The sequence below is a fragment of the Fretibacterium fastidiosum genome, from assembly GCF_964642095.1.
Taxonomy (GTDB): domain Bacteria; phylum Synergistota; class Synergistia; order Synergistales; family Aminobacteriaceae; genus Fretibacterium; species Fretibacterium fastidiosum.
Map to the genome: position 1 here is coordinate 570,437 of NZ_OZ209244.1, position 57,671 is coordinate 628,107.

Sequence of the window (57,671 nt, forward strand, 5' to 3'; positions counted from 1 at the left end):
CTGGACGAAAAGCGGAGGTGCTTTAAATCATGAGAATGCGTAAGAGCGTTGTGACGGCGTTGTTTGCCCTGGCCCTGTTTGCCGTTCCCTGCCGGGCGCAGGAGGAGAAGGTGCGAATCGGCGTCCTCCAGTTCGAGAGCAAGACGTCGGGCGTGACGCAGCAGCAGGCCAACGCCGTGATGGACCTGATGACCCGCGCCCTGGCCAGTTCCAGGTCGATCTCGGTGATCGAGAGGGATCAGCTGGACAAGGTGGGCAAGGAGATCCGGCTGGGGCAGTCGGGGCTGGTGGACGCCAGCACGGCGGCCGAGTTGGGCCGCGTCGCCGGCGTGCAGTACATCCTCCTGGGTGCGGTGACGGAGCTGAACAAGAAGGCGTCGGGAGGGGCGATCCCGCTCTTCGGCAGCATCGGCATCGCGACCGGCTCGGAGGAGGCGCAGGCCACCATCGACGTCCGCATCGTGGACACCTCGACGGCCGAGGTCAGGCTGGCGCTCTCCGAGACGGGCTACTCGTCCAACGAGACCTCCGGCCTGTACGTGGGCGGCGCGGTCCTGGCGGAGGGCACCTTCGACGGGCTGGAGAGCCGCGCCATCTCGGACTCGGTGACGCGCCTGGCAGCCCGGATCCGAGGGACGCTGGCTGGAGAGAGCTCGCATGTCCTTTCGGTGGCCGACAAGGAGGCCACGATCGACATCGGCTCCTCCATGGGCGCCAAGGAAGGGTCCCTGTACCTGGTCTATGCCGACGGCAAGGCGATCCTTGACATGAACGGCGAGACCATCGGCCAGGAGCGCCTGGCCCTCGCTGTGCTGAAGGTCCGGGAGGTCGCCCCCGCGTACAGCAATTGCACGTTCGTCAAGGGTGGCAAGGCAGCCTTGGTCCGCCGCGGGGACAAGGTCGAGCCGATCAGCAACCGGATGATCAAATCCCTCAAGTACGCCAGCTCCCGCCCCTCCGCCTCCAGCGGGACCTTCGACCAGATCTTTGGGAACGCCCCCCAGGACGGCGCGGTCCCCGCGGACGAACCGGCGCCGACCGGGGAGGGGAAGACGCCGGCCCCGACCGCTCCGGAACAGCCCAAGCCGGCCGACGAGCCGGCGAAGGGAGAGCCCAGGGCGATCCCCGGCTTCGACCCCAACCAGTCCACGGACTCCAAGGTCATCGAAACCTACGCCCTTTCGGGCGGAGACAAGAACCTCCTGGGGATCATGCAGCGCAACGCCTACAACAAGTTCAAGAACGGCAAATACAAGGACGCCTATGCGGAGTTCTGTCGGGCGGCGGACGCTCACCCCACCGTCAACTACCTCTCGGCCTACTGGGCGGGGGTGTCCGCCCACAAGCTGAAGAAGGCGGACGAGGCCCTCGAGTGGATCGACAAGGCCCTCGCGATCAACCCGGACTACACGCCGGCCCAGGACTTCAAGGCGAAGACGCTGAAAAAATGAGCCCCCCCGTTTCCGCCCCTGCCGGACCCCGAAGGGCAGGGGCGGAAACGGGGACGCACCACGGCGTCGCAGGACCGTCATTAAATTTCGTTGCCTTTTAAGGAATGAATTAAGGAAGTGGACCGTATGAACTCGATGAAGACGTTGCGTTGGACCCTCTATTTGACGGGCGTTATCCTGATCCTCCTCGGCCTCTGGAGCCTGTTCTACCCCTTAGAGGCGCTGCTCTCCCTGGCGATCTACCTGGGGATCGGCCTCTGCCTGTCCGGGCTCAATTACCTCCTGCCGTGCTTCTCCCTGCGCGGCGAGGCGCTGTACCCCCGCTGGTTCCTGTTCCTCGGCATCATGGACCTCATCGTGGGCGTCCTCATGCTGACGCGCATCGGGCTGACGGCCTTCATGATCCCCATGGTCGTAGCGGCGTGGCTGTGCTGGATCGGCCTCGTGCGCCTTGTCACCTGCATCCGCCTGCGCTCCCTCCACCTCCGCGGATGGTGGATCATGCTCCTCAGCAGCCTGGCCCTCATCGCCTGCTCATGCGCGATGTTCCTCTCACCCCTCGTCGGCTGGCTCTCCGTCGTGGCGATCCTGTCGTCCACGCTCATCGCAGCGGGCGCGCTGAACATCCTGGAGGGGCGCATGATCTTTCGGTGAAGGCGCTCCACCCCGGACGATCTCCGCTAAAAGGACGTGACGTAACGCGCGGAATGTGATATCTTCTTAAGCAGACCGAACGGCAAGTTGAACGTTCATCCCCTTTATTCGCCCGGAGGCCTGTCCCCGGACGCTCGATACGGTTTGACGGACTCTCGACAACTCAAGGAGGCAAAAGCGCTATGAGCAAGGACATTGAAAAGATCGAAAAACTTCTCGGCGACGAGGCGAAGGACCTTCTGGAGCACAAGTGCAAGGCGATCCCGGCGGACATGCTGCACCTTCCGGGTCCGGACTTCGTGGATGAGGTCGTGGCGCCCTCGGACCGGCCCAACCGCGTGCTGAACTCGCTGACGACGCTCTTCAACCACGGCCGCCTGGCCGGGACGGGCTACCTCTCCATCCTTCCCGTGGACCAGGGCGTGGAGCACTCCGGCGGCGCCTCCTTCGCCCCGAACCCGATCTACTTCGACCCGGAGAACATCATCAAGCTCGCCATGGAGGCGGGCTGCAACGCCGTGGCCAGCACCCTGGGCGTGTTGGGGGCCGTGTCCCGCCGTTACGCGCACAGGATTCCCTTCCTCCTGAAGCTGAACCACAACGAGCTGCTCTCCTACCCCAACAAGGCCGACCAAATCCTCTTCGCCTCCGTGGAGCAGGCCTGTGAGCTGGGAGCGGTCGCCGTCGGCGCGACGATCTACTACGGCAGCGACGAGTCCACGCGCCAGATCCAGGAGATCGCGAAGGCCTTCCACCACGCCCACCAGCTGGGCATGGCGACGGTGCTGTGGTGCTACCTCCGAAACTCCGCCTTCAAGGTGAAGGTCGACGGCAAGACGACGGACTACCACGTCTCCGCGGACCTGACGGGCCAGGCCAACCACCTCGGCGTGACCATCGAGGCGGACATCGTCAAGCAGAAGCAGGCGGAAAACAACGGCGGCTACACCGCGCTGAACTTCGGCAAGACCTCGAAGTTCGTCTACGACAAGCTGACGACGGACAACCCCATCGACCTCACCCGTTACCAGGTGCTGAATTGCTACGCAGGCCGCGCGGGCCTGATCAACTCGGGCGGTGCTTCGGGCGGCGAGTCCGACCTGGCGCAGGCGGTACGCACGGCGGTCGTCAACAAGCGCGCCGGAGGCATGGGCCTGATCCTCGGCCGCAAGGCGTTCCAGCGTCCCATGAAGGAGGGCGTCGAGATCATCCACGCGGTGCAGGACGTCTACCTTTGCAAGGACGTCACCATCGCCTGAGGCGAACGGCGGAAGCGAACTTCGGCGGGGCTCCCATCGGGGCCCCGCTTTTTGCGCCCTTTAAGCGCAAAAATTTCAGCAAGGAGGCTGTATCGAAAGCTCGCCCCTTACGGTTTAATCTTAAGCCATCGTTATATCGCTATATCGCTATGGGGACTTTCGCTTTGGCACGCCCCGGACGCGCAGGGTGCAGTGGGGCCCGCAGGGAGCGGGCGTGCGATCCAAGGGCAGAGGAGGAATTGTAATGAGGGTAAATCGCATTCTTTTCGCGGCGGCGCTGGCGTTTCTCGCCGCACTTCCGGCGGGGCCTGCCGCCGCCTGGCGCGGCGAGGTGGGCTGGACCTTCCGGGCGGACGACGGCATCTCGAGCGGCGTGGCCGTGGCGGGCAACCTGGTCATCGCGGGGGACCGCCTGGGGAAGCTCTACGCCGTTCAAAAGGCCTCCGGCGTGCCCGCCTGGGTCTACACCGGGACGAACACCGTCGTCGGGACCCCCTCCGTCATGGGGGACAAGGTGATCTTCGCACAGGGCAACGGGGCCGTCACGTGCCTCGCCCTCTCGACCGGCGCGGTCGTGTGGCAGTACCTTCCGCCGGAGGAGGGATACGCCGCGGAGACCCTCGCGGACGGCACGGCCGTCGGCGACGGCAAGGTGTACCTGGCGAAGGGGGACGGCAAGCTCTACGCCATCAGCGCATCCAACGGCCGCCTCGTCTGGACCCACACGGCCGACCAGGAGCTGCGCAACGCTCCGGCCTTTGAGGCCGGCCTCGTCCTCCTTGGCGAGCAGAACGGCAGGTTCAGCGCCATCGACCCCAAGACGGGCAAACGCATCTGGGGCGGCGGCGCGGGCGGCGCCATCAACACCCCGGTCATGAGCGGTGGGTCCGTGTTCTACTCGAGCTGGGACGGCACCGTGCAGCGCGTGAGGGTCAAGGGCGTCATCCCCCTCTGGAAGGACAGCAAGCCGAACGTCGGCGAGCCCGTCACCACGCCCCCTACCGTCGGCGGAGGGCGCGTCTTCGTGGGGACGGCCAACGGCAAGATCGTCGCGCTGAGCGAGGAGAACGGAGCCATCCTGTGGCAGTTCGAGACGAACGGCGGCAACGTCGCGGCGCGCCCCGTCCTCGCTGAGGGGCTGGTCTTCGCCGGGGGCGGCGACGGCGTCCTCCACGTCCTGGACGCATCCTCCGGCGCGGAACGCGCCACCCTCACGACTGGCGAGGGCATCAACGGCACGCCCGCCTTCGACGGAGGCGTCCTCTACCTCGGCAGCGGCGACGGCACGCTCTGCGCCATCTACTGACGGACTCTGGTCCGAACCTGTTCCACGAAGGACGGCCGCGCGATCCACTTGGCGCGGCCGTCCTTCACACTTTGATTCAGCCCCCTGACAGGCAATAAAACGCCCTACAATAAAGAGAATTGGCGAAAAAGCGCGCAAAACCGTTATAATAGGATAAGGAGAGTATGCGAAATTCACTTCCGTTCACAGCCGATGGACGCCACGCGGGCATGAACGGCTTTTCGCTTGCCAGCACGGTGATGGAGGGATCGTACAATGAACAAAAAAAACGCCCGGAAGAAGACGAACCAACCGCTCGAAGAGACAGCGCCGGCGTCCTCCATGCCCCTGCGCCGCAAGCGCGGACGCCCAAGGAAGAACCCCCTGCCGGAGACCCCCGCAGCGGAGGCGGCCCTTGCCGCAGAGCCCGACGCTCCAGAGCCCACGACCACGGTGGAACCGGGCCCGGAGGCGGCCGTGCCGGGGCGTCCGCGCAAAAAGCGCGGACGCCCAAGAAAGAACCCCCTGACGGAAACCCCCGCGATTGAAGCGGCCGTTGCCGCAGAGCCCGACGCTCCAGAGCCCACAACCACGGTGGAACCGGGCCCGGAGGCGGTCGTGCTGGAGCCTCCGCGTAAAAAGCGCGGACGCCCAAGGAAGAACCCCCTGCCGGAGGCCCCCGCGACGGAGGCGGCCGTTGCCGCAGAGCCCGACGCTCCAGAGCCCACGACCACGGTGGAGCCGGGCCCGGAGGCGGTCGTGCCGGAGCCTCCGCGTAAAAAGCGCGGACGCCCAAGAAAGAACCCCCTGCCGGAGACCCTCGCAACCGAGGCGGTCGTCGTCGCAGAACCCGTCGCTCCAGAACCCACGACCACGGTGGAACCGGAGGCGGCTGCAGCGGAGCCTCCGCGCAAAAAGCGCGGACGCCCAAGAAAGAACCCCCTGACGGAAACCCCCGCGATTGAAGCGGCCGTTGCCACAGAGCCCGACGCTCCAGAGCCCACGACCACGGCAGAGCCGGGCCCGGAGGCGGTCGTGCCGGAGCCTCCGCGCAAAAAGCGCGGACGCCCAAGGAAGAACCCCCTGCCGGAGGCCCCCGCGACGGAGGCGGCCATTGCCGCAGAGCCCGACGCTCCAGAGCCCACGACCACGGCGGAGCCGGGCCCAGAGGCGGCCGTGCCGGAGCCTCCGCGCAAAAAGCGCGGACGCCCAAGGAAACACCCCATGCCGGAGACTCCAACGCCGGCAGAGCTCGTTCCGGAACTTCCCGCTGAGGTTGAACTAGAAGCACCAGCCGCAGAACCTGAGCCTGCCGCCGAAGCGTTGGTCGTGGATGCAGAGCCCCCGCGCCGCAAGCGCGGACGTCCAAGGAAACACCCCATGCCGGAAGTTCCTGCGCCTGAGGCAACCGCTGCCACAGAGCCGGAGACGACGGCAGAGCCAGGCCCGGAAACGGCCACGGTAGAGTCCCCGCGCCGCAAGCGCGGACGCCCAAGGAAGAACCCCCTGCCGGAGGCTCCTGAGGCAACCGCTGCCACGGAACCTGCTGTTACGGCAGAACCCGTCCCGGAACTCCCTGCCGAGGTGGAGTTGGAAACCCCAGCCGCAGAAACGACAGAACCTGAGCCTGTCGCCGAGGCGTTAAACGTGGAGCCAGAGCCTCCCGCACCCCTCGCCGACGTCGTGCTGGACGTCACCCCGGAGGACGAGGCGCCGGAAGAGCCCGCCCCGGAGCTCCCCGCCGAGGCGGAACCTGCCGAGGCGTTGGACGTGGAGGCCCTCGCCCCCCGTGCTGACGTCGTGCTGAACGTCGTCCCGGAGGTCGAGGCGCCGGAAGAGCCCACCCCGGAACTCCCCGCCGACGTGGAACTGGAGGCGCCGGCCGCAGAGGCGAAGCCCGCCGAGGCGTCGAACGTGGAGGTCCCCGCCCCGCTCGCCGACGTCGTGCTGAACGTCGCCCCGGAGGACGAGACGCCGGAAGGCCCCGCCCCGGAGCTCCCCGCCGAGGCGGAGCCCACCGAGGCGTCGGACGTGGAGGCCGTCGCCCTGGAGGACCAGGCGCCGGAAGGGCCCGCCCCGGAACTCCCCGCCGACGTGGAACTGGAGGCGCCGGCCGCAGAGGCGGAGCCCGCCGAGGCCTTGGACGTGGAGGCCCCCGCGCCCCTCGTCGACGCCGTGCTGGACGTCGCCCCGGAGGACGAGGCGCCGGCAGAACCCGCCCCGGAACTCCCCGCCGACGTGGAACTGGAGGCGCCGGCCGCAGAGGCGGAGCCCGCCGAGGCCTTGGACGTGGAGGCCCCCGCGCCCCTCGTCGACGCCGTGCTGGACGTCGCCCCGGAGGACGAGGCGCCGGAAGAGCCCGCACCGGAACTGCCCTCCGAGGTGGTGCTGGAGGCGTCAGAGCCTGAGCCTGCCGCCGAGGCATTGGACGTGAAAGCAGAGGCCCCTGCACCCTTCGCCGACATCGTGCTGAACGTCGCGCCGGAGGACGAGACGCTGGAAGAACCCGAACCGGAACTGCCCTCCGAGGTAGAGTTGGGAACGACAGAACCGGAGCCTGCCGCCGAGGCGTCGGACGTAGAGGCCGTCGCCCCGGAGGACCAGGCGCCGGAAGGGCCCGCCCCGGAACTCCCCGCCGAGGCGGAACTGGAAGCGCCAGCCGCAGAGGCAGAACCTGCCGAGGCGTTGGACGTGGAGGCTCCTGCCCCGCTCGCTGACGTCGTGCTGGACGTCACCCCGGAGGACGAGGCGCCGGCAGAGCCCGTCCTGGAACTCCCCGCCGAGGTGGAACTGGAGGCGCCAGCCGAGGAGACGGAGCCCGCCGAGGCGTCGGACGTGGAGGTCCCCGCCCCCTTCGCCGACGTCGTGCTGAACATCGCCCCGGAGGCCGAGGCGTCGGCAGAGCCCGTCCCGGAGCTACCCGCCAACGTGGAACTGGAAGCGCCAGCCCCGGAGGCGGAGCCCGCCGAGACGTTGGACGTGGAGGCCCCTGCGCCCCGTGCCGACGTCGTGCTGGGCGTCGTCCCGGAGGTCGAGGCGTCGGAAGAGTCCGCCCCAGAACTCCCCGCCGAGGCGGAACTGGAGGCGCCGGCCGCAGAGGCGGAGCCCGCCGAGGCGTCGGACGTGGAGGCTCCCGCCCCTCGTGCTGACGTCGTGCTGAACGTCGCCCCGGAGGTCGAGGCGCCGGCAGAGCCCGTCCCGGAACTCGTTTCTGACGTGGAACTGGAAACCCCAGCCGCGGAAACGGCAGAACCGGAACCCGGCGCTGAGACGTTGGACGTGGAGGCCCTCGCCCCCCGTGCCGACGTCGTGCTGGACGTCACCCCGGAGGACGAGGCGCCGGCAGAGCCCGTCCTGGAACTCCCCGCCGAGGTGGAACTGGAAGCGCCAGCCGCGGAGGCGGAGCCCGTCGAGGCGTCGGACGCAGAGGCCCCTGCGCCCCGTGCCGACGTCGTGCTGAACGTCGCCCCGGAGGACGAGGCGCCGGAAGGCCCCGCCCCGGAGCTACCCGCCGAGGTGGAACTGGAAGCGCCAGCCGAGGAGACGGAGCCCGCCGAGGCGTCGGACGTAGAGGCCCCCGCCCCTCGTGCCGACGTCGTGCTGGGCGTCGCCCCGGAGGACCAGGCGCCGGAAGGGCCCGCCCCGGAACTCCCCGCCGAGGCGGAACTGGAAGCGCCAGCCGCAGAGGCAGAACCTGCCGAGGCGTTCGACGTGGAGGCTCCTGCCCCGCTCGCTGACGTCGTGCTGAACGTCGTCCCGGAGGACCAGGCGCCGGAAGGGCCCGCCCCGGAACTCCCCGCCGAGGCGGAACTGGAAGCGCCAGCCGCAGAGGCAGAACCTGCCGAGGCGTTGGACGTGGAGGCTCCCGCCCCATTCGCCGACATCTTCGCCGACGTCGTGCTGAACGTCGCCCCGGAGGCCGAGGCGCCGGAAGAGCCCGCCCCGGAACTCCCCGCCGACGTGGAACTGGAGGCGCCGGCCGCAGAGGCGGAGCCTGCCGAGGCGTCGGACGTGGAGGCCCCTGCACCCCTCGCTGACGTCGTGCTGGACGTCGCCCCAGAGGACGAGGCGCCGGAAGAACCCGCACCGGAACTGCCCTCCGAGGTGGTGCTGGAGGCGTCAGAGCCTGAGCCTGCCGCCGAGGCATTGGACGTGAAAGCAGAGGCCCCTGCACCCTTCGCCGACGTCGCGCTGAACGTCGCGCCGGCGGATGAGACGCCGGAAGAACCCGCACCGGAACTGCCCTCCGAGGTGGTGCTGGAGGCACCGACAACAGAACCTGAACCTGTCGCTGAGGCATTGGATGTGGAAGCTGAAGCCCCTGCGCCTGTCGCCGACGTCGTGTTGAACGTCGCCCCAGAGGACGAGGCGCCGGAAGAACCCGCACCGGAGCTACCCGCCGAGGTGGAACTGGAAGCGCCAGCCCCGGAGGCGGAAGTGCCTTGGACGGCCGAGGAAAAGCTGATGGAGGACATCGCTGCCGCCATGACGGAGCCTCACCCGCCGGCGGGGGTTGACGAGCCGGAGGCGGAGCTCCCTGAGGACGAGGCCCCACAGGAGCCTCTGCTGGTGGCGGAGGCCGCTCCTCCGGCCGAACCAGCGGAGGAGCCCGCGACGGGCGCAACGGAGATGGACGTCAGCTCCCTGCTCGTCGCGGAGCCGGCGGCCCCGACGCCGACGGTCGAGGAGCCTGAGCCGTTCGACGAACCGACCGCCGTCGTCCCGGAGCCGGTGGCGACGCTGGAATCCGAGGTCGGGACGCTTCAGGCCGAGGAAGAAGGCCACGACGAGACCGATGTCCCCGCTCCGGAGGAACCGGCCCCTGAGGCAGAGCCTGCGTCGGAGGCACCTCAGGCAGAGGAAGAAGAGAACGGCGAGGCCGACGTTCCCGCTCCGGAGGAACCCGCCCCTGAGGCAGAGCCGGAGTCAGAGCCTGAGCCGGAGGCACCCCAGGCGGAGGAAGAAGAGAACGGCGAGGCCGACGTTCCCGCTCCGGAGGAACACTCCACAAACGAAACAGGGCCGGAGGCTGAGGAAATCCACGAGTTCCCGCAGGACGCGGGGTCCGCTGAGGCAACGGAGGAGGATAAAGCAATGGGTCTGAAGGATAAGCTTTTGGCGCGCAAGGAGGCGCCCGTCGCTCAGGAGGGGGCTGCAAGGCCGCGCGGTGGGGTCCTGCTGCCGCTCTTGACGCTCCTGCTGCTTGCCGCAGTGGTCCTGTGCTGGCTGCAGCTGCGGGGCCTGACGGCGGTCCTCCGCGCGGACCGAACCCTGGAGGCGAAGGCCGCAACGTCCGCAGGGACGCCCCAGCAGGACGAGCGGTACGAGTACGCCATCGACTTTCTGCTGGACGACCGCATCACGGCGGGCATGGACGAGCGCGGCAGGGCGGGCTGGAAGGTCGTCGGCTCCCGCCGCACTCAGGACAGCACCACGGGCCAGTACGGCTACGAGTTCATCTTCATGCGCTCCGCGCAGAAGGAATAGCCCGCCCGGAGGGGCGGCGGGAGGGCCGTGCAATCGGGCCGGCCCCCTTTGTTTGACGCACCGGCAGCGCGGCCTTCGGGCCGGAGCGCAGCAGGGTTTCAAAAGACGACGAAGGGACGTCCGGATGAATCATTATCTTTGTTTCGACGCGGGGACGCAGAGCGTCAAGGTGGCGGTGTACAGCGCGGAGGGCGAGTGCGTCGCGAAGGCCGTCAACCCCACGACGCTCCTCTACCCGCATCCCGGCTGGGTGGAGATGGACGTCGAGGAGTACTTTCAGCTAACCCTCACCGGCATGAAGGACTGCGCGGAGCAGATGGGCCGAAAGGGGCTCGACCCTGCGTCCGTGAGGGCCGTGATGGGCGACGGCATCATCTGCGGCGTGGCCGGTGTGGACGAGGCGGGCCGCGCCGTCACGCCCTACATCAACTACCTGGACTCCCGCACGCGGGAGGACGCGGCGGCCCTGGCGGCGTTGGGGACGGACCTCTGGGCCCGCGAGACGGGCAACCCGGACCCTCTGTGCCTCTTCCCCGCCCTGCACGCACGATGGCTGCTGAAGAACGCCCCGTCCCGCGGCCGCGTGCGGAAGCTCATGCACAACGCTCCCTACATCCTGCTGAACCTGGCGGGCCTCGGCGCCTCGGACGCCTTCATCGACTGGGGCACCCTCTCAGGCTGGGGCCTCGGCTACGACGTCATGGAAAAGCGCTGGTCGCCGGAGCAGCTTGAGATTCTGGGCATCTCTCCCTCCCTTCTGCCCCACATCGTGCGCCCATGGGACGTCGTGGGGGGGCTCTCGGAGGAGGCCGCAGCGCAGACGGGGTTCCCTCCGGGGCTCCCCGTGTGCGCCGGAGCGGGCGACACCATGCAGTCGCTCCTGGGCTGCGGCGTGTTCGCGCCGGGGCACGCCGTGGACGTGGCGGGCACCTGCTCCATGTTCTGCATCTCCACGGCCGGCATCGTGCCGGACCTCAGCCGAAGCGGCAACAACCTCATCTTCAACAGCGCTACCCTGCCGGACACGTACTTCTATTGGGGATTCGTGCGGACGGGGGGGCTGGCGCTGCGCTGGTTTCGGGACAACGTCTGCGGGCAACCCGGCGACGACGGCTGCTACGACCGTCTGAGCCAGGGGGCGGCAACGGTGCCCGCAGGGGCCAACGGCGTGCGCTTCCTGCCGTGGCTGACGGGGGGGCCGAAGGGCTGCGAGGAGGTCCACGGGTGCTTCCTCAACATGACGATGGACACGGATCAATTCGTGCTGTGGCGCGCGGTGCTGGAGGCCATCGCGGGAGAGTACGGCGAGATCGCGGACCGCTGCCGCGCTGCGGGCACGCCGGTGGAGCGTATCATCGTCACGGAGGGCGGCAGCCGCTCGGCCCTGTGGAACCAGATCAAGGCGGACCTCATCCGCGCCGAGACCGTGACCCTCGATACGGGGGGCGCGCTCGCGACGAACGCCCTCCTCGCCGCCTACGCGGCGGGCGACGTCTCCGGCGGAGAGGAGGGCCTCGAGGCGGCCCTGCAGCAGGGGCTGAGGGAGACGGGGCGCTTCGCCCCAGGCCCTGCGTTCGCCCTGCCTCCGCTGCCCAACGGGATATTCCGCCCCTGAACGCGCAAGAGCCCCCTCGAGGGGGCTCTTACTGCGATTTCATACCAAAGATTGCCTCCCCTGAAAGGGGAGGTGCCGCCAAGGGCGGCGGAGGGGTTTGCTCTTAGCCTACTCAACACCTCCCAGCCCCTTCAGGGCAGCCTCCCTTGCAGGGGGGCCTTTCTTTCCCTTTAGACGCAAATTGGTATCACTTAAAGCTCTGGGTCCCCATGAAGAGGATCGCTCCCGTCGTGTCGTCCAGGATGAAGAACAGGAAGGGCCGGTCGGCGTGGAACTCCGCGCGCGGCGGGTCCTGCGGGGGCAGGGCCGTGGCGTAGACCATCGTCATGCCCGTGGCCGCCGCGGCCTCGGCCCCCTCCTCATCCACCTCTAGGAATGTCTTGTGCACGACGCTGTCGATGCAGATCGGCTCTTTATCCTCCGTCATGGCGGAGAAGTCCGCGGCGTCCGAGAAGGCCTGTCCCATCCCCAACGTCGTCAGGAGCTCCTTCAGCTCGTACCGTTCCTCCATCTTGAACTTGGGCAGCCACACGTCCACCTGGTGCCTGGTCATGGAAGCCTGCCAGCGTCGGATGAGGTCAAGCCCGTCGCGATGGGCGAGGTCCTTCAGCAGCTCGTCCATCGCGCCCTGCTTCGGCAGGGCCAGCAACATGCTGGCGGACCCGCCATAGGACAGTTTCAGGAGCTTCACACCCTCCACATCCGCATAGAGGGACTCCCTGTCCTCCTTCATCATGGGGACGTCCTTCGACTCCGCCTCCGTGACGTGGAAGGGCTCCGGAACCGTGAGCTCCGCACTGAAGGGCTGAAGCCACCGTCCCTTGAAGTACACGGCGTTCGTCAGGATCATGCGCGTCTCCTTCGGCACGTCGAGGATCAGGTCCGTGATGCGGCCCTTCGTCCTGTCGGACACCCAGCCGTTGATCCTCTGCCGGGCCTCCTCCGGCGCGTCCTTAAAGTCCAGTTCCTCCGCCGCTCCGCCGTAGTCCCGGCTCAGCACGTCACCGAACCCGCTTCGAGGCGCCAGTCCCTTCATCAGCCACACGCGGTTGGCGTCGTTCAGGACCGGCTGATCGTCCTGGCCGTCCATCCGCTCCCGCAGCCCGGTGGACAGCGCCCCAAGGGACGCATGAAAGCCGTCGTCCAGAGAGAGGGCCTTCGCCATCGCCTCGCGGGTTACGCCCGCGGAGCCCTCGTAGGCCATGCCCAGCACGGACAGGATGCTGTAGGGGGAGAAGAAGAAGTCCCCGTTCGACTTCCGAAACTCCGCCGCCGCGCGGAGGGCAAACCCGTCAACGGCGCGGACGGCCGGGAGGGTGGGGGGCGTTTTTTCGGCCTCGCCGGTCCCCGCCGCGGCCGCGTTCTCCGCCGCCGTCAGGCACGCTAGGGAGAACAGGCAGAACGCAGCGACCTTCGCCGCCCCGAAAAAGTACATCGCAAACTGCAGCATACGCAAGCGCCTCCATTCATAATTTACCAGTGCTTTTGCCAGTGTTTATGTTGAACCCGCCGCTTCTCCCCATCGTTCCACTTCCAGGTCATTCTCGCAGGCAGGGCGGGAAAAAAGGACGGCGAGGCGGGCCATATCGGTCCGCCTCGATCGCCGCCTCAGGAGCCGAAGCCCCAACGACGCGCCATCAATCCTCGCTGCTCAGGGAGACGATGAACGTCTGTCCGTCCCGCCCCACCATCAGGACGACGGACTTGCCGTCGCCGGTCACCGCGCCCCTCAGGTCGCTGAGGTCCGCGACGTTGCGCCCGTTCACCTGGATCAGCAGGTCGCCCTCGCGGATACCAGCGTTCTGCGCCACGGAGTTCTGGGCCACGCTCACGATCAGCAGCCCCTCCGCGTCCTTGTCGAGTCGGTACTCCCTGCGGAGCGCGTTCGTCAGGGGCGCCACCTCGAGGCCCACTTCCTTCAGAACGTCACTCGACCGCTGGGAGTTTCCGTGGCCGCCGGAGCGGCCGTCCGCCGAGTCGGGGCGCTGGTCCAGCGTCACCTTCAGGGTGAGGGTTCTGCCGCCGCGGACGATCCTCAGCTCCGCCGTCGCGCCGGGGGCCAGGGCCCGAACGCTCTGCACGAAGGCGTTGGCGTCCTCCACGTCCCTGCCGTTCAGCTTCACCACCACGTCGCCGCGCTTCACGCCGGCCTTCGCCGCGGCGGAGTCCGGGAACACGTCGCTGATGATCGCGCCGTTCTCCGCATCGACGCCGTAGGCCCTGGCGATCTCAGGCGTCAGCTTCTGCACCGCCACGCCCAGCCAGCCGCGTTTCACCTTGCCGTAGGACACCAGGTCGTCCATGACGGCCTTCGCCATGTTGACGGGGATGGCGAAGCCCATGCCCTGAGCGTAGGGCACGATGGCCGCGTTGATGCCCACCACGCGCCCGTCCATGTTCAGCAGGGGGCCACCGCTGTTGCCGGGGTTGATGGCCGCGTCCGTCTGGAGCAGTCCGTCGAAGTTGACGTCCTCGGCGTGGATGCTCCTGTTCTTGGCGGAGATGACCCCTGCCGTGACGGAGTGCTCGAAGCCGTAGGGGTTGCCGATGGCCACGACCCACTCCCCGACCTCCACGGCGTCGGAGTCTCCAAGGTCGAGAACGGGCAGGTCGCCCTTCGGCTCGATCTTGATGACCGCCAAGTCAAAGGTGGGGTCCTTGCCCAGCACCCTGGCCTTGTAGGTCTTGCCGTCGGCCAGCGTCACGGTGATCTTGTCCGCGCCCTCCACGACGTGGTTGTTCGTCAGGATCTGGCCGTCCTTCGTGACGATGAAGCCGGACCCGCGCCCCTTCATGGGCACGGAGCGAGTGTACTCCTTAAAGGCATCGCCGAAGAACTGGCGGAAGATAGGGTCGTCCCCGAAGGGGAAGGGGGACACCCTGCGCTGGCTCACGGCCTCGACGTCGATGTTCACCACGGCGGGGGACGTGTCCTTGACGATGGTGACGATGGGATTCGCGGCCTGGGAGGACATGGCCAGAGCCGGGACGGCACCCGCCGCCCCAAGGGCCAGCGCGCAGGCCAGCAGGAGCGCCATGGACTTCTTAAACCTGAAACCATTCTTCATGATCAAAAGAGCACCTCCAGAAATTGCGAGGCGAGGGGAAGTAAAAGGGACCGCAACGCCTCGATCGATGATGAGGCCATTGTAGTCCCGTGGGACCAATCCTTCATGGAGTTTTCTACGGACGGGGCCATCCGAAAAAGGCGTTAAAAGCGCCTGATACAGCGATTTTACGGAGCTTCGTCCGCACCAATCCGCCACCCCCTCACGCCCGGCGGTCCTCCCGCTTCAACGTCCGGAGCGACCGCCACAGCCAAAGAAGCTCCAGGGGCAGCGCCCCCAGGAGGATCCAGTGCGAGGGGGACAGGCCGTCGACCGGCGCGTCGGCCCGCACGACGTCCACGGAGAGCCGCATCGCGGCGTAGAGCATCAGGCCGATGGAGGTGACGGCACCGCCCCGGGCCCCCGCGCTCTCCTGGAGGTCCTCTCCCTGCCGGAGGGCGCGCCGGATGAGGGCGCGTTCGACGAGGTAGAGCACCAGGAGCATCGCGGCGGCGGCGGCCGAGTAATAGAGCTGCGTGGGGTGCCGCGCTACGCCGATCGGGTCCCTGGGGAAGTGCAGAGCCAGGGCACACTTCGACGCGATGCCGACGCAGCAGCCGTTGAAGAAGCACCCCCACCGCCCCACCAGCATGGTCAGCGCCGCGGGCAGGGCGACCACGCCGCACAGCGACTGAAAGGGGGCCTTCGGGTTGCGCCGGCAGAGCGCCATGGCGGCGAGGAACGCGCCGAGGAACGCGCCGACCTCCGAGAGCTCGCCGTGCTTCAAATCCAAAAAGAGGGAGGGGTCGGCGATGTAATCCGGGGCGTTCCGCAGGTACTCCATGGCGCGGGCCCCGAAGAGCATCCACAGGAACGACCACCCGATGACGTGCCGCCCGACCCCGTCGTCCACGCCGTAGAGGGGGAAGCGCCGGACGCTCCATAGGATCGCGAGGGACAGGGCCAGGAACCAGAGCACGCTGTAGGTGTCGACCTGAAGGCTCCCCAGCCGAAAGAGGACCGGATGCATGTCAATACGGCCTGCGGCGCGGCGGGCGGGGACGGCTGGCGTACCGGCGGCCCATGCTCTCCGAGGCGTCGAAGCGGGGCAGCACGACGACCTTCCGCATCGGCGGCTCGCCGACGGACTCCGTGCGCACGTCCTGGTTGTCTTGCAGCGTCGTGTGGATGACCCAGCGCTCCCAGCTCAACATGGGGTCCAGCCGGACGGGGCGGCCGTACTCCGCCACCTGCCGGGCCGTGGCCTCCGCCAGACGCTCCAGGCTGCGGGTGCGCCTCTCGCGGTATCCGCAGCTGTCCACCCGGACGCGCGGCTCCGAGGCGGGGTCGCGCAGGGCGAGGTTCAGGAGGTACTCCATGGCCTTCAGTGCATCGCCGTACCGACCCACGACGCAGTCCATCGCGTCCGGCCCCTCGATGTCGATCGTGCCGTCCTCCGTCAGGGAGGCCTGGGCGTCGAGGTCCATCCGCTCCATGACCTCGTTCAGGAAGGCGGCTCCCTTCAGCCCCAGCAGGTCCCCCGTCGGGGTCACCTCGACCTTCAGCCTGCTCCCAAAGAGGCCCAGAAAGCCGCGCTCGGAACCCACCACCTCGGCCCGCAGCAGCTCGCGGGGCAGGCCCCACTCCCGCGACGCGGCGTCCAGCGCCTCCTCGACGGCGTTCACGTCAAACCGAAGCTTCCTCTCCTCAGGCTCCGGGCGCTCCTTCCCGTCCCCTCTCAACTCAAATGCCATGAGACACACCCCTCTCTCTCGCGTCCCGCACGTCCATGGGACCTTCGTGGCAAAAGGCAAAAGCACCCGCCCGACAGCGGGCGAAGGTTCGCCAAAAATGCGCTCAGGACAGGGGCTTCTCCTTCGCCGGCTTCTCCTGAAGCAGGACGGGCTTCTGCCGCATCTCCTCGTCCGTCTTGCGCATGACGCGCAGCTGGTGCACCACGCCCATCAGGGAGGACACGCCCCAATAGAGCAGGACGCCGCCCTGCAGGCCGATGCAGATGAACGTCAGGAGCAGCGGCATGAACCAGCTCATCATGGCCATCTGCGGATTCCCCGCTGAGCTCAGGTGCTGTTGATACCACGTCAGAAAGGCGATCAGGATCAGCAGGATCATGTTGGGCAGCCACATGCCGACGTTCGAGAAGAGGAGGGGAAGGTTGGTGAAGGAGGAGAAAAAGACCATGACAACCCCCAGCTGATCGCGAGGGATCGGGACGCCCGCCTTGTCCACCAGGTTCAGCGCGTCGGCCATCGTTGTGAGGACCGATCCGTCGAGGTGGACCGTCAGGAACGTGGCCCCCGCAAAATCGTTGTTGTAGAGCACGCGGTAGAGCAGGATGAAGATGGGGAGCTGAATCAGGAGGGGCAGACACCCCGCGGCAGGGCTGATCTTTTCTTCCTTGTAGAGGGCCATCATCTCCCGGTTCAACGTCTCCTTGTCATCGCCGTATTTATTCTGAAGCACCTTGATCCTGGGCTGGAGCTTCTGCATCCGCTGCATGCTGACCATCTGCTTCTGCGTCAGCGGGTGCATGGCGATGCGCACGATGACCGTCAGGAGGATGATCGCCAGCCCCCAGGAATTCGTCACCCCGTACAGGGTTTCCAGCAGCCACATCATAAGCCACGTCATAAAGGCCTGAGTTTGATCCCACAGATAACCCAATAAGTCCACCATCCCTAGTCACAAAAATTGTCGTCCGCGCCCTCGCCACGGGGCCGCCTTGGGGGCGGGTCGTAGCCGCCCTCGCTCCAGGGGCCGCACCTCAGGAGGCGCCTCAGCGTCAGCCACCCGCCCCGAAAGAGCCCCCAGTCCCTCAGCGCGATGAGCGCGTACTGCGAGCAGGTGGGGCAGAAGCGGCAGTTCCTGCCCAGCAGGGGGGAGATGAGGACCTGGTAGCCCCGCACCAGCAGCATGGCGAGCGCCGCCGCCGGCGTGGGACGCCGCCCCTCAGGCGCCTCTTTCGATCGGGGCGTTCCAGTCCGCGTCATCCGGCGCCTCCCACGCATCCGTCAAAAGGCCGCGCCTCCTGAAGAGGGCGGCCATGTCCTTGAACACCCGTCGGGCGTCGGAGGCCAGCCCCCTCTCCCTCAGGGAGAGGACGAGCGCCACGTCCGGCACGACCCACGGGCTCAACCGGCGAAAGGCCTCCCGCAGGATGCGGCGCCCGCGGACCCGAACGTGGGCCCTTCCCTGACGCTTGCCGACGGCGTAGCCGACGCGCAGCCCCCCGCCTGGCGTCCTCAGAAACAACAACCGCACCAGCTCTCCCTGAACGCGAAGACCGGTGCGGAAAACGAGGTCAAACTCCCACCCCTTTTTGAGAGTTACGCCATGGTCAGGCACTTGCGGCCCTTGCGCCTTCTGTTGCGCAGGATCTTGCGCCCCGACGGCGAGGCCGAACGGGCAAGAAAGCCGATCTTCCTCTTGCGCGGTTTCACATGCGGCTGAAAGGTTCCCTTTTTCACGAAAAAACGCCTCCTCCAATAGACAAACCGTTATCCACGGTGGTTTAACCACAATAGCTTTGAAATTATAACACAGCCATTGGAGGAACGCCACAACGACGCGCTCGCCCCTGCGGGGCAGCCCCCTTTCAGTGGGGGCCAAAACAACCGGGGGCCGACGATCAGTCCATCCCCCGCCTCAGCGCCGCAACCTCGTCAGGGGACAGACCCGTCGCCTGGGATATCTGCTCGGAGGTAAATCTCATGCCCAGCATCCGCCGCGCCGTGGTGGTGATACCCTCGTTCAGGCCCTTAGCCAGCCCTCTGGCCTCGCCCCTTGCTTCCCCCAGAGCGATGCCCTCCCTCAGGATCGTCTTCGCCTCGTACTCCAACACCTGGCCTCCCATGATGGACTTCACTCCTTCCCTCACCTTTTCGTGCCCACAGGCAATGTGCTCCAACACCTTACCGGACATCTCCTCGAGTGTCCGCTTCACGTACTCCGTCAACTTCCCGCTCTCCGCCAGCCCCTCGAGCCGACCCCGTATCCCCTCGTACTCGGACAGAAGCTCCCGCAGCAGCCCCTCGTCCCTCTCGTACTTCGCAAACCGTCTCTCGTGCGCAAAAATGCGGAAGGGAATGAGAAACAACAGCCCCCTGGAGAAGATGTCCTCCGGCGTGTACCGCTGGGCCTTCATCGCAGGGATATCGTAGGCCGCAGAACCACCGCCTGGCAGCTCGATGCGGACCGTCAATACATCCGGCGTACTCGCGCGGCAACGAAGGTACAGGATCGCCGACGCAGGAAAGCGCACCGTCAGCACTCCCTCGCTCACCTCGCCCGCGTCCAGCGCAATCTGCGCGTCGTACTCGAACATCCGGACCAGCATCGTGTCGTCCGACGTGCTCTGGCACTCGATGTGGTACTTCTTCAGCGACCTGCCCCGTATCCCGAAGCACGAGTCCGTGACGCGCTCTCGCTCCGCGCCGTCCTGACCGTTGATAAAGTGCCCGTTAGGGTAGAACTCCACCGCCTCGTCCCCGGAGTACGACTCGTGAAAGATTTCGTTCACTAATGGTATGATCAGGCTCGAACAATCGTTCAACAGCGTTCGGAACACGTCGTCGTAGGGCGTGTTGACCAGCAATCCGCATCCCTCCCCCATCCCTTCGGCTCCTGGCTTCATTATAGCAAACAAGCCCTCTCACTCAAAACCGATCAAAACAGGAAAACTGAAACGGGGTAATACCAATTTGTGTCTAAAGGGAAAGAAAGGCCCCCCTGCAAGGGGGGCTGCCCCGAAGGGGCTGGGGGGTGTTGAGCCTGAGAAACAACCCCTCCCAGCCGGCGCAGTTCCTTATCGAGGAACATGACGTCTCGTTTCTCGTCGAGTTCTCTGGCCAGGTCGGGCAGCAGGGAGTGGACACGGGCGCGTCGATAAGACCTTATCGAACATTCCCCATGGTCTGCCGAAATAAGACGATCAATTGTCTTATTTCGGCACAGCCAGACTGCTGAACTCCTCAAGCCTCCCGATAGATCGGCTTGCGTAGGTTCAGCAGTCTGGCCGCAGGTCATCGCGTCGCGGTTCCCTGGCGGCCTTTTCTGAGGGGTCTTTGTCCTTTCCGCTCATGGCGTCACCTCGTTTCGTGATTTGCCGCACACTCAAGCCTTTCTTTCTATCAGCATAGCAGAGGTCAGGGGCGTTGGAGCAGGAAGGTGCTCAGGAATCCAGCTTTGCCTGCGCTTCTCGTTTCTGTGAATTGGGTGCAGCGGACGCTTGTTGACAGGCCCCGTGCGGAGGAGTATAATTCTTCTTGCTGAAATTCCACGATAGCTCAATCGGCAGAGCGGGTGGCTGTTAACCACTAGGTTCCAGGTTCGAGTCCTGGTCGTGGAGCCATTTTTGTATACGATGAACGTTGAGATCATAGAGGGGAGCCGGCGAGGACCGGCTCCTTTGTTGTACGGGGCTGAGGTGCGGAAGTGCATAGACGCGCTGTAAAGCGCAAAAATCTGACGGGACCTTTAGGAGGGGTGCTTTTCGATGAATCTGTTGTTGGAGGGGCTCATGGCCGTCACGGCGAAGCAGGCCGCGATGTACGCGGTGGGCGGCGCGCTGATCTGGCTCGCCATCAAGAAGGAGTATGAGCCGACCCTGCTGCTTCCGCTGGGCTTTGGGGCCATCCTGGTGAACCTGCCGCTGTCCGGCGTGGTGAATCAGTCCATGGCGGGCATCGGGGAGACGGCGGGGATCATCCAATGGCTGTTCGAGACGACGATCAGCGCCTCCGAGGCGCTGCCGATCCTGCTCTTTATCGGCATCGGGGCCATGATCGACTTCGGGCCTCTGTTGGCGCAGCCCGTGCTGTTCCTGTTCGGCGCCGCGGCACAGTTCGGCATCTTCGTCGCCATCAGCCTCGCGACGCTCCTGGGCTTCGACCTGAAGGACGCCGCCTCCATCGGGATCATCGGCGCGGCGGACGGCCCGACCTCCATCCTCGTGGCGCAGATCATGCGCTCCAACTACATAGGTGCCATCGCGGTGGCCGCCTACTCCTACATGGCGCTGGTGCCCATCATCCAGCCGCTGGCCATCCGGCTGGTCACCACGAAGAAGGAGCGGCGCATCCGCATGGCCTACACGCCGGGCAGCGTGACCCGGCGCACGCGCATCCTGTTCCCCATCTTCGTGACGTTCATCGTCGGGCTCATTGCCCCTGCGTCGGTGGCGCTGGTTGGCTTTTTGATGTTCGGCAACCTGGTGCGCGAGTGCGGCGTGCTGAACACGCTGTCCCGCACGGCGCAGGACGAGTTCTCCAACCTCATCACGCTGCTCCTGGGCATCACGATCTCCTTCAGCATGAAGGCGGAGGCCTTCGTGCGGACGGACACGCTCCTCATCCTGCTCATCGGGCTTGCGGCCTTCGTGTTCGACACGATCGGCGGCGTGGTCTTCGCCAAGGTGCTGAACCTCTTCCTCAAGGAGAAGGTCAATCCCATGATCGGCGCGGCCGGAATCTCCGCCTTTCCCATGTCCTCCCGCGTGGTGCAGAGGATGGCCGCGGAGGAGGAGAAGGGCAACATCCTGCTGATGCACGCGGTGGGCGCCAACGTGTCCGGTCAGATCGCCTCGGTGGTGGCGGGTGGCCTGGTCATCAGCCTGGTCACCCAGTACCTGTAAGGAGGCGAAGCGTCATGAGTCCAGAGGTCGTGCAGAACTTCATCGTCTCCCTGAAGATCATGGGGCAGGGGATGGAGGGCATCTTCGTCGTCATCGTCCTCATCAGCCTCGTGGTGTGGGCCATGGGCCGGATCCGATAGAGGCGGAGGGGACGAAAGAGCGGGCAGGGGAGCCGATCCCCCGCCCGCTCTTTTTTTGCGTTCCGACGGTGGCCCGTTACCGGGTTTCACCGCCCACCGGCTTGTAGTCCTTGAGCGCCTGCCGGCCGATGGCGTCCGCGGCGAAGATGGCGGCCGACACCTTCTCCGGCGTGACCTCGAAGGGCATGTTGTGCAGCGTGTCGTTGGGAGCGCAGGCGGCCTTGGCGACGCTCATGATCTTCTCCGGCGTCGGGTCCTCGATGCCCAGCTGCTTCATCGTCACGGGCAGGCCGACGGCCACGCAGAAACGCAGGACGGCCTGAAGCTCTTCCTGTGGGATGTCCTCCAGCACCAGCTGCGTCAGCGTGCCGAAGGCGACCTTTTCGCCGTGGTACATGTGGTGGCACTCCGGCAGGATGGTGAAGCCGTTGTGGATGGCGTGGGCGCCGGCGAGGCCGCCGCTCTCAAACCCGATGCCGGACAGCAGAGTGTTGGCCTCAATGATCTTCTCCACGGCTTCCGTGCAGGCGTGGGCCTCCAGGGCCAGCTTGGCCTTAACGCCCTCCGCCATCAGCGTGTCGAAGCACAGCTTCGCGACGGCCATGGCCGCACCGCCCGTCTTGCCGCCGGCGCAGGTGACGGCGCCGGACCTCATGCAGGCGCGGGCCTCAAAGTAGGTGGCCAGGGCGTCTCCGATGCCGGAGACCGTCAGGCGCACGGGAGACTTCGAGATGATGTCCGTGTCCATGATGACGACGTTGGGGTTGGCCTTGAAGAACTCGTACTCCTCGAACTTGCCGTCGTCGGTGTAGATGACGGAGAGGGCGCTGCAGGGTGCGTCCGTGGCAGCGATGGTGGGGCAGATGACCACGGGAGTTCCCGCCTGGTTGGCCACGGACTTGGCCGTGTCAAATATCTTGCCGCCTCCGACGCCCACCACGATGTCGCAGCCGGCCCCCTTCACGACGGCCGCGATGCGGTCGATCTCCTTTCGGGAGCACTCGCCGTTGAAGATCTCAAACTGACAGCTGGCCTTTGAGGCTTTGAAACTCGCCTCGATCTCGGCACCGCTCCGCTTCTTCCCGCCCTGGCTGACGAGCACCAGAGCCTTCGAGCCCAGGTTTGCCGTATACTCGCCGACCTTCTTCATCTCTCCCGCTCCCTGAATGTAGCGGTTCGGGCTGATAAAAATTCGTGCCATGTCGATACCCCCCTGAATAAAAACTGAACGATAATTCACCTCGATGACGCTTTACCGAGCCGGCAGTTTCATTATAGCATGGACCGGGGAAGGCGGCGTTCCGACGGTCAATTCAAGCGAATCCAATACTGTATCCTTTCGCCTTTTGACCTTTTTGCATTATAGCATCCGCCCCGCGACGGAGACAGCCGCATCCGGCGGCGGCGTCCGGCACGGCCCGGGTCGGAAGACGAAGCTGCCCCCCGCCTACGGGCGGGGGGCAGCTGGCATTGTGTTTTACGTTCCGGGGCCCGGGACGTCTTCCTCAGGCGTCGGTCTTGACCCGACAGACGTAGATTAAGCCCTCAGCCTCACTCAGCTCCGCGGTCACATAGCGCTTCATATAGCGCCGCAGAAACTCCTCTTTGGGGATAAGCGTTCCGCGCTCATCCAGGAAATGGCAGTCGGAAAAGAGAGGCCCGGAGGCCTCCTTGCCGTCCACCTTCAGGACAAGGAGTTCACCGCCCTCCACGGGCTCCACGCGCTCCAGCGTCCCGGTAACCTCCAGCATGGGGATCTCGGTCACGGCCTCTGCACGGAGTGCAAAGGCTCCCGCCGCCACCAAAGCCACCAGCAAAACCGTCCCTACCCGACGCAGCGACACGTCGCCCATCCTCATCATCACACACTCCTCTCCCTTTCGCCCATTATAAATCAATAGGCAGTAGCATCTCCGGAAACGGTCTCACGCCAGTAACGGATATAGGAGCCCAGTTTATACGGCAGCTTTATATTATTGCCCTTCATTTTTTTCTTAAAACTCAGGAGCGTGCCGTCCTGGCTGGAGTTCGCGTCCACTCCCGAACTCCGCAAGGTATCCGCTGCGCCCTTCGTAGCACCGGATTCCAGCTGTCGGGCCCCAAGATACACCCGGTCCCCCACCGCCGTGATGCCCGTAAAACGCACGTTGTGGAACGTCAGCGAATGTCCCTTGTTCGTCGTCCCGTATTCCTTTCCATCAAAATCGCTCTTGCCCGTCTCAGGGTCGAACATGTAGAGTTTCGAGTCCCCCATCCCGATGTCGCAGCTCGTCGATGCCAATCTGGGGATAAATGTCGTAACGATCACCGAGCCGCCGAAAAGATAGGGCGACGTCGTCATGAACTCCGCTCCCCACCCCCTGGAGCTGTCCCCCGATTCGGTCACGGCGGGCCTCAGACGAAGATACCAGCCCTTGTCGCCAGTCTGAACGAGGTGTTTCTTCTCCTCCTCCACGCTGAACTCCACTCCGGAGTAGGCCGGCGTCAGCTTATCCTTGAAGTAGGTCCACTCTCTCAGGTCCTTCGTCTTCAGACCGGGCTTTCCAGGCTCCAGTTTCAGCCCGAAGAGAAACTGCTGCGGATTGACGCGCGTCCTGTAGTTCCCTCCGTTCAGGTCCGGTGCCTCCAGGTCCGCGGTCCCCCCGAAGAGCCAGCGCCCCGTCTTCGTCGTCACGACGCAGAACGCCTTGGGGATCGCGACCCCCAGGTCCTCGGAGACGTTCGCATCCGCCGCGGCTGCCACGTCCTGCTTCGGCCTCACCGTGACGAGGCGGAACGGGCTCTTGAGCCCCCAGCTCGTCACCTGACCCGCCGTCTCGCAGTGCAGCACACGCCCCTCGCTGTCCGCCGTAAAGAACTCATCGAGCCCACCCCCGCGCTCCACGTAGGTGATGGGGGCCACGACCATCCCAAGGTTTTCCCCGGAGGACAGCGTATCCCACTTTTTCTTTATCTTGCCCGTCTCGGGATCCAGGGCGAAGAGCGCCTTGCCCTGCTTGTCCTCCCCCAGGGAGAGCCCGACTCCCGCCGGGAGCAGGCAGACGAAAGAGCCGTCCTTCAGCTTCGTGAAGGCGGCAGCCTGGAAGGTGAGCCCCAGGTCCGCATAATCTACGGCATCCGCAGCGCTCAAGCCACCCCATGCCGTCAGTTTTCTCTGAAACGTTCCGCCATCATAGGAGGAGTTGTCCACGGCCCAGAGCATCCTGGGACCCGTGTCCGAGCTCGTGACGTCCATGGCGTAGAGCCCACAGCCGCCACGCCCCAGGGTGCCGATCATGACGCGGTGCTCCGAGCTGTCCTGGAAGTTCACGCTCCTGGAGGTCATCAGGCCATCCAGCAGGTCCAGGGCAATGGCACGCGGCGTCGTCTTTCCGTCGCCGCCATACCACGGCCAATTCAGCAAGGGATTGAACTTCATGCTGCGCAGGCGGCTCAGGACGTTGGGCGGGACGAATCCCCACCGCTCCTGTCCCGTCTCCATGTCCAGGGCATGCAGGAAGCCCCGGTTGGTCTGAATGTAGACCGCCTTGTCCTTCGGGACGGAGACGAAGTTGGAGTGCTGCATATCCCCCAGGGGAATCTGTGGCTTCTCCCCACTGGAGTAGCCGAGCGTCAGCCAACGCTTGAACTCCTCTGCATGGTCTTTGGCGTCTCCGATCAGGGAGAGGTCGGCTGCGCTCAAGGCGCTCAGCTGCGCCAGGGAGGATCCTCTCCAGGCCCACAGGTTCCTGCCCGAGCCCTTGGCCGCCATGAGCCTCCCGGCCTCCCAAAGCGGTCCCACCGTTTTCCCCGTCTTGATGTCCAGGGACGAGCACTGGAACTTGGCCTCCCAGACATCATAGCGCCGGGGCTCGTAGGAGGCGCCGAAGATCAAACCGTGCTCCCCTCCCATCGGGTCTCCCTGGATGAGGGGGGCCCCCGAAGCCTTGGCGTCGGAGTCGACCTGGCGGAACGCATTCGTCAGGGCCTTCAGGAGCTCCGAAGCGTTGTTGGCGAAGAAGGGCTGGATGCTGGGGTCCCCCGTGCTGGGCGCCCAATTTCCAGAGGCGTCCTTCCTGGGCTGCCCGGCCGCCGCCACCTTTTTCAGGTCCTCGCGCAGGGCCTCCGCCTTCGAGGCCGTGGGGTCCACGAACCCCACCACCAGGGTCCGGACCCCCTGCTTCATTTCGTGCTCCTTCTCCAACCACCTGCCCTGGCTCTTGTCCCATCTGCGCCCCCGCATCTTCAGGGTGTCCACATAGAGCTTCAGCGTGGCGTCCGCCGCCGTGTACCCCGCGTCCGTCGCGTCGTTGCCCGCCGTGAAGACGATCAGCCAGTTGGGCTGGCAGGGCCCCGTGACGGGGAAGAACCCCTCGGTCGCCGTCTCGAACTTCAGCCCATTCGTCCTCCCCGAGCCGGGAAGCGGGGAGAAGAAGTCGATGATGCTGCCCGCGGCCTGCCCTTTGCGAAGCTTCAAGTATGAACCCTCATAATCGACAGTGTCAGCACCATAGTAGCGGATTAAATCTTGATTATTTGGGTCCTTCTTGTTTTGATGGTGGCGCCGCGCCTCGATGGAGGTGGCCAGGGGCGTCTTGCCGTCGGCAAAGAGCTCCGGGTTCGGGTTGCTGCCTTGGGGGTTCTCGATGCCATCGATGTAGCGGCGGAAGGCCGTCAGATGGGACGTGGCCTTCTGGGCGTCGTCGTAGAAGCGGCCAAAGGGGACCTTCAGGACCGCGCGGTTCACCTGACGCCATCTCCTGGCATCGTTGGAACTGTAAAAATTTCGATTGATCCCACACCAGGCAGTCTGGGAAGCGCTATAATTGTTTTGCAAACCGGTAGCCCAGCCAGGGGCTCCACCATAAGGGAAACCCGCCTTGATACCCCAATCGGGGGCCTTATAAAAATCGGCATACATTCTATGAGGGTAATTATCCTCCTGATAGCTCGTGGCCATGGCGACGCTCATGCGGGAGAACAGGTCCGCGTTCTCCGGGGAGGTCAGACGCCAGAGCACCAGCTTCATGATGTACAGGCGGCTGTCGTTGGGGACGAGCTGTTCATAGACCCTCTTGCTGGGTTTGAAAGCCTTCGGGTCATAGGGAGAACCCGGATATCCCGTTACAACGTCCCCCACTCTGACTCCAGAAGGTAGATTCACGTGATACCCACTGTCCCTGAACGTCAGGAAATACGGTTTGTTCGGCTTGCTACTCCCCTCGCCGTTCTCCGGGTAGGTGCCGTCGTAGGGCGTGTAGTAGCAGTCCGGGTCGCCGATCTTGTTGTTGCTGTTGTCCAGGTCCCGACCGTACCGGAGCCCTCCACTCGTTTCTTCCCTGCCGTTACTGCCGATATGGGGTCGGGCGCCGGAGCCGTAGGTGCAGTCCTTCAGCATCCGGACACGCTGACTCGGAGAATTGCTGTCCGTATCCTGCGGCATCGTCCCCTCGGGCGTGAAGGTCATCGGGGACCCGACGTCCAGCAACAGCAGCACGTTGGGGGGCAACCCCTCGGGGCTGTCCTCCGGCGGATACATCGACTTCTCGTAGGCCCGGGGCTCGGCGGCCCACACGCCCGTCCCCGTGCCCAACAACAGCAGCACAACCAGGAACCCCGGCAAAAAGCGCGCCACGCGACCGCACGGCGCCTGGATCATCCTGTTTTCGTTCACCGTAAGCCCTCCCTTGGAAATAACCCTTGAAATAACCCTTATGAAATAACCCACGGCGGCGTCCTTCATCCCGCTCAAAAGGGCAGAGCCGCACTAGGAGATATCGGAGGAGGCGACGGCAAAGAACCCCTCCTCCGCGCTGCGCTGAAAGCGCCACGGAGCGCTCCCGTCCTTCCGCGTATAGAGCTGCACCCGAAGGAGGTAAGCTCCAAATACCCCATAAATTTTCTCCTGGCTGACCGAGACCTGCACCGAACCGCCGCCGCCGCTCACCGACGGATCGGTCGTCGAACCATCCGGGCTCGAAGAACTTCCCGTGCCCGAGAACGAAGGAGGCAGGAGCGAAGGGGGAAAGGATCTCAGCTTCGCGGGGTGCTCCATAAGGTCCTTCGTGAGGTCCTCGATCCGGTAGTTGGCGTCATAGACCTGGACCACCAATCGCTGATTCCCCTCGGTACGATCCGTGCTCAGCACGTCGGGATGCTCCGTTACCTGAAGGTCCTCCAGGCGTTTGATGGGATTTCCATAATCGGCCGCAGTGTACCCCTGTCCATGCAGGACACGCCCTCCTCCCTCGTACCGATCCTGATTCGTCTTGATGAGGAAGGCCTCGATCCGCTTCACCTCGTTCGCAACGTCGATATGCTGCTCGTAGGCCATGCGCTGGAAGATCGATCCCCTGGAAAACCCTTCGGTCAACACGAGCATCCCCACGGTAAGCGCCGCACCCACCAAAATGACGATCAGCGCCATGACCAAAATAAACCCGCGCCTGCGTCTGGCCCAGCCCCCCGACCTCCTCCGTCCGGTGTTCATCCGTTTCTCCATACTCAATCCCACCTCTCACCTGACGTCATCAATTCCGTATCCTCCAGGTCATGCTTTCCACCAAAAGGCGGAGATTTCGATCCCTCGCGCTGAAATAGTCCTCCACCGGCGCTTCACGCTTCGGCCAGGACTCGGGGACGCCCGGACTCACCTTGGGGTTGTTGATCCCCCGCGCTGCCAGGGTCATCGTCAGAAGGTGGGAAGCAGGATCAAAACGGAAACAGGCCGCCGCGATGTTCTCCGCCACGACCTCCTCGACCGGGGCCTTTTTGTGCTCCTCGTAAATGAAGCGGATCAGCCGCCCGTTCCGGACCTGCAAGCGCACCACCTGCAGCAGGTGCACCTCCTCGAGGCCGCGGAGCTGCCCTCCCAGAAGGATCTTCTTGTCCGGCGTCGTAAAGGCAGAACTCGCGAAGGCAAACGGCGCGACCCTGGCCTCCAGGTGATCCGCATTGACGCCATTGACCTGCAACGGCACCCCGAAGCTCGGCAGGACAATCCACGACCGATGATTCTTTATCTCGGTCAGAACCCCAATCTCCCGTCCGCTGTTCGTCTTGAAATTCTTGAGACGTCCTATCCCGGAGGCTCCATTGATAGGATACAGCTTCAGGGTCGGGTTTTCAGCGTCATTCCAATAGGCGGCTATCTCCTTGTTCTTTTCGTAATTCACGCAGTTCTTGGAGGTATCCCGAGGCATGGCCGGAGACACGCCAAAATCCGGGCTGAGCAACACCCCCGTGGGGACGGCCCACACGCAATAGAGCGAATTTCCAACGTAGCAGCCGGAGGAGGTCTTGGCCTTGACGGCCTTATCCGGAAGGTCGCCGTTAGCCACCGTCATGGCGCCGCCCCACGCCATATCCCCCCGCTGGATATCCCCCATGTGGGCCATGAGAGGAGGCTCACCACCTCCTGCATAAAAGGCCGCAGCAAATTGACCGCCGTCCAGCGAGAGCCCCAGGCCCGCGTTGCTGAAATCCTCTGCGACCGCCCGAAACGCCCTTTCGAGCTCCTCACGCCCCAACGTGTAATCCTCCGTACTGGAATAGGAATTGTAAAAAGACATCAGGGCACTTACCAGCGCACCGCCGACGATAGCCACGACAACGATGGCAATCATCAGCTCCACAAACGTCAATCCGCGTCTTCTCATGCCTGCATCCTCTCCCGGCCGGAGGCGCGCCAGCCCCCGACGCCTCAAAACCGGCAGCTATCGGCCGGCACTCCGCTCCTCATAGGCGCTCACAAACCCGGCAAACGTCAGTTTTCCACCATCGGAACGGGCCACATCCAGCTTGATAGGATACGATCCACCCACGGCCGGCGTCATCGACGGCGTAACGATCATCCCACCCCAACGGTACGCAGATTCCTCATGCACCCAGCCCAACCGATCGGCCACAGCATCGAAAAACATCGTGGAAGACGACTTGAGCATGGACTTGTCCGTCGTCCCCATCGCCTCGAACCAGCTCTGCGCCACAAGACGCGCGTCCAGATCCACCTGAGTAAAAGCACGCATCCTCATCGTCATCGCCATGCTGCCGAAGATACCACCGAAGACGATGAGCACCACGATAATCAGGATCAATGCCTCCCCCAGGGCAAAAGCACCGCGTCGCCGCAGCCCTCCAGCCGAGATGGACAAAACTTTTCTCCTCATCCGATCCTCTCTCATCCGAATTTGCCTCATCCGCAATCCTCTCACTCGAATCCCTCCGGTCCTCCGAGAGAAAACAGCATTTGAAATCGCCCAAGAGCTCAGGCCAACAGGGCCCAAAAGTTTTCTCCCCAGACATGAGCCCCCGGTCCACCGGCGTTTGACCCTCCGCCCCCTTGCCGAAATTGGGCACAAATCCTCCCTTATAAGATTATGGATAAAAAGCCTCAAAGTCAATAGGCATATAGAACTATATTTATTCCCTATGGCTACAGCCGGCTCCCCTCCAGGCGTTTTTTTCGCCTTTTCAGGGCGGTCCTGCGCTCGGCCAGGCACTCCTTTCCCGCCGCAATCTGGGGGCTGCCTGCTCAAATTCCGTGCCGCCATAGGGGTTCCGACGTCTCACGCTGGCCTCCGGGGAGAGCGGCTCCAGGGCATCCGCCCCCACCGACGGGATCTACTCCTTCCACTTCTCATTGGCTCGCCGTCGTCCTGCGATCGTGCACGGTCGCGCCCTCCGCCGTCCCGCTCAGGATGAGGGCGCGGGCGGAGAGGCCGTGCCGGGCGAAGGCGGCGCGCATGGCCGAGGCCACGGGCTCCGTCGGCCCGCGGGTCAGTGCGATCATCGTGGGCCCCGATCCGCTGATGAAGGCCGCGGCGCATTCCGACCGGCGGCGCGCTTCCTCCAGGACCTCAGCGCCGCCGGGGATCAGCCCCGTGCGGTAGGGCTGATGCAGCCGGTCCTCCGAGACAAAGGGCAGGACGTCCCAGCGCCCCGTGGCCCACGCGGCGGCGAGGAGGGCCGCCCGGCTGACGTTGAGGATCGCGTCCCGAAAGGGCACCTCGCCGGGTAGGATCGCGCGCGCCGACTCCGTGCTGACCTCGCAGTCCGGGACGACGGCCACCGCCTGCAGGTCCTGCGGCAGGGGCGGCAGCCGGACGCAGCACAGGCGCTCTCCGTCCCAGCAGGAGATCGTCATGCCGCCCACGGCGCAGGGCACGACGTTGTCCGGGTGCCCCTCGATGGCCGTCATGAGGCGCAGGGCTTCGTCCTCTGGTGCGCGGGCGTCCGTCAGGAGGTTGGCCAGCATCACGCCCGCCACCACGGCCGTCGAGGAGCTGCCCAGCCCCCGGCGGAGAGGGATGGCGTTGTGGCTTTCTAGGGCGAAGCCCCGGCGCGGGACGCCCCACTCGTCGCAGGCGCGGCAGTAGCTTTTGACGAGCAGGTTCTTTTCCACGTCGCCCAGCTCCTGCGCGCCCTCCCCCGTCACGCGGACCGTGAAGCGCCCCTCCGGCAGGACATCCGTCACGCTGAAGCGGTTGTGGAGGGACAGGGCCATGCCGAAGGTGTCGAAGCCCGGTCCCATGTTCGCCGTCGTCGCCGGGACCTTGAGGGCGACGACGGGTTCCGCGTCCCGCCTCATGAGCGGCCCGCCAGGACCTTCAACAGCTCTTCGGGCGAGTCGCCGATCTCGATGGGGCGCCCCACCTGTCCCATGGCGGTGTCCGGGTCCTTCAGGCCGTTGCCCGTCAGGACCATCGTCACGGTGATGCCCTCCGGCAGACGGCCCTGCCCCTTGAGCTTGACGAGGCCCGCCAGCGGGGCGCAGGACGCGGGCTCCGCGAAGACGCCGCCCTCGCTGGCCAGGAGCCGCTGGGCGCTCAGGATCTCCTCGTCGGACACGGCGTTGAACTCGCCGCCCGACTCCTGAACGGCGGCCCGCGCCAGGTGTGCGCTGACTGGGTTCCCGATGCGGATGGCCGTGGCGACCGTCTCCGGTTCGGGGCAGGGCTTGCCCGTCACGAGCGGCGCGGCCCCCTCGGCCTGGAAGCCCATCATTCGGGGAAGGCGCGGTATCTTTCCCAGCTTGTGGTACTCCGAGTAGCCTGCCCAGTAGGCGCTGATGTTGCCCGCATTCCCCACCGGTATGGCGTGCCAGTCCGGCGCGCGGCCTCCCAGCGCCTCGCAGACCTCCCAGGCCCCCGACCGCTGCCCGATGAGTCGATAGGGGTTCACGGAGTTCACCATGGCGCAGCCGCTCTCCTCCGCGCCCCGGCGGGCCAGCTCGAGGGCCCGGTCGAAGTTGCCACGCACGGCGATGACCGTGGCCCCGTACATCAGTGCCTGCGCCAGCTTCCCCATCGCCACCTTGCCGGCGGGCAGCAGGACGTAGCAGGGGATGCCCACGGAGGCCGCGTAGGCGGCGGCCGAGGCCGAGGTGTTTCCCGTCGAGGCGCAGATCAGGGCCCGCCGCCCCTCCTCCAGCGCCTTGGCCACGGCCAGCACCATGCCGCGGTCCTTGAAGGACCCCGAGGGGTTGCAGCCCTCAAACTTTCCGTAGAGCTTCACTCCGAGCCGGTCCCCGATGCGGGGCAGCGGGATCAGGGGCGTGCTGCCCTCCTCCAGGTTGACCTGTGGCGTGGACGGCGTGATGGGGAGAAGTTCCCCGTATCGCTTTAGAACACCCATGAACGATCAATCCTCCTCTTGAGCCAGAGCGGCCCTTCGGGCCCACGCTCTTTTCAGGAATTATACGCGATGATGGGCACCTTGGGGGAATGATTGAGGGATCGTTGGCGCAATCTCAGGGGGATGGCGGGGGTGCGTGCCCAAACCGCAGTAGTGAAAGGGGGCTGGCTGAATCGCCGACACACCTTGTGTTGTGTTGGTGTCGGCCGATCTGCCATGACGCAGGCCCTCTCCAGAGTTACAACCCCTCCGCCGCCTTCGGCGGCACCTCCCCTTAGGGGAAGCGAAAAATGCAGCGGGCAAATTGTATAATATAGTCAGGCAGTGAGAGGACGTTTAGCGAGGAGGCGGGGACATGGAGGACGCAGAGCGGGAGCGCGACGGTGGGCTGATCGGTCCGGCGTCGGGGCCCGTGACGGAAGGGCAAATCGAGGCGGACCTGGAGCGGGGAAAAATCTATCGCCTCAACGACCGTTTCTTCAAATTTTTGTTGGGCCGCGAGGACCGCAAGCCCCTGTTTTTGGACCTCGTGAACGCCCTTGTGTTTCCCGACGGAAGCGCGGGCTTCACCGGTTTGGAGTACGCGAACCGCGAGCTCTCCGCCGTGCGCGTCGAGGGTAAGGACTGCTACCTGGACATCGTGGCCAACATGGCGGACGGGACGCAGGTGGAGGTCGAGGTGCAGGTGAGGAACTGGAACGACTACCTGCAGCGTTCCGCCTACTACCTCAGCACGCTGCACGCCTCTCAGATGAGCCTGGGTGGTTCGTACCTGGACTTGAAGCGGACGGTGTCGATTCACATTCTGGCGTTCAGCCTGTTTGCCGGGGAGCGTTTTCGCCGCGAGTTTTGTCTGTGCGACGTGGAGAGCGGGGAGAAACTGAGCGACGACCTGAAGCTGATCTACCTTGAGGTGCCGAAGTGCGCGCGTTATGGGACGCCACGGAATCGTCTGGAGTATTGGCTGATGTATCTTGCGGGGATGGAGGCGAGGAAGATGCCTGAGGCGATGGTGAAGGACCCGATGATTGGTGAGGCGCTGAACCTGGAGAAGCTGTTTTTGCAGAGCCGTGAGGAACGGCAACGATACATTGTGAGCTATAAGGCGATGCGGGACGCGATGACGCGCGATGAGACGATCCGCCGAGTTGCCCGCGCCGAGGGCGAAGCGAGGGGCGAGGCGAAGGGCATTGCCACCACGGCGCGGCGGATGCTGGCGCGGGGCGTCCCGTCCGAGCAGGTTGCTGACTTCACCGGCCTGTCCCTCGGCGAGGTGGAGGCGCTGAAGCGGGGGATGGACTGATCGTTGGCCCCCCCTGCAAGGGGGGGGTGGCGAGTGTTTTTCATAAGACGCGCCTGTCTGACATTCCCCGCCAACGCCTCCACAAGGCAATCCATTGCCTTGCTTCGGCACAGCCGACCGACCGGCCTCACGCAATCCTCCCGAAAGATCGGCTTGCGTGAGGCCGGTCGTCTGGCTGAACCCCTCCGCCGCCCTTGGCGGCACCTCCCCTTTCAGGGGAGGCAATCCACATTAGACGCGAATTGGTATAACACTGTTTTTCCAAACAGTCCCTGCCTGGTGCCATTCTTTATAACCGTAGGTTGGGTCTGCAACCCGTCAGGGTCGGGGGGCCGGCCCGCGCCCAGCCTCATTCAGAAACCCCATGAAGCCCTGCACGCTGTTGGCCATGAAGTGCCGTTCCCGGACCATCAGGTCCTCGTCCAGCCGGGCCTGAAGCAGGGGGTCGCGCCTCAGCAGGCACTCCACGACCTCCTCCGGCCTCCGGTCCAACATCGTCCCGATGAGCTCCAGCCAGCGCTCCGTCTGCTCCCGCGCCAGGGACAGGCGTCCGGCGGGGTCCTCCGACAGCCCCCAATGCGCGTAGCAGAGGCGCTCGTCCCCGCGCAGGGCCACTGCGGCGTGGTCCAGCGACGACAGCGCGGCGGCGGCGTCAAAGCGCGGCGGGGTGGTGGGCCGCAGCCAAAGCGCGCCGTCCAAGGACGGCAGCGTCAATCCCGCGGCCTCGCCAATAAAGAGAAGGGGGCCGCCCTCCCTGGGCCGCGTTCGCAGGGCCACGTGGTGAGGGGCGTGACCAGGGGTCGGGAAGACCTCGATCAGGCCGTCGGGGTCCTCCGAAAGGAGGGGGGCCGTCAGCGGCTCCGGCTCGCCGTAGGCCAGGGCCACGTTCCCCAGCGTCCTCACCGAGGCGCTCCACAGCCGCTCCGGCCTCCGCAGGTGGGAGAAGGCGCGAGGATGGGCCAGCACGGCGGCCCGGGGCCACCGTCGGCAGAAGGCGCCGACGCCCCCCGCGTGGTCCAGGTGGATGTGGGTCAGCAGCACGAGGTCCACGTCCTCCGTCAGGCGCTCCAGCGCCCCGTTCAGGAGGGGGATCGTGTTCGCCGGGCCGGGGTCCACGACGACGCGCCGCCCCAGGGCGTCCACGAAGAACCAGGAGGCGATGAACCGCCGGAAGCCCGGCATCCTCTGAGGCAGGTCGATCAGGAACAGCCCCTCCCCGAAGTCGTGGGGCGAACCCGCTGCCGCGGTCATTTCTCTATCCTGACGATCATGTTGCGGTAGGCGTAGTTTTTGAGGTCGCGAATCTCGTCGTTGTTCATGCGGATGCAACCCTCGGAGGCCATGGTCCCCAGGGAGTCCGGAGCGTGGGTGCCGTGGATGCCGATGCCCTTCCAGCCCCCCGTGTCCAGCCGGATGAACCAGGGCCCGTAGGCCCCCGCGATCTCGCCCTTGCCGTCGCCGAAGTCGTGCTTCCAGCCCGAGGCGTTTTCGATGGACAGGACGCGGAACTGCCCCTCCGGCGTGCGATTGTCCCCAACGCGGCGCTTGTTTCCGGGGTTCTTGCCAATCGCGACGTTGTAGGTCTTCACCAGGTCCCGCCCCCGATAGAGGGACAGCCGGTACTGCCCCTTGTTAATGAGTATCCAGTACTTCCCCGCGTCGCGGGGCGGCCGCAGGGCGCTGGGGGTCGGTGTCGGCTCCGTCATTTGGGGAGTTTCGTCCTCTGGCTCCTCCACCTCCGGCAGGACGGCACCCGGCTCCGAGCTTGCCGCGTCGAGCGCCTCGTCCGCAAGGAGGGCCGGGACGTCCGGAGAATCGAGAGGACCGCTCAGGGGGACCTCTGCCTCAGGGGCGGGCACGGGCCCGCTGCGGAGGAGCTCTACCCCCAGGACAGTCACCGCCGCCGCCGCGCCGCAGAACACGATGAGCCGCATCAGCGGATGCATCCGCCGCCGCGCCACCCAGCGGCCCTGCCCCTTGTCGATCCACGTGGTCCGCAGCGTCAAGAGGTCCTTTATAAACTCCAGAAAAGCGTTCATTTCCATCCCCTGATCGTTTGAAATTTCAGCGCCCAAAAGCGGCTGCCTGCCACCGGTCAGACCTTCAGAAGTATACCGCATCCGTCCCCGAAGTCCACGGGCAAAAAGCGGGCCGGATCGGTCACTCGAAGGAGTCCGAGTGGAGGTCCTGGGGGGCGTCGCCCCTCTCGGTCAGGGCCTGTTCCACCGAGGACAGGCGGGCCCGTTCGCCGAAGATCAGGAGCGTGTCTCCCGCTTCGAGCTGCGTGCCGCCCTTGGGGATGAGGAAGCGGGAGCCGCGGTTGATCAGGAGGATCGTCACGCCCTCCGGGAACTTCAACTCGCTCACCGTGCTGCCGATGACCGCCGCGCCCGGCAGGATGTCCACCTCCCGCGTTTCGTCGCTGCCGCTGCCGGGGGTGCGGTCGAAGGAGAGGGGGTAGGAGGGGGCGACCCGCACCGTCGCGTCCAGCCCCAGCCACCGGGCGACCGTCGCCAGAGTCTTGCCCTGCAGGATGACGGAGGTCAGCACGACGAAGAAGATCAGGTTGAACATGAAGCGCGCCTGGGGGTGCCCCTCCGTCAGGGGGTACGTGGCCAGGATGATGGGCACGGCGCCCCGCAGGCCCGTCCAACTGACGAAGAGCTTCTCCCGAAGGCTGCTGTCGCTGAGGGCAGAGCACAGGAACACCGCCGCCGGCCGGGCGGCGAACATCAGGAAGGCCGACACCAGGAGCCCCAGCCCGATGACGGACCGGTTGATCAGCTCCACGGGGTTGACCAGGAGCCCCAGCACCAGGAACATCACGATCTGCATCAGCCAGGCGAAGCCCTCGTGGAAGCGCTGCAGGCTGTACTTGTAGAGGAAGTCCTGCCCTCCCATCACGATGCCGCAGACGTAGACGGCCAGGTAGCCGTTGCCGTTCACGCTGTTGGCCAGGCCGAAGGTGAAGAGCACGATGCTGATGCCCCACACGGGATAGAGGGCCTCGTTCTCCACCCGCAGCCGCTCGATCATCGCGCAGGACAGACGGCCCATCATCCAGCCCACGGCGCCGCCCGCCACCATCTGAACCACGAAGTTCGCGGCCAGTTGGGCGACGGGGACGCTGTCGCTGCTCAGCCACTTCAGGGCGGTGATGGTGAGGAACACGGCCATGGGGTCGTTGCTGCCGGACTCGAACTCCAAAAGCGGCTTGAGCTTTCCCTTCACCCCGACCTTCTGGGTCCTCAGGATGGAGAACACCGCGGCCGCATCCGTCGAGGAGATGATCGCCCCCAGCAGGAAGGCGTCCTTGAAGGAGAAGCGGGGCAGGCAGGCCAGCGGCAGGGCCATGAAGAGCGCCGTCAGGAACACGCCGAGCGTCGAGAGCACCAGCCCCTGCCGCACGATGGGGCGCACGTCGTCCCACCGCGTGTCGAATCCGCCGGAGAACAGGATGAAGGCCAAGGCGAAGGTGCCGATGGAGTTCGTCGTCACCGCGTCGTCAAACTGCAGCCCCCCCGGCCCGTTCTCCCCCGCCAGCATTCCGATGGCCAGGAACAGGATGAGCCCCGGCACCTTGATGCGCTCCGAGAGCGTGCCCGCCACGAGGCTCAGGAAGAAGAGAAGCCCCGCCACGAGGAAGGGGTCCACGTACTCCAGCAATCAAAACACTCCTTTCGTCCCAACCGCTCCCGCCGTCCCGGCAGGGGCCTGAACGTCCTTCGCCGCGCCCTGGTCCAGCGCCTCGTTCAGGCTCCCCACGCGGTAGCCCACGAGGTCCAGCGTCACGTAGCGGAACCCGACCGCCCTCAGACCCTCCGCCACGGCCTCCCTCCGCGCCAGGACGCGGGGAAGGTCCCGGCACTCCGCCTCGACGCGCGCCAGGTCGCCGTGAGCCCGCACGCGAAACTGCGCCGCGGGAGGCAGGATGCCCGCCAGGAAGCGCTCCGCGGCCTCCACGCGCCTCAGCGCCTCCGCCGTCACCGGCTCCCCGTAGGGGATTCGGGAGGCCAGGCAGGCGCGCGCGGGCTTGTTCCACGTGAAGAGCCCCATCGCCCTCGCGGCGGCGCGGACCTCCGCCTTCGTCATCCCCGCCTCCAACAGGGGGCTCCGCACGGAGCCAAACTCCATGAGCGCCTTCATTCCCGGACGATAGTCCCCCCGATCGTCCGCGTTCGCCCCGTCCAACACCCAGGGGATGCCGCGCTCCGCGGCCCAGCGGACGACGGCCTCGAGGCGCATCCTCTTGCAGAGGTGGCACCGGTCCCGCGGGTTGGCGACGAAACCCGCGTCCTCCAGCTCGTCCATTGGAAGCACCTTGTGTCGGATGCCCACCTGCGCGGCCAACCGTCCGGCGTCGGCCCGCTCGTCGGCGGACAGGAGCGGGGACTCGATCGTCACGGCCACGGCGTGCCGGCCCAGTGCCTCGTGGGCCAGCGCCGCCAGCAACGCGCTGTCCACGCCGCCCGACAGCATCACGGCGACGTCGCCCATCGCCTCCAGAAGCCGGCGAACTCCCCGCAGCCTCTCCTCCACCTCGGATTCCAGGTCCGCTCCCTCCATTCGTCGTTTGAGACATGGTCCTTACCGCTGGCTCGTCAGGCCAAACGCAACAGACAAATTGAAAAAAACTCATCAGGGGGACGAAAGCCGAGGCATTTTCCGGAACGATTGTTCAAACGTTCTGCAATCCGCAGAATATCTGTACAGCTCACTGCGTTCGCCGATGAAGCCCCTGAGCGCCCCACTCAACTCGTTACACCCGTTGGTGGTCTGCGCGTGCTCTGGACTCCGCTATAAGTGCCTCATCTCATCATAACGGTCAAACCCCAACCAAGTAGACATCCCCAGAATGAGAAAGCTCCCCAACATGCAGGTGAGTCTATTCCTGTACCTACCGATGAGTCGGTTGATGCTACTACCAGGAGAGAGAGAACTATACCCACAACCATAATTCTCCCAATTCCTTTCATCGTGTTCTCTTTCTCCTTCTCTTTCTCTTCATCCTCCTTCCTTTGCTCCGCCCTCCTCCGGGCCAAGGCCGCCTCCCTCGCCTCGTGCGGGGCCAAGTCCGCCTCCCACTTCCTCTTTATCCGTTCGATCTCCCCTGAATAGAAAACCTTCACGTCGTCCGGGGCGTATTCGATTGCGCGCAGCGCTTCACGCGAGCTCCCCAGATTTTCAATCATAGCTCTGGTTCTTCCTATCGTCCCTTCATAGAATGTGAAGTCATTACGAAGAAATTTCACCTTGAACATTCCCCACCAGGCCTCGTGGCAGGTGGGCGCACCCTCCAGGATCTTCTCGTACAAGGCCTCGGCGCCTTCCTGGTCCCCATCGAAGAGCTTCTGCTCCGCGCGGATCAGCATGTTCTGCAGGGTCGGGAGCCCGTCGACCTCCGCCTTGAACTTCTGAATCGCCTCCCGAACCAGAAACTCGCTGCCGCAGTAGACGCAGATCCCCCGCTCCAGGCCGGGGTTGAGCTCCAGCGCGCCCCCGCAGGCGGGGCATTTGGCCTTGGTCAGCATCAATGCAATCCTCTCCTTAGTTATTTGTATATTGGACGGCGCCCGATGAACCGCCGCCTCATTCACGATTTTAAAAAGCGTTCCGCATTCTCCGCCATCTCGCACTCCCCGGCGCTCGTTCCAAATCCTTACCGAATCCTCACCGGGGAGATCGACGAATCCATTCGCCCAACCTCTTTAAAACGTCGTTTTGTCCTACGATAATATCACAACGAAGCCGCAACCGCAGGGGGGCCGAAACAGCCCCTCCGCCCCGCGCCTCCCTAAACGCCGTCAGGCTTGATATAATGTTGAGATCATTTCGAGCGGCCCGGCGCCGCACGTCAGGAAAGAGGTTTTTTTGAATGCAGCATCGAACTGGACGCGAGCTTCGAGAGATGTTTCTGAAGTTCTGGGAGGAGAAGGGCTCGCACCGCTGCCCCAGCTTCTCCCTGATCCCGGACGATCCCTCCCTGCTCTTCACCATCGCGGGCATGGTGCCCCTGAAGCCCTACTACCTGGGCATCCGTCAGCCGCCGTACCCCCGCATCGTCACCAGCCAGAAGTGCGTGCGCACGAACGACATCGAGAACGTGGGGCGCACCGCGCGGCACCACACCTTCTTCGAGATGCTGGGAAACTTCTCCTGGGGGAGCTACTTCAAGAAGGAGGCTATCACCTGGGCCTGGGAGTTCCTGACGGATCGAATCGGCCTCGACCCCAACCGGCTCTACGCCACCATCTACCAGGACGACGAGGAGTCCCGGGAGGTGTGGCACCGCCAGGCGGGCCTGCCGGAGGACCGCATCCTGCGCTTCGGCCAGGACAACAACTACTGGTTCATGGGGGACACGGGGCCGTGCGGCCCCTGCTCCGAGATCTACTACGACCGGGGTCCGGACTACGGCTGCGGCAAGCCGAGCTGTGGCGTGGGCTGCGACTGCGACCGCTACCTGGAGATCTGGAACCTGGTGTTCACCCAGTTCGACCGGCAGAAGGACGGCAGCCTGCCGAACCTGCCCCACAAGAACATCGACACCGGCATGGGGCTGGAACGGCTGGCCTCCGTGGTGCAGGGCGTGGACACGGACTACGAGACGGACCTCTTCACGCCGCTGATCCGGCACACCTGCGCGCGCGCCGGCATCCAGTACGGCCAGGGCGGCCGCAACGACATGGCCGTGCGCGTCATTGCGGACCACGTCCGGTCCGTGGCCTTCATGCTGGCGGACGGCGTGCTGCCCGCGAACGACGGGCCGGGCTACGTGCTGCGCCGGCTGCTGCGCCGGGCCGTGCGCTTCGGACGGCTCCTGGGGTTCGAGGGGGCCTTCCTGTGCGAGTACATGCCCATCCTGATCGACCTGATGGGCGACCCCTACCGCGAGCTCATCGATCAGCGTCCCACCATCGAACAGATCATTACCGTGGAGGAGGAGCGCTTTCAGAGGACCCTCCAGCAGGGCACCGACCTCTTCGAGGCCGAGACGGCCCGACTGGCCGCAGCGGGGCGCAGGGAGGTGCCGGGGGAGGTGGTCTTCACGCTCTACGACACCTACGGCTTCCCGCCGGAGCTGACGCGGGAGATGGCGGACGAGCAGGGCTTCGCCGTGGACGAAGCGGGCTTCAAGGCCGCCATGCAGCAGCAGCGGGACCGGGCCAGGGCCTCAAGCAAGCAGAAGAAGAGCGCCCTCGCCGGCGACGTCTACACGGAGCTGGAGAACGAGGGGGGCGCGACGCGCTTCACAGGCTACGCCTCCGCCATGGGCGCGGGGAAGGTGACGGCCATCCTGACGAAGGAGGGCCGAAGGGACCACGTCGAGGGCAATGGGGAGTTTGAGCTCGTGCTGGACGAGACGCCCTTCTACGCGGAGCGCGGCGGCGAGGTGGGCGACACGGGGACCATCCGGGACGGGGAGACGACCCTGGAGGTCCTGAACACCGTGCCCCACGGCGGGGTCATCGTCCACCGCGTGAGGATGACGGAGGGCTCCGTCCGCGTCGGGGACAGCATGACGGCCGAGGCGGACGATGCGCGCCGCCAGGCCATCCGCCGCAACCACACCGGGACGCACCTGCTGCACGAGGCGCTGGGCCGCGTGCTGGGCCGCCACGTCCGCCAGGCGGGCTCCCTGGTGACGGACCGCTTCCTGCGCTTCGACTTCACGCACCACACGCCCCTGACGGACGGACAGATCGAGGAGGTCGAGCGCATCGTCAACGGGGAGATCCTGCGGAACGTCCCCGTCTCCACGGCGGAGCACACGCTGGAGGAGGCGCGGGAGCTGGGGGCGAAGGCGCTGTTCGACGAGAAGTACGGCGACGTCGTGCGCGTGGTGACGGTGCCGGACTTCTCCATGGAGCTCTGCGGCGGCCTGCACGTGCGGGCGACGGGCGACATCGGCAGCTTCAAGGTCCTGCGCGAGGAGAGCATCGGCTCCGGGACGCGCCGCATCCTGGCGATGACGGGGATGGAGGTCGTGGAGCTGATGCAGGTGCTCTTCGGCCTGCGGCGCCGCCTGATGGGCATCCTCTCCGCGGACGAGGAGGGGCTGGAGGCAAAGGCTAAAGACCTGGCAGAGGAGCTGCGTGCCCTCCAGAAGCGGGCCCAGGAGCGGGCGCGCCACGAGTTGACGGACAACGTGGATCGGTTCGTGGAGCGGCGCCGCGTGGGCGGTGCAGTGCTGCACATCGGCAGGTTCCCGGACGTCAAGTCAGACGTCCTGCGCGACGTCGGGGACCGGGTGAAGGCGGGGCCGGACCCGTCGGTGGCCCTCCTGGCCTCCGTGGACGAAAACGGGGCCTGCACGCTCATCGTGATGGCGGACGACCGGGCCGTGAAGCTGGGGGCCAACGCGGGCGCCATCGTGCGCGAGGCCTCGGCCGTCCTGGGCGGCAAGGGCGGCGGCAGGCCGTCCACGGCCCAGGGCGGCGGACGCGATGGGGAAAAGCTCGACGAGGCCCTGGAGCGCGCGGCGGAGGTCCTGAAGGGGCAGTTGGGGGCATGACGGAGGCTCAGCCCGGGCGCGTGCTGGCGCTGGACGTAGGCAGCGCCCGCGTCGGCGCGGCCATCAGCGATCCCATGCGCCTCATCGCCCAGGGGCTGGCCGTCTGGCCCGTGGTGGACAGGGACGGAGGCTGGCGGCGAAAGTTCGAGGCCTGCCTCGTGCAGTACGCCCCGACGCTGGTCCTGGTAGGGATGCCCACGCGCACGGACGGCACGAGGGGGCCGGAGGCGGAGAGGGTGGCGAAGCTCGTCGACCTCCTCCGCGCCGGCCACCCGGACCTGGCGTTCGACACGTGGGACGAGCGCTTCACCACCGTCATGGCCCATCGGGCGATGATTGAGGGCGGCGTCTCCCGCAGCGGACGGCGTCAGCGGGTGGACAAGATCGCCGCCGTCCTGATCCTGGAGAGCTGGCTTGCGCGGCAGGGCGCCCCGTGACGCCCCGTCCCGTCGGGTGTAAGATAGTGGCGAGGCCCCGCCGCGCGGCGGCCGGACTTCGCGTTCTGCGTTCAGAAAAAATTTCAGGGCGTCCTCGATCGACGCCCCACGGGAGGTTTTATCGATGAGCAAGACGGTGCGCCTGGTGTCGGGGGCCCTCGTCCTCCTCGCCGCGCTGGCCGCCGGCGGTGCGGCCTGGGGCGCGGTGGCGGACCCCATCCACGACTACCCCAGCTTCAACGACTACGACGACGCGGACCGCTACTACACCTTCGGGGACCACACCACGGAGTACGGCTACCACTACCAGCTTCGGGACGTGAGCGGCGCGCGCGACGGACACACCGTCGCCGGCGCTCAGTGGTTCGCCACCAGCTACGAGAACTACCTGTGGCGCTACGTCAACGAGGACCTCAACGGGCGCCTGCTCTACCGACGGACCCTCGGCGGCGAGACGCCGGAGGTGCCCCTGACCACCTCGGCGGACCTGCTCTACGATTTCGAGGCCGTCTACATCGACGAGCCGCAGCCCTACCCCGCCTACCCCGACACGCGCTACCGCGACGCCTGCATGGACCCCATCGAATCCATCGCCCTGGTCCTCCCCGAAGGGCGGGGGCAGTTCAAGGTCTCCCTGGCCAACCACTACGCGCGCCACTTCCCCTATTGGTGGCGCGAGTCCGGGAGCGGCCGAACCCCGATCAACCCGTCGCCCGTCCTGTCCGGCGACATCGTCTCCCATGACGTCATCTCTCGCGACGTGATGGAGGACGTGCTCCTGAGCGCGGAGGGGTACGCCGTCTCCGTGCAGCCCAACAGGCCCCAGCGCGTCATGCCGGGCGAATCCATGACCGCGAACGTCAGCCTGACGGCCGAGAACCCGGAGGCCTACGGCAGCAGGCTGGGCTACATCGCGTTCCGCCAGTCCGCCAGCTTCGACACGGGCTACGTCGGCTGGCGCGAGTCCCTCCACGTCCCCGTGGTGGTGGCCAACGTCCACGACGGCCCGGCCTCCGACCCCGGCAACGAGCTCTACTTCGACATGATGATCTTCAACAGGACGCTCAGCGGCGACACCGTCGTCGGCATGGGGGACATCGAGAAGCGCATCCAGTTTCGCTGGGGCGTGGACCGCGAGATGACCCAGGACCTGGGCGCGCTCTATATGATGCGCCACTCCCTGAACAGCGGCCTGCCCAGCTACCACCTGGAGACGCGGATCACGAACCGCACCGGCACGCGCTACCGCCTCCAGCGCTACGACATGATCGGAGGACCGAGGGACAACACCGGCTCCGGCGACGTGGGCGGCGGCTCCTGGGACATGACGGCGCGCTACACCTTCCGGGACATCCGGCCCGACCACTGGAAGTACGACCTGACCCCGGACCTCTACGGCAGCCTGCCGGACCACTTCCAGCTGGACGCCCACAGCCAGATCGCGCCGGGGCTCGTCACGGTTTACAAGAACCGCGTCGGCACGGGCTACAACACCCTGAACACTTCCTACGGCACGAGCGAGTCCTTCCGCCTCTATCCCTTCTCCGAGGCCCGGCACCACGACCTGCGCCTCAGCTACCGGCGGGTCGGGGGCATGGCCCTGACGGGAGGCGCCTCCGAGGCCACCGGACGCTGGCGCGTACAGGGCTTCCGTTGGGACCAGTTCGCCGACGTGGTGCAGAACGACGAGCAGACAACTTATGAGCTGGAGAAGCTGATGGGCAAGCCCGCCTCCCTGGGGAGCAGCGCCGTCGGCGCCTCGGACGCCTACGTCCGTTCGAGCGCCCTGAACGCCTTCGAGATCAAGACCGACGTCCCCGCCGGGCTGGTCTCCATGGACGTCTCGATGGACGTCGTCGTGTCGAAGGACGTCTCCGGAGACGTGGTCCAGATGGTGTCGCGGGACGTGCCGGCGACCATCGCCGTTCAGCCGATGCGGGTGCGCCTCCGCATCCCGCGCAGGGAGCAGATACTGGTGGGCCGCTGGGAGCAGCTGAGCGAGGCGGCGGACGGCAAGGCCCTGCTGAAGCAGTTCATGCGCTTCGGCACGGTCTGGCTGCGCTCCGGCAGGGCGGACGAGCGGGACACGAACCTGTTCACCGCCATCTCGCAGCGCGGCGTGGACCCTGCGGAGTGCGTCAGCGCGTTCCTCTACAACGATGAGCTCTACCTGGACTTCATCCTCCTCCTGGCGGACGCCAAAAGCCCGCGGGAGGGCTACACGGCCTACCTGCGAACGTTCCGGGACGACGGCATCCCCTACATCCTGATCGGCGACGGGGCGGCGGACGGCGTGTGGAACCTGGGCCTCTACGTAGACGCCGCAGGGGCCAACCCGGAGTCGGGGCGCTCGTCGGACGACGTCAACCCCAGGCCCCAGGAGAAGGAGAAGGAGGAGGGCGGGGGCTGCAACGCGGCCTCAGGCCTGGGCCTCATCCTGTCGGCGTTCGTCGGCGCGCTGTTCCTGGAGCGCCGCATCCGCTGAGGCGCGGTCCGCTCATCGCACGGAGGTTCGCACTAGGGAAACACTGATTAAGTCGTTGAGAACTGTCAACCGCATAGACTCCCTTCAGTGCCTGAAACTTCACCAGGCCGCGCGAAGCGCGTGGGGATTGGGACTGACGGCCCGTGAGCAAGGGCGAACGGCAGCCGGAAGGCTCCCCGAAGTGGGGGGCGTAGCCCCATTTTAAAATCTTAGGGAAGCGCTGAAGGATACCCTTTATTTGATGCTCCTTGAGTACTTTCAACAACTTTTAAAGATTAATCAGCGCTTCCCTAGAGAAGGAGGGATGCATCTTGAGTCTCTGGGAGAAGTGGGAACGGGACAAGCGGCGGGCGCAGGGCCTTGAGGTGAAGAGCGACGTTCAGATTCAAAGCTCGTACAGGAAGCCCAACCTGCGCCGCCAGCTCACGATCGTCGCGGCGGTGCTGCTCGGATGCCTCGCCATCGCTTTCGCCTCCATTCTCGTGGAGGCCGGCATGGGCCGAAAGTGGTCGGACACCCTGGTCGTCCGCCTCCTCATCCAGAGGCAGCTTCAGCGCGAGGAGATCGCAAGACGTCAAAATCCATAGCACGACAGACGGCGCGGAGCGGGAAACTCCGCGCCGTCGTCTCTGCCGGGGCAGGCCCAGTCCGTCCTTGCCATCCGTGGTATGATAGAGGCGAGCTCGAAAGGGCTCACACAGGCCCCGCCGAAGCGTGGGGCCATTTTATCATGGGGGGAATTTTGAGATGACGGACATGTTGAGGAGCAGGGCGGAAGAGCTGAAGGGCAAGAAGACCCGCGAGAACCTGTGCACGGCCTTTGCGGGAGAGTCCCAGGCGCGCAACAAGTACACGTTCTTCGCGGCCAAAGCCCGCGCCGAGGGCTACAATCAGATCGCGGACCTCTTCGAGGAGACGGCGCACAACGAGAGAGCGCACGCCAAGATGTGGTTCCAGATCCTCGGCGGGATCAGCGACAGCACGGCGGAGAACCTGAAGGCCGCCGCAGCCGGCGAGCACGACGAGTGGACGGACATGTACCCCACCTTCGCCAAGGTGGCGCGCGAGGAAGGCTTCAACGACATCGCCCGCCTGTTCGAGGGCGTCGCGGCCATCGAAAAGGCGCACGAGGAGCGCTACAAGAAACTGCTGAACGACGTCGAGAAGGGGCTGGTCTTCTCCTCCGACGGCGACGCCATCTGGCAGTGCGCCAACTGCGGGCACATCGTGGTGGGCAGGAGGGCGCCCGAGATGTGTCCCATCTGCGGGCACCCGAAGGCCTACTTCATGAAGAAGGGTGAGGGCGGCCAGGCCGGAGATTAGGTCAGGATTTCGCAAGGGAAGGGGAGAACGGCGGAGGCGAAGCCCCTCGAAGGACGATTATAATAGCGGTCACGAAATCAATTTCGAGGAGGTCAATCATGTTTGCTGCTTTCAGGAAATTCTGCGCCTTCCTTTTGGCGGTTGCGGTTCTTCTCCCCACCGGAGCGGCGTCTGCCGACGTCCCGCTCCCGGCCCCGCAGAGGACGGGCGGACCGGGCGTCTTTGACGCCATCGGAAGCCGCGCCTCGGCCCTGGGGGCCGACTTCGCCTCCATGGGGGAGGTGTCGTCGGAGAAGCTCTCGACGATCCTGTGGGCGGCGACGGGCCTGAACCGCGGGGAGAAGGGGTGGACAGTGCCGATGGCCATGGGGATGGAGCCCTACGTCAAAGTCTACGTGGCGCGGGCCGACGGAGTCTTCCTGTACGACTGGAAAGCCCACGCGCTGAAGGAGGTCTCCGGTGAGGACGTTCGGGGACGGATCGGCAAGCAGGACTTCGTCGCGAAGGCCCCCTGCACCCTGATCCTCGTCTCGGATTCCGAAGCCCTTTCCCGAAAGTTCAAGGACGAGGACGCCGAGGAGCAGTTCGCGGCCGTCGCCGCGGGGGCCATGGCTCAGGACGTCTACCTGGCGGCCGGGGCCGTGGGCGTCGGTACGCGCTACATCCGCTCCGTCCAGAAGGACGCCGTCGAAGACGTCCTGGGGTTGCGTGACGACGACGACGTCCTCTGCATCATGCCGATGGGGACGAAGCCGGGGGCCTGAGCCCGCCCCGCCGCACGAAGGGAAACACGAACGATCGAGAGGGAAGGGGGGAGTCGGTTGGCTCCCCCCTTCATCGTCTCGCAGCGGCCCCGCGCTTCAGGGCCGCCGCCACGCGACCGCGCCGTCGACGTAGGTCGTCACCGCATGGGTCCGGGCGTCCAGGGGGTCCCCGTCCCAGACGGTCAGGTCCGCGTCCTTCCCCGGCTCGATGGAGCCCATTCGCCCCTCAAGGCCCAGGTGCTCCGCCGCGTAGAGCGTGACCCCCCGCAGCGCCTCGTCCGGCGGCAGGCCCGCACGCACGGCCAGGGCAACGCAGGTGACGGCGTTTGAGATGGGGATCACGGGGTGATCCGTGATGAGGCAGAAGTGGACGCCGGCCCGCCACAGGGCGACGGGGTTCTGCCAGGACTGGTTCCTCAGCTCGATCTTGGAGCGCGAGGTCAGCATGGGCCCCACGGCCGCAAAGGCCTTCTTCGCCCCCAGCCACGCGGCGATCTGCCGGCCCTCCGTGCAGTGTTCGAGGCTGTACTTCAGGCCGAACTCCTCCGCGATGCGGACGGCGGTCTGAATGTCATCCAGCCGATGACAGTGGACGCTGAGGGTCATCTCCCGCCGCAGCACAGCGGCCAACGCCTCCATGCCCAGGTCGCGCTCCGCCGGCTCGTCCTTTCTCCTGGCGGCCTCCCGGCGGGCCAGGTAGTTCTGAGTTTTCACCAGCGCGCCGCGCAGGACGGCCGCGTTTCCCATGCGGGTCGTGGGCAGCTTGTCCTTCGGCTTGTAGACGCTCACGGGGTTCTCGCCCAGCGCGGCCTTCATGACGGAGCAGGGCACGACGGTCATGCGCTCCACCACGTCCGGCCGCGTCTTGACCACGACGCCCTGTCCGCCGATGACGTTGCCGCTTCCCGGCAGCGCCTGAACGCAGGTCACGCCTCCCGACAGGGCGTCCTCAAAGGCTTCGTCCCCGGGGTAGAGCGCGTCCAGGGCCCGCAGCTGCGGCGTCACGGGGTCCACCATGTCGTTGTCGTCCGCCATCGTCGCCTGGGGGAAGCCCTCCGGGCAGACGCCGATGTGCGTGTGGGCGTCGATCAGGCCCGGCGTCACGCGAAAGCCCTTCAGGTCCTCCACCTCCGCGCCCTCGTCGGGCGACAGCCCCCTCCCCACCGCCACGATCCGGCCACTCCGGACGGCGACGTCCAGCTCATGGAACCCATCGTCGCGCCCCGTCCAGACCAGGGCGCCCCTCAGCAGGAGCGCGCGCGCCTTTGTCCTATCCTGCAACCCGTTCCGCTTCCCTTCCAAAAAATTTCGATGGCTGCGACCACGCCCACAACCAGGCCAAGCCCGCGACCATCGGCCTTTTCCAGGATATCACAGTTTTCAGAAAAAATACGTGTCAAAATCGCGGGCTCAGGAAAGCGCTGAAGGCCCTCCTTAAGCTGTATGCTCGATGGCCCTCAAAGCGCATCCGACGCTCCTCCAACAATGGTACAATTTATAGCGAAAACAAGCGCCACATCGTGCACGATCCCCGATCCGCTCCAGAGAAAGGTGATGGGTCTTTTGCTCCATGGTTCCGCGCTGATCGTCATTCTGTTGCTCACCATCCTCATCATGGTCTTTATGGTGTCGAGGTTCAAGCTGCACCCCTTCATCTCGCTGTTTACCGCCGCGCTCCTGATGGGGCTGGCGGTCGGCATGCCACCCTTTGAAGTGCTCAGGACGATCCTCGACGGGTTCAGCAACACCTGCCGCGGCATCGGCATCGTGATCCTGCTGGGCACGATCATCGGGGCCATGCTGGAGAGCAGCGGCGCGGCCCTCACGATGGCGGACAGCGTGCTGCGCACCGTCGGCAAGAAGCGCCCCGGCATCGCCATGAGCCTCATCGGCTGGATCGTCTCCATCCCCGTGTTCTGCGACTCGGGCTTCGTCATCCTCTCCTCCCTCAACAAATCCCTGTCCATGCGCAGCAACATCAATCTGCCAACGATGGCCATCGCCCTGTCCACCGGCCTCTACGCCACCCACACGCTGGTCCCGCCGACGCCCGGCCCCATCGCCGCAGCAGGCAACCTGGGCGCGGACCTGGGCCTCGTCATCCTGTGGGGCTTCATCACCTCCATCCCGGCCGTCATCGCGGGCTACATCTACGCCACCGTCGTGGGCCCCAGGCTGTGCGTGGAGGCAACGGAGGGGGCTTCCTACGAGGAACTGCTCGCCCGGTTCAACGAGCTGCCCTCCCCGGAAAAGTCCTTCGCGCCCATCGTCGTCCCGCTGATCCTGATCGGACTGAAGTCCCTCGTCAACTACCCCCCAGTACTGGCGCGGATCGGCGAAGAATCCCCGCTCAACGTCGTGTCCTCCTTCCTGGGTGACCCCGTCATCGCCCTCTCCGTCGGGGTGACGCTGTGTTTCCTCCTGCCGCCCCGGATCACGGAAGAGGTCACCAACCGGTGGATCGGGCGCGGCATCAAAGAGGGCGCCAACATCGTCGTGATCACCGCCGCCGGCGGCAGCCTGGGCGCCGTCATCACCGCCAGCCACGTGGGCGACTACATCGGAAGCGCCCTGTCCTCCTACCACTTCGGCATCTTTCTCCCCTTCATCATCGCCGCGGCCGTCAAGACGGCGCAGGGTTCCTCCACCGTGGCCCTGGTCACCACGTCCACCATCGTTGCCCCCATGCTGGGCTCCCTGGGGCTCGCCTCCCCCATGGGAGCGGTCCTGGCCACCCTGGCCGTGGGGAGCGGTTCCATGGTGGTCTCCCACGCCAACGACTCTTACTTCTGGGTCGTGACGCAGTTCTCCGACATGGACCTCAGCACGGGCTACAAGGCCCAGACCGGCGCCACGCTCGTCGAGGGCATCGTGGGGATCCTGGCCGTCTACGTCATCTCCCTCTTCACCCTCCCCACTTGACGCAGGGCAAAAGGCTGAGCATCCTGGTCACAAGGGGAACGGCTGCGCCGTGCCCCTCTTTTCCCTCAAAATTTTACTGAAAATTCTGTAGATTCTGCGGCCCATGGGCCGCGCTCCACAAAAACACGGCAGGCGATCTGCCACAAGGAGGTTTCGGAAGGTCGTGGGCGGGTATTCCCTTCGGGGGAAGGTGTGGAGTTTCCATCCCTTTAAGGAAGTTTCGGAAGGCACAGAAGACAAAAAAGCTTGTGCTGGGCGAAGAGTTTCCACCCCTCTAAGGAAGTTTCGGAAGACCACACCAAAAGGGCTCCTCGCCTTTTTGCCGCTCTTTCGCCGCCTTTCGCCGGCGTCAACCCCTTCCCGCCCTCCACTCGGAGACGGCGAGCCCCCCCAGGATCAACCCCGTCCCCAGGAGGGACAAAGGCGTCACGGGCTCTCCCAGGGCCAGGGCGCCTGCCGCCACGGCCACGACGGGGATCAAATAGGCGGAGACGCTGGTCCGCACCGGCCCCAGCGCCTCGACGGCAAAGTTCCACGCGAAGAAGCACAGGGCCGACGCCCCCAGCCCGAGGTAGAGGAAGGGTAGGAAAAATTTCGGTTGCACCAGGTGGGCGAGGTTCGGTCTGAGGCCCAGGAACGGCGACAGGATCGCCAGGAACAGGACGCCGTAGAGGAAGATGCGCTGCGTCGCCTGAAGGGTGCTGAGGCCGAAGCCGCCGGCCCGCCGCACCAGCACGGAGTAGAGGCCCCAACTGGCGGCCGCTCCCAGGGCCAGCAGGTCCCCCAGAGGCGAGATCTGCATCCGGACCCCATTGAAGCTGATGAGGCCGATGCCCGTCATCGCGAGGGCAAAGCCGACGAAGAAGCGCACCTGAAGCCGGTCCGACCGGTAGAAGAGGCGGTTCAGGGTCGCCGTGAAGAAGGGGGCGGCGGAGATGATGACCCCCACGTTGGAGGCCAGGCCGTGCGTCAGGGCCGTGTTCTCCAGCAGGAAGTAGAGCACGATGCCGCAGAATCCCGCGACGGCGTAGGAGAGCTCCTCCGGCACCGTCCGGACCCGCGGGAGGCGGGGGGACACCAGGAAGAGCGCCACCAGGCCCAGGACCATGCGGATCAGGATGACCTCCACCGGCCTGAAGTCCTCCAGGATGACCTTTGACACGATGAAGGTCGTGCCCCAGATCAGGATGCTGGTCAGCGCGGCGGCGTAGCCCGCGATGGCGCTGCGCTTCATCTTCCCGCACCCCCGGCAGCCGTTGCCCTCCTGCGCTCCACCCTTCCAAACGTCATTGCGCTCCGTCCCCCTTCAAAAAATAAGGCCCGCGTTCGGCCGGAGCGGAGCGCGAGCCGCATCAGCGTACGGGGGTATTATACGACGAATCCTCCCCTCAGCGGCGCGGGAACGCGGGGGGCAGGGAGGCCAGCAGCTCCTCGATGATGGGGTGTCCCATCGCCGCCAGTTCCTCGACGGAGCGCCCCCGCGCGGCGATCACGCCGTCCGCCATCAGCGCCACCTCGCGACAGAGCCCGGCCACCACCCTCAGGTCGTGGGAGATGAAGAGGAACGCCAGCCCCTGCTCGTCGCGGATGCGCTCGATCAGTTTCAGCACCCGCGCCTGCACCAGCATGTCCAGGCTGCTGACCGCCTCGTCAAAGACCACCACGCGCGGGTTCGGCGCCAGGGCGCGGGCGATGCAGACCCGCTGGAGCTCGCCCCCGCTGAACTGCGAGGGGTACTTGTCCGCGTCCACAGCCTTCAGCCCCACCTGCTCCAGCAGGGGGCAGGACCGCTCCACGGCCTCTCCCTTCGTCAGGCTGAAGAAGTTGCGCAACGGCTCCGCGACGATCTCCCCGGCGGTCATCCGGGGGTTCACGGAGTCACGCACGTTCTGAAACACCGCCTGCACGCTGCGCCGAAACTCGGCGCGCCGCGCGGGAGAAGCCACGTCCTCTCCGAGGAACCGCACGGTCCCGGCGTTTGGGCGCTCCAGGCCCAGGATCACCCGTCCCAGAGTGCTCTTGCCGCACCCGCTGCGCCCCACAAGCCCCAGGGAAGCCCCCTCCGAAAGGTCCAGGTCCACGCCGCGCAGCACGTGCAGAGCCTCCGCCCGGGTGAAGAGCCCCCCGCGCCGGTAGGTTCGGCAAACGCCCTCTAAAGACAGAAGCGCGCTCATCGTTCGTCCCCTCCCTCCTGCAACAGGCCGAGGCGCGCGCAGAGCGCACGGTGCGCCTCCACCAAGGCGACCGTCACCGGGTGCCGCGGGGAGCTGAAGATCTCCCCGACGGGGCGGTCCTCCACCACGGCGCCCTCCTCCAGCACCACCACGTCGTCGGCCACGCGGGCCACGACGCCGAAGTCGTGCGTCACCAGGAGGACCCCCATGTCCCGACGACGCCGTGCGGCGTCGATCAGGTCCAGCACCCGTCTCTGGGCCACGGTGTCCAGGTCCGTCGTCGGCTCGTCCGCGATCAGCAGGCTGGGGTCGTTCAACAGGGCCAGGGCCAGCATCACCCGCTGGAGCATCCCCCCGCTGAGCTGAAAGGGGTAGGCGCGGCATATTTTGCCGGCGTCCTCAAGCCCGACCTCCCTCAGGGCGGCCTCGGCCCGCCCGCGCCAACCGAAGTCCCCTCCGTGGGCCGCCAGGGTCTCCCTGAAGTGGGAGCCGATGGAGAACAGGGGGTCGAAGCAACTGATGGGGTCCTGCAGGACCATGGCGATGCGCGTCCCGCGAAGCTCGCGGAGCTCCCTGGCGGGAAGGGCGTCGATCGGGCGCCCCTCGAAGCGGATCGCCCCCCCCGTGCGCCTCACGCCCTGTGGAAGCAGGCCCGGAACTGCCGTGCAGGAGAGCGACTTGCCCGATCCGCTGGCCCCCACCAGACAGGTGACGCGCCCGCGGCGGACCGCAAAGGAGACGTCTCGGACCAGGGGCCTTGCGGCCCGCTCCGACGTCTCGATCCGGAGGCCACGCACCTCCAACAGCGGCGCGCTCATGACTCCGCCTCCACGAAGTCGAAGTCGGACGCATCGCGCATGGCGTCGCCCAGCAGGTTAAAGGCCATGACGCTGACGAAGATGGCCAGCCCCGGATAGAGCAGCAGCTGCGGCTGGGTCCAGAGGTACTGGCGCGCGTCGTTGATCATGCTGCCCCATTCGGGCATCGGGGGCTGGACGCCAAGCCCAAGGAAGGAGAGGCCCGCCACGTGCAGCATCATGTGTCCGATGTCGAGGGTGGAGAGCACCAGCAGTTGCGGGGCCAGGGCCGGCAGGATGTGGCGCGCCACGATGCGCCACCGGCTGGTCCCAGCGACCCGCGCGGCCAGCACGAACTCGCGGTTCTTCAGGGAGATGACGATCCCCCTCACGATGCGGGCGTACCAGGCCCAGTGCGTGAAGAAGATCGCGACGATGACGTTCGTCAGCCCCGTGCCCAGCACCGCGACGAAGAACATGGCCAAGATGATCGTGGGGAAGGTCAGAAACACGTCACAGGTGCGCATGATGGCGGAGTCCAGCACCCCGCCGAAGAAGCCCGCGACGCTCCCGGCAAAGGTGCTGAAGGTCACGATGAGCAACAGGATGAGGAAGACGGACCCCAGCGAGACGCGGGAGCCAAAGATCAGGCGGGACAGCACGTCGCGCCCCAGGTGGTCGGTCCCCAGCAGGTGCCCCGCACCCGGCGGCAGCAGCTTGGCCGCCAGGTTCACCTCCTGCGGGTCCGGCAGCCCCATCCAGGGGCCCAGGAGCGCCGCCAGACCGATCAGGAGGAGCAGAGCCGCGGCCACCCAGAAGACCTTGTTGCGCAACAGTCGGGCAGTCATCGGGCCTCTCCTTCCAGTCGGACGCGCGGGTCCACCAGCGCGTAGAGGATGTCAACGCAGAGGTTGCAGGCGACGAAGATCACGGTCATCAGGAGGATGAAGCACTGGAGCACGGGGTAGTCCCGGTTCAGGACCGACTGGACCGCGTAGCGCCCCAGTCCCGGCCAGGCGAAGATGTTCTCCGCGATGACGGCCCCTCCCAGCATCTCCCCCAGGTGCATGCCCGTAGCGGTGACGATGGGGATCATGGAGTTCTTCATGACGTGCGCCCACACCACCCGCCGCTCCGTCAGGCCGCGCGCGCGGGCGTAGAAGACGGAACGGGAACGCATGTGCTCCAGCAGGTTCGCCCGCAGGAAGCGGATGTTGACGGCGATCGACATGGCCGACAGCGTGACGACCGGCATGACCAGGTGCGCCGCGCCGCCACGCCCCATGGGGGGCAGCCACCCCAGCTTGACGGAGAAGAGGTACAGGAGCAGGTAGCCCAGCCAGAAGCTCGGCATGGAGACCCCGACGAAGGCCAGCGCCCGCGTGAAGTGGTCGGCCAGCCGATCCTTGTAGAGCGCTGCGGCCACCCCCAGGGGAACGCTGACCAGGAGAGTAAAGAGAAGCCCCCACCCGGCCAGCGTCAACGTGGCAGGAAGGTAGTAGAGCACCTCCTGGAGCACCGGCTTGCCCGTCACGTAGGAGCGGCCGAAGTCCAGCCGGACGGCCTTCGCAGCCCACGCAGCGTACTGCTCCGCGATCGGCCGGTCCAGTCCCAGCTCGCGCCTCGCCTCGGCCAGGGCCTGCTCGGTGGGAGGAATGTTCGCCATCCGCAGGTAGGCCATGGCCGGATCTCCCTTAGCCAGCCTCAGGACGAGGAACACCAGGATCGAAACGCAGATCAGGATGGGGATCAGGACGAGGAAGCGCCTGACGATGAACCGGACCATCGCGTGCCGCCTACTCCCAGGACATCGTGTCGAAGGGCACCGAGTCCACGAAGGCGGGGAATCCGACGCCCACCAACCCCTTCCTGTGGACCTTCACCAGCGTCTTGTAGGAGATGGGGAAGTAGACGGCCTGGTCGTGCAGGGTGGTCAGAATGTCCCTGTACAGTGCGGACCGTTCCGCGTCCGTCGTGGCCCGAAGCACCAGACCAATCTTCTCGTCGAGCTCCTTCTTCATCGGCAGGCCGGACTGGGCCTGATAGTCCGCGTGGGAAGGAACCCGCATGGAGGCGCACATCGCGTGGGGATCGTAGGGGGCGCCCCAGGTGTCGTTGAAGATCATGCCGAACTCCCCGTCCCGCTGGCGCTTGAAGTAGGCGTCGCTCTCCTCCCCGATCAGGTTGACCCGAATCCCGGCCTTCCTGAGGTCGGACTGCACCACCTCGGCGATCGTCTTCTGCTCGGCGTCGTTGCCGACGAAACAGAGGTCGAACGCCAGCTCCTGGCCGTCCTTTGAGCGGTAGTCCCCCTCCTGCTTCCAGCCGGCTTCCTCCAGGAGCGCCTTCGCCTTTTCCAAATCGTGCTCGTAGGGAGCGAGGCCCGCGTCGCAGTAGGGCATGGCCGTACTGAAGAGGAAGGGCGCGGGGGGCTCCACCTCCAGGAACACGCCCCTGATGATGGCGTCGCGGTCGATGGCGTGCTGAACGGCCCTGCGCACCGCCAGGTCCCTGCCCGCCCCCCTTGCGGAGTTGATGGCCAGGGCGCGGGTGGCCCTGGGGTTGGAGACGCCCGTCTCGAAGCGCCCCGTCGCCTCCAGACGCTTGAAGGCCTCGAGGCTGATCTGGGCAGCCCCATGACCGCTGGTCCCGAAGATCAGGTCCAGGTCCCCCGTCTCCAAAGCCGCCACGCGCGAATCCCCCTCCGGGACCACCTTGACCAGCACCTCCTCAAGCTCAGGCTTTTTGCCCCAGTAGGACTCGTTGCGCTTGAACAGGTCGTACTCCCCCTTTCGGGCCTCGGCGTGGACCCATGGCCCCGTTCCGACGGGGGCCTTGATCCCTTTGGCCGTGCCCCCGTCCGCACCGAACTGCGCGGGGCTCAGGAAGCGGAGGGGACGGATGAGGGAGAGGTCCGCCAGGGTCGGCCCGTAGGCATCCTTCAGGATGAGGCGCAGCGTGTGTTCGTCCGCCGCCTCCGTCCCCTCGAGTTCTCCAATCAGGCCCAGCCATTCATGGCGCCCCGCGTTGGCCATCACGGCGTCGAAGTTCGCCTTCGCGGCCCGTGCGTTCCACGGCGTCCCGTCGGAGAAGGTCACGCCCCTGCGGAGGTGAAAGGTGTAGACCTTGCCGTCCGGGGAGACCTCCCAGCTCTCGGCCAAGCAAGGCTCGATCTCGCCGGACACGGCATAGCGGACCAACGGCTCGTAGATCATGTCCTGAGCGTACATCTGGTTTGAAGAGTACTGGTGCGGACTCAGGTCCCCTCCTGCGTTGCTGCCACACGAGTAGACCAGCCTTGACGTCTCCGCCGCGCCGGACGCCCCGCAGAGCGACAACAGCCACAGCGCACAGAGCCACCTCGCAAATCGCCTCATAAAAAATCCCTCCATAACGATTTAAGCTATCAGAATTCCCCTGTCGTCACCCTCAGCGAAATCTTTGTCTAAGAGAACGCAGGGGACATGGTAACATATTTTATAATAAAAATAATACTCAGCGTTCACCATAGACGAAGGGCCGGTCCCCAGGGGGCCGGCCCTTCGTGCCGCGCACGAGGCAGCGTCGCTTACTTGAGCGTGCCCATCGCCGCGTGGGCCGCAGCCACGCGCGCCACGGGCACGCGGAAGGGCGAGCAACTGACGTAGCTCATGTGGATCGAGTGGCAGAAGGCGATGGAGGACGGGTTGCCGCCGTGCTCGCCGCAGATCCCCACCGAAAGCTTGGGGGCGACGCTCCGGCCCTTCTCCACCGCGATCCGCATCAGAGCGCCCACCCCGTCCCGGTCCAGCTCGCTGAAGGGGTTCTCCTTGAACACGCCCTTGTCGATGTACTGGAACAGGAACTTGCCCTCGGCGTCGTCCCGCGAGTAGCCGAAGGTCGTCTGGGTCAGGTCGTTGGTTCCGAAGCTGAAGAACTGCGCGTACTCGGCCAACTGGTCGGCCACGAGGGCCGCGCGCGGCACCTCGATCATCGTCCCGACGAGGTAGGTGAAGTCCGTCCCGGAGGCCTTCATGACCTCACCGGCGATGCGGTCGGCCATCTCGCGGAAGAACTTCATCTCCGCCCGCGTCCCCACCAGCGGGATCATGACCTCCGGCCTCACCTTGACGCCCGCCTTCGTCAGCTCCGCCACGGCCTCGAAGATGGCGTTGATCTGCATCTCGTAGATCTCAGGGTAGACCATCCCCAGGCGGCAGCCCCGGAAGCCCAACATCGGGTTGGCCTCGTGAAGCTGATGGGCCTTGTTCAGGGTCCTTCGCAGTTTCTCGGCCTCCGGCGAGGTCCCGCGGCCCTTCTTCTCCAGCTCGCCCAGCTCCTCCAGGAGGGCCGGCTCCTTGGGAAGAAACTCGTGCAGGGGCGGGTCAAGCAGGCGAACGATGACCGGGTATCCCTCCATCGCCTTGAAGATCCCCACGAAGTCGTCCTTCTGCATGACCTTCAGCTTGTTCAGCGCCTCGACGCGCTCCTCAAGGGAGTCGGCCACGACCAGCCGCTGCATCACCGGCAGCCGGTCGGTCGCCATGAACATGTGCTCCGTGCGGCAGAGGCCGATGCCCCTGGCCCCGAACTCGCGGGCGCGGCGAGCGTCCTCCGGCGTGTCCGCGTTGGCCCAGACCTCCTGCTCGGCCGCCTCGTCCGCCCAACCCAGCAGCTTTTTGAAGTCCTCGGAGAAGGTCGCCTCGATCAACGGCGCCTCACCCAGGAGGACGCGGCCCGATGAGCCGTCCACCGTCACGGTGTCCCC

General features: G+C 65.8%; 46 protein-coding genes and 1 tRNA gene (1 of these 47 cut by a window edge). 17 read left to right on the forward strand and 30 right to left on the reverse strand.

The window, feature by feature from the left end; all coding sequences use genetic code 11:
- Positions 1 to 35 precede the first annotated feature (35 nt).
- From ACK28C_RS02640 to ACK28C_RS02665, 6 genes are all read left to right on the forward strand, one after another.
- Positions 36 to 1,451, forward strand: a complete 1,416-nt coding sequence (locus tag ACK28C_RS02640; RefSeq protein WP_409152421.1) for a CsgG/HfaB family protein — start codon at positions 36 to 38, stop codon at positions 1,449 to 1,451.
- A gap of 135 nt (positions 1,452 to 1,586) precedes the next feature.
- Positions 1,587 to 2,105: an HdeD family acid-resistance protein gene (locus tag ACK28C_RS02645; RefSeq protein WP_409152422.1), complete on the forward strand. Its 519-nt coding sequence runs from the start codon at positions 1,587 to 1,589 to the stop codon at positions 2,103 to 2,105.
- A gap of 182 nt (positions 2,106 to 2,287) precedes the next feature.
- Complete coding sequence (locus ACK28C_RS02650; protein WP_409152423.1) at positions 2,288 to 3,364, forward strand: class I fructose-bisphosphate aldolase; 1,077 nt, start codon at positions 2,288 to 2,290, stop codon at positions 3,362 to 3,364.
- A gap of 244 nt (positions 3,365 to 3,608) precedes the next feature.
- Positions 3,609 to 4,670: a PQQ-binding-like beta-propeller repeat protein gene (locus ACK28C_RS02655; protein WP_015556675.1), complete on the forward strand. Its 1,062-nt coding sequence runs from the start codon at positions 3,609 to 3,611 to the stop codon at positions 4,668 to 4,670.
- A gap of 255 nt (positions 4,671 to 4,925) precedes the next feature.
- Complete coding sequence (locus tag ACK28C_RS02660) at positions 4,926 to 10,136, forward strand: hypothetical protein (protein WP_409152424.1); 5,211 nt, start codon at positions 4,926 to 4,928, stop codon at positions 10,134 to 10,136.
- A gap of 124 nt (positions 10,137 to 10,260) precedes the next feature.
- Positions 10,261 to 11,751, forward strand: a complete 1,491-nt coding sequence (locus tag ACK28C_RS02665; RefSeq protein ID WP_015556674.1) for an FGGY-family carbohydrate kinase — start codon at positions 10,261 to 10,263, stop codon at positions 11,749 to 11,751.
- Positions 11,752 to 11,938: 187 nt separating this feature from the next.
- Here ACK28C_RS02665 and ACK28C_RS02670 read toward each other — a convergent pair whose 3' ends face one another.
- From ACK28C_RS02670 to ACK28C_RS02710, 9 genes are all read right to left on the reverse strand, one after another.
- Positions 11,939 to 13,201, reverse strand: coding sequence for a serpin family protein (locus tag ACK28C_RS02670; RefSeq protein ID WP_015556673.1), 1,263 nt, complete (start codon positions 13,199 to 13,201; stop codon positions 11,939 to 11,941).
- 187 nt (positions 13,202 to 13,388) lie between these two features.
- Positions 13,389 to 14,819 carry a Do family serine endopeptidase gene (locus ACK28C_RS02675; protein WP_243440630.1) on the reverse strand — a complete coding sequence of 477 codons (1,431 nt, stop codon included), beginning with the start codon at positions 14,817 to 14,819 and terminating at the stop codon, positions 13,389 to 13,391.
- 202 nt (positions 14,820 to 15,021) lie between these two features.
- Complete coding sequence (locus ACK28C_RS02680) at positions 15,022 to 15,828, reverse strand: prolipoprotein diacylglyceryl transferase (protein ID WP_015556672.1); 807 nt, start codon at positions 15,826 to 15,828, stop codon at positions 15,022 to 15,024.
- A 1-nt stretch (position 15,829) separates the two neighbouring features.
- The gene (locus ACK28C_RS02685; protein WP_015556671.1) at positions 15,830 to 16,552 is read right to left on the reverse strand and encodes a R3H domain-containing nucleic acid-binding protein; all 723 of its coding nucleotides are present in this window, start codon (positions 16,550 to 16,552) and stop codon (positions 15,830 to 15,832) included.
- Between the two features lie 103 nt (positions 16,553 to 16,655).
- Complete coding sequence (locus ACK28C_RS02690) at positions 16,656 to 17,435, reverse strand: YidC/Oxa1 family membrane protein insertase (RefSeq protein ID WP_015556670.1); 780 nt, start codon at positions 17,433 to 17,435, stop codon at positions 16,656 to 16,658.
- Between the two features lie 62 nt (positions 17,436 to 17,497).
- Positions 17,498 to 17,809: a membrane protein insertion efficiency factor YidD gene (gene yidD, locus ACK28C_RS02695; protein WP_208873316.1), complete on the reverse strand. Its 312-nt coding sequence runs from the start codon at positions 17,807 to 17,809 to the stop codon at positions 17,498 to 17,500.
- Positions 17,769 to 18,164 carry a ribonuclease P protein component gene (locus ACK28C_RS02700; protein ID WP_208873314.1) on the reverse strand — a complete coding sequence of 132 codons (396 nt, stop codon included), beginning with the start codon at positions 18,162 to 18,164 and terminating at the stop codon, positions 17,769 to 17,771. The genes yidD and ACK28C_RS02700 overlap by 41 nt, the downstream gene beginning before the upstream one ends.
- On the reverse strand, positions 18,146 to 18,286 hold the full coding sequence (rpmH, locus tag ACK28C_RS02705; RefSeq protein ID WP_208873312.1) for a 50S ribosomal protein L34: 141 nt from the start codon (positions 18,284 to 18,286) through the stop codon (positions 18,146 to 18,148). The genes ACK28C_RS02700 and rpmH overlap by 19 nt, the downstream gene beginning before the upstream one ends.
- Positions 18,287 to 18,447: 161 nt before the next feature.
- Positions 18,448 to 19,413 (reverse strand): hypothetical protein, encoded by a 966-nt coding sequence (locus ACK28C_RS02710; protein ID WP_243440628.1) that lies wholly within the window; start codon positions 19,411 to 19,413, stop codon positions 18,448 to 18,450.
- Between the two features lie 680 nt (positions 19,414 to 20,093).
- Here ACK28C_RS02710 and ACK28C_RS02715 point away from each other — a divergent pair.
- The 3 genes from ACK28C_RS02715 to ACK28C_RS02725 all read left to right on the forward strand — a co-directional run bounded on the left by ACK28C_RS02715 (position 20,094) and on the right by ACK28C_RS02725 (position 21,590).
- A tRNA-Asn gene (locus ACK28C_RS02715) sits at positions 20,094 to 20,169 on the forward strand.
- Positions 20,170 to 20,313: 144 nt separating this feature from the next.
- Positions 20,314 to 21,450: a sodium ion-translocating decarboxylase subunit beta gene (locus ACK28C_RS02720; protein WP_015556668.1), complete on the forward strand. Its 1,137-nt coding sequence runs from the start codon at positions 20,314 to 20,316 to the stop codon at positions 21,448 to 21,450.
- Positions 21,451 to 21,464: 14 nt separating this feature from the next.
- Positions 21,465 to 21,590: a hypothetical protein gene (locus ACK28C_RS02725; protein ID WP_015556667.1), complete on the forward strand. Its 126-nt coding sequence runs from the start codon at positions 21,465 to 21,467 to the stop codon at positions 21,588 to 21,590.
- A 76-nt stretch (positions 21,591 to 21,666) separates the two neighbouring features.
- Here the strand turns inward: ACK28C_RS02725 and ACK28C_RS02730 are convergent, their stop codons facing one another.
- The 8 genes from ACK28C_RS02730 to thrC all read right to left on the reverse strand — a co-directional run bounded on the left by ACK28C_RS02730 (position 21,667) and on the right by thrC (position 32,204).
- Positions 21,667 to 22,791: a glycerol dehydrogenase gene (locus ACK28C_RS02730; protein ID WP_015556666.1), complete on the reverse strand. Its 1,125-nt coding sequence runs from the start codon at positions 22,789 to 22,791 to the stop codon at positions 21,667 to 21,669.
- A 304-nt stretch (positions 22,792 to 23,095) separates the two neighbouring features.
- On the reverse strand, positions 23,096 to 23,452 hold the full coding sequence (locus ACK28C_RS02735; protein WP_015556665.1) for a hypothetical protein: 357 nt from the start codon (positions 23,450 to 23,452) through the stop codon (positions 23,096 to 23,098).
- A 32-nt stretch (positions 23,453 to 23,484) separates the two neighbouring features.
- A complete protein-coding gene (locus ACK28C_RS02740) occupies positions 23,485 to 27,243 on the reverse strand; it encodes a PilC/PilY family type IV pilus protein (protein WP_208873305.1) in 3,759 nt (1,252 codons plus the stop codon).
- Between the two features lie 93 nt (positions 27,244 to 27,336).
- On the reverse strand, positions 27,337 to 28,077 hold the full coding sequence (locus tag ACK28C_RS02745; protein ID WP_409152425.1) for a hypothetical protein: 741 nt from the start codon (positions 28,075 to 28,077) through the stop codon (positions 27,337 to 27,339).
- A gap of 22 nt (positions 28,078 to 28,099) precedes the next feature.
- On the reverse strand, positions 28,100 to 29,227 hold the full coding sequence (locus ACK28C_RS02750) for a type II secretion system protein J (RefSeq protein ID WP_208873303.1): 1,128 nt from the start codon (positions 29,225 to 29,227) through the stop codon (positions 28,100 to 28,102).
- Between the two features lie 57 nt (positions 29,228 to 29,284).
- Positions 29,285 to 29,767, reverse strand: coding sequence for a hypothetical protein (locus tag ACK28C_RS02755; RefSeq protein WP_409152426.1), 483 nt, complete (start codon positions 29,765 to 29,767; stop codon positions 29,285 to 29,287).
- Between the two features lie 440 nt (positions 29,768 to 30,207).
- Complete coding sequence (gene thrB / locus ACK28C_RS02760; protein ID WP_015556662.1) at positions 30,208 to 31,158, reverse strand: homoserine kinase; 951 nt, start codon at positions 31,156 to 31,158, stop codon at positions 30,208 to 30,210.
- Positions 31,155 to 32,204 carry a threonine synthase gene (gene thrC / locus ACK28C_RS02765; protein ID WP_015556661.1) on the reverse strand — a complete coding sequence of 350 codons (1,050 nt, stop codon included), beginning with the start codon at positions 32,202 to 32,204 and terminating at the stop codon, positions 31,155 to 31,157. Before thrC ends, thrB begins: the two co-directional genes overlap by 4 nt.
- 355 nt (positions 32,205 to 32,559) lie before the next feature.
- On the opposite strand from thrC, the gene ACK28C_RS02770 reads away from it, so the two are divergent.
- Positions 32,560 to 33,507: an Rpn family recombination-promoting nuclease/putative transposase gene (locus ACK28C_RS02770; RefSeq protein ID WP_409152427.1), complete on the forward strand. Its 948-nt coding sequence runs from the start codon at positions 32,560 to 32,562 to the stop codon at positions 33,505 to 33,507.
- A 318-nt stretch (positions 33,508 to 33,825) separates the two neighbouring features.
- On the opposite strand, the gene ACK28C_RS02775 is transcribed toward ACK28C_RS02770, so the two are convergent.
- From ACK28C_RS02775 to ACK28C_RS02795, 5 genes are all read right to left on the reverse strand, one after another.
- Positions 33,826 to 34,758 (reverse strand): MBL fold metallo-hydrolase, encoded by a 933-nt coding sequence (locus ACK28C_RS02775; RefSeq protein WP_015556169.1) that lies wholly within the window; start codon positions 34,756 to 34,758, stop codon positions 33,826 to 33,828.
- Positions 34,755 to 35,552 (reverse strand): L,D-transpeptidase, encoded by a 798-nt coding sequence (locus tag ACK28C_RS02780; RefSeq protein ID WP_243440569.1) that lies wholly within the window; start codon positions 35,550 to 35,552, stop codon positions 34,755 to 34,757. The genes ACK28C_RS02775 and ACK28C_RS02780 overlap by 4 nt, the downstream gene beginning before the upstream one ends.
- 115 nt (positions 35,553 to 35,667) lie before the next feature.
- A complete protein-coding gene (locus ACK28C_RS02785; RefSeq protein WP_243440568.1) occupies positions 35,668 to 37,173 on the reverse strand; it encodes a potassium/proton antiporter in 1,506 nt (501 codons plus the stop codon).
- Positions 37,174 to 38,073, reverse strand: coding sequence for an ATP-dependent sacrificial sulfur transferase LarE (larE, locus tag ACK28C_RS02790; protein WP_015556167.1), 900 nt, complete (start codon positions 38,071 to 38,073; stop codon positions 37,174 to 37,176). It abuts the gene before it with no gap.
- A 242-nt stretch (positions 38,074 to 38,315) separates the two neighbouring features.
- Positions 38,316 to 39,041 (reverse strand): hypothetical protein, encoded by a 726-nt coding sequence (locus ACK28C_RS02795; protein WP_208872674.1) that lies wholly within the window; start codon positions 39,039 to 39,041, stop codon positions 38,316 to 38,318.
- Positions 39,042 to 39,382: 341 nt separating this feature from the next.
- Here ACK28C_RS02795 and alaS point away from each other — a divergent pair, with 341 nt between their 5' ends.
- The 6 genes from alaS to ACK28C_RS02825 all read left to right on the forward strand — a co-directional run bounded on the left by alaS (position 39,383) and on the right by ACK28C_RS02825 (position 47,031).
- Positions 39,383 to 42,022 carry an alanine--tRNA ligase gene (gene alaS, locus ACK28C_RS02800; RefSeq protein WP_015556165.1) on the forward strand — a complete coding sequence of 880 codons (2,640 nt, stop codon included), beginning with the start codon at positions 39,383 to 39,385 and terminating at the stop codon, positions 42,020 to 42,022.
- Positions 42,019 to 42,459 carry a Holliday junction resolvase RuvX gene (ruvX, locus tag ACK28C_RS02805; RefSeq protein ID WP_015556164.1) on the forward strand — a complete coding sequence of 147 codons (441 nt, stop codon included), beginning with the start codon at positions 42,019 to 42,021 and terminating at the stop codon, positions 42,457 to 42,459. The genes alaS and ruvX overlap by 4 nt, the downstream gene beginning before the upstream one ends.
- A 124-nt stretch (positions 42,460 to 42,583) precedes the next feature.
- The gene (locus ACK28C_RS02810; protein ID WP_015556163.1) at positions 42,584 to 44,944 is read left to right on the forward strand and encodes a hypothetical protein; all 2,361 of its coding nucleotides are present in this window, start codon (positions 42,584 to 42,586) and stop codon (positions 44,942 to 44,944) included.
- Positions 44,945 to 45,255: 311 nt separating this feature from the next.
- Entirely contained in the window at positions 45,256 to 45,531 is a 276-nt protein-coding gene (locus ACK28C_RS02815) for a hypothetical protein (RefSeq protein WP_208872673.1), read from the forward strand.
- A gap of 160 nt (positions 45,532 to 45,691) precedes the next feature.
- A complete protein-coding gene (gene rbr / locus ACK28C_RS02820) occupies positions 45,692 to 46,267 on the forward strand; it encodes a rubrerythrin (protein ID WP_015556162.1) in 576 nt (191 codons plus the stop codon).
- A 98-nt stretch (positions 46,268 to 46,365) separates the two neighbouring features.
- Positions 46,366 to 47,031 carry a nitroreductase family protein gene (locus ACK28C_RS02825; protein ID WP_015556161.1) on the forward strand — a complete coding sequence of 222 codons (666 nt, stop codon included), beginning with the start codon at positions 46,366 to 46,368 and terminating at the stop codon, positions 47,029 to 47,031.
- A gap of 96 nt (positions 47,032 to 47,127) precedes the next feature.
- On the opposite strand, the gene ACK28C_RS02830 is transcribed toward ACK28C_RS02825, so the two are convergent.
- Complete coding sequence (locus tag ACK28C_RS02830) at positions 47,128 to 48,312, reverse strand: amidohydrolase (RefSeq protein ID WP_243440567.1); 1,185 nt, start codon at positions 48,310 to 48,312, stop codon at positions 47,128 to 47,130.
- Between the two features lie 282 nt (positions 48,313 to 48,594).
- Here ACK28C_RS02830 and ACK28C_RS02835 point away from each other — a divergent pair, with 282 nt between their 5' ends.
- Complete coding sequence (locus tag ACK28C_RS02835) at positions 48,595 to 49,953, forward strand: GntP family permease (RefSeq protein WP_208872672.1); 1,359 nt, start codon at positions 48,595 to 48,597, stop codon at positions 49,951 to 49,953.
- Between the two features lie 349 nt (positions 49,954 to 50,302).
- On the opposite strand, the gene ACK28C_RS02840 is transcribed toward ACK28C_RS02835, so the two are convergent.
- From ACK28C_RS02840 to ppdK, 7 genes are all read right to left on the reverse strand, one after another.
- Entirely contained in the window at positions 50,303 to 51,187 is an 885-nt protein-coding gene (locus tag ACK28C_RS02840) for a DMT family transporter (RefSeq protein WP_015556160.1), read from the reverse strand.
- 154 nt (positions 51,188 to 51,341) lie between these two features.
- Complete coding sequence (locus ACK28C_RS02845; RefSeq protein ID WP_015556159.1) at positions 51,342 to 52,127, reverse strand: ABC transporter ATP-binding protein; 786 nt, start codon at positions 52,125 to 52,127, stop codon at positions 51,342 to 51,344.
- Positions 52,124 to 52,945 carry an ABC transporter ATP-binding protein gene (locus tag ACK28C_RS02850; protein ID WP_015556158.1) on the reverse strand — a complete coding sequence of 274 codons (822 nt, stop codon included), beginning with the start codon at positions 52,943 to 52,945 and terminating at the stop codon, positions 52,124 to 52,126. Before ACK28C_RS02850 ends, ACK28C_RS02845 begins: the two co-directional genes overlap by 4 nt.
- A complete protein-coding gene (gene nikC / locus ACK28C_RS02855) occupies positions 52,942 to 53,772 on the reverse strand; it encodes a nickel ABC transporter permease subunit NikC (protein ID WP_208872671.1) in 831 nt (276 codons plus the stop codon). The genes ACK28C_RS02850 and nikC overlap by 4 nt, the downstream gene beginning before the upstream one ends.
- On the reverse strand, positions 53,769 to 54,710 hold the full coding sequence (nikB, locus tag ACK28C_RS02860) for a nickel ABC transporter permease subunit NikB (RefSeq protein WP_015556157.1): 942 nt from the start codon (positions 54,708 to 54,710) through the stop codon (positions 53,769 to 53,771). Before nikB ends, nikC begins: the two co-directional genes overlap by 4 nt.
- Positions 54,711 to 54,720: 10 nt before the next feature.
- Positions 54,721 to 56,301 (reverse strand): nickel ABC transporter substrate-binding protein, encoded by a 1,581-nt coding sequence (nikA, locus tag ACK28C_RS02865; RefSeq protein WP_015556156.1) that lies wholly within the window; start codon positions 56,299 to 56,301, stop codon positions 54,721 to 54,723.
- A gap of 191 nt (positions 56,302 to 56,492) precedes the next feature.
- Positions 56,493 to 57,671: the final stretch of a pyruvate, phosphate dikinase gene (ppdK, locus tag ACK28C_RS02870; protein WP_015556155.1), read on the reverse strand. It continues 1,467 nt past the right edge of the window; the window shows 1,179 of its 2,646 coding nt (coding positions 1,468–2,646); its start codon lies off the right edge, out of view; its stop codon occupies positions 56,493 to 56,495.

What these genes read in the sequence shown, in the direction of transcription:
- ACK28C_RS02810 (WP_015556163.1), top strand. Translation starts at nt 42,584, where the DNA reads ATGAGCAAGACGGTGCGCCTGGTGTCGGGGGCCCTCGTCCTCCTCGCC.
- ruvX (WP_015556164.1), top strand. Translation starts at nt 42,019, where the DNA reads ATGACGGAGGCTCAGCCCGGGCGCGTGCTGGCGCTGGACGTAGGCAGC.
- ACK28C_RS02725 (WP_015556667.1), top strand. Translation starts at nt 21,465, where the DNA reads ATGAGTCCAGAGGTCGTGCAGAACTTCATCGTCTCCCTGAAGATCATG.
- ACK28C_RS02755 (WP_409152426.1), bottom strand. Translation starts at nt 29,767, where the DNA reads ATGAGGCAAATTCGGATGAGAGAGGATCGGATGAGGAGAAAAGTTTTG.
- ACK28C_RS02680 (WP_015556672.1), bottom strand. Translation starts at nt 15,828, where the DNA reads ATGCATCCGGTCCTCTTTCGGCTGGGGAGCCTTCAGGTCGACACCTAC.
- ACK28C_RS02750 (WP_208873303.1), bottom strand. Translation starts at nt 29,227, where the DNA reads ATGAGAAGACGCGGATTGACGTTTGTGGAGCTGATGATTGCCATCGTT.
- ACK28C_RS02770 (WP_409152427.1), top strand. Translation starts at nt 32,560, where the DNA reads ATGGAGGACGCAGAGCGGGAGCGCGACGGTGGGCTGATCGGTCCGGCG.
- ACK28C_RS02645 (WP_409152422.1), top strand. Translation starts at nt 1,587, where the DNA reads ATGAAGACGTTGCGTTGGACCCTCTATTTGACGGGCGTTATCCTGATC.
- rbr (WP_015556162.1), top strand. Translation starts at nt 45,692, where the DNA reads ATGACGGACATGTTGAGGAGCAGGGCGGAAGAGCTGAAGGGCAAGAAG.
- ACK28C_RS02780 (WP_243440569.1), bottom strand. Translation starts at nt 35,552, where the DNA reads ATGGAAATGAACGCTTTTCTGGAGTTTATAAAGGACCTCTTGACGCTG.
- nikB (WP_015556157.1), bottom strand. Translation starts at nt 54,710, where the DNA reads ATGGTCCGGTTCATCGTCAGGCGCTTCCTCGTCCTGATCCCCATCCTG.
- ACK28C_RS02840 (WP_015556160.1), bottom strand. Translation starts at nt 51,187, where the DNA reads ATGAAGCGCAGCGCCATCGCGGGCTACGCCGCCGCGCTGACCAGCATC.
- ACK28C_RS02730 (WP_015556666.1), bottom strand. Translation starts at nt 22,791, where the DNA reads ATGGCACGAATTTTTATCAGCCCGAACCGCTACATTCAGGGAGCGGGA.
- ACK28C_RS02690 (WP_015556670.1), bottom strand. Translation starts at nt 17,435, where the DNA reads ATGTGGCTGCTGGAAACCCTGTACGGGGTGACGAATTCCTGGGGGCTG.
- ACK28C_RS02685 (WP_015556671.1), bottom strand. Translation starts at nt 16,552, where the DNA reads ATGGCATTTGAGTTGAGAGGGGACGGGAAGGAGCGCCCGGAGCCTGAG.
- larE (WP_015556167.1), bottom strand. Translation starts at nt 38,073, where the DNA reads ATGGAGGGAGCGGACCTGGAATCCGAGGTGGAGGAGAGGCTGCGGGGA.
- ACK28C_RS02665 (WP_015556674.1), top strand. Translation starts at nt 10,261, where the DNA reads ATGAATCATTATCTTTGTTTCGACGCGGGGACGCAGAGCGTCAAGGTG.
- ACK28C_RS02650 (WP_409152423.1), top strand. Translation starts at nt 2,288, where the DNA reads ATGAGCAAGGACATTGAAAAGATCGAAAAACTTCTCGGCGACGAGGCG.
- ACK28C_RS02660 (WP_409152424.1), top strand. Translation starts at nt 4,926, where the DNA reads ATGAACAAAAAAAACGCCCGGAAGAAGACGAACCAACCGCTCGAAGAG.
- ACK28C_RS02675 (WP_243440630.1), bottom strand. Translation starts at nt 14,819, where the DNA reads ATGAAGAATGGTTTCAGGTTTAAGAAGTCCATGGCGCTCCTGCTGGCC.
- ACK28C_RS02670 (WP_015556673.1), bottom strand. Translation starts at nt 13,201, where the DNA reads ATGCTGCAGTTTGCGATGTACTTTTTCGGGGCGGCGAAGGTCGCTGCG.
- ACK28C_RS02850 (WP_015556158.1), bottom strand. Translation starts at nt 52,945, where the DNA reads ATGAGCGCGCCGCTGTTGGAGGTGCGTGGCCTCCGGATCGAGACGTCG.
- nikC (WP_208872671.1), bottom strand. Translation starts at nt 53,772, where the DNA reads ATGACTGCCCGACTGTTGCGCAACAAGGTCTTCTGGGTGGCCGCGGCT.
- alaS (WP_015556165.1), top strand. Translation starts at nt 39,383, where the DNA reads ATGCAGCATCGAACTGGACGCGAGCTTCGAGAGATGTTTCTGAAGTTC.
- nikA (WP_015556156.1), bottom strand. Translation starts at nt 56,301, where the DNA reads ATGAGGCGATTTGCGAGGTGGCTCTGTGCGCTGTGGCTGTTGTCGCTC.
- ACK28C_RS02735 (WP_015556665.1), bottom strand. Translation starts at nt 23,452, where the DNA reads ATGATGAGGATGGGCGACGTGTCGCTGCGTCGGGTAGGGACGGTTTTG.
- yidD (WP_208873316.1), bottom strand. Translation starts at nt 17,809, where the DNA reads ATGACGCGGACTGGAACGCCCCGATCGAAAGAGGCGCCTGAGGGGCGG.
- thrC (WP_015556661.1), bottom strand. Translation starts at nt 32,204, where the DNA reads ATGGGTGTTCTAAAGCGATACGGGGAACTTCTCCCCATCACGCCGTCC.
- ACK28C_RS02775 (WP_015556169.1), bottom strand. Translation starts at nt 34,758, where the DNA reads ATGACCGCGGCAGCGGGTTCGCCCCACGACTTCGGGGAGGGGCTGTTC.
- ACK28C_RS02845 (WP_015556159.1), bottom strand. Translation starts at nt 52,127, where the DNA reads ATGAGCGCGCTTCTGTCTTTAGAGGGCGTTTGCCGAACCTACCGGCGC.
- thrB (WP_015556662.1), bottom strand. Translation starts at nt 31,158, where the DNA reads ATGAGGCGGGACGCGGAACCCGTCGTCGCCCTCAAGGTCCCGGCGACG.
- ACK28C_RS02640 (WP_409152421.1), top strand. Translation starts at nt 36, where the DNA reads ATGCGTAAGAGCGTTGTGACGGCGTTGTTTGCCCTGGCCCTGTTTGCC.
- ACK28C_RS02825 (WP_015556161.1), top strand. Translation starts at nt 46,366, where the DNA reads ATGTTTGCTGCTTTCAGGAAATTCTGCGCCTTCCTTTTGGCGGTTGCG.
- ACK28C_RS02655 (WP_015556675.1), top strand. Translation starts at nt 3,609, where the DNA reads ATGAGGGTAAATCGCATTCTTTTCGCGGCGGCGCTGGCGTTTCTCGCC.
- ACK28C_RS02720 (WP_015556668.1), top strand. Translation starts at nt 20,314, where the DNA reads ATGAATCTGTTGTTGGAGGGGCTCATGGCCGTCACGGCGAAGCAGGCC.